General features: G+C 56.1%; 55 protein-coding genes and 3 tRNA genes (1 of these 58 running past the window's edge). 19 read left to right on the top strand and 39 right to left on the bottom strand.

Features of this window, described 5'->3' with window-relative positions; genetic code table 11:
- The 19 genes from ACYASS_RS11650 to ACYASS_RS11560 form a co-directional block, all read right to left on the bottom strand.
- Positions 1 to 225 carry the 5' portion of a DUF2269 family protein gene (locus tag ACYASS_RS11650; RefSeq protein ID WP_463586210.1) on the bottom strand. The gene continues 270 nt to the left of window position 1, outside the view, so 225 of the gene's 495 nt are visible here — the first part of the coding sequence; it begins with the start codon at positions 223 to 225; the stop codon falls past the left edge of the window.
- A 3-nt stretch (positions 226 to 228) separates the two neighbouring features.
- Positions 229 to 1356 (bottom strand): saccharopine dehydrogenase NADP-binding domain-containing protein, encoded by a 1128-nt coding sequence (locus ACYASS_RS11645; RefSeq protein WP_463586209.1) that lies wholly within the window; start codon positions 1354 to 1356, stop codon positions 229 to 231.
- 161 nt (positions 1357 to 1517) lie between these two features.
- Positions 1518 to 1593: transfer RNA gene (locus tag ACYASS_RS11640), tRNA-Lys, on the bottom strand.
- A gap of 63 nt (positions 1594 to 1656) precedes the next feature.
- Positions 1657 to 2331, bottom strand: a complete 675-nt coding sequence (gene queC / locus ACYASS_RS11635; protein ID WP_463586208.1) for a 7-cyano-7-deazaguanine synthase QueC — start codon at positions 2329 to 2331, stop codon at positions 1657 to 1659.
- A 16-nt stretch (positions 2332 to 2347) separates the two neighbouring features.
- Positions 2348 to 2995, bottom strand: coding sequence for a 7-carboxy-7-deazaguanine synthase QueE (queE, locus tag ACYASS_RS11630; protein ID WP_463586207.1), 648 nt, complete (start codon positions 2993 to 2995; stop codon positions 2348 to 2350).
- A 174-nt stretch (positions 2996 to 3169) separates the two neighbouring features.
- The gene (gene ybgF, locus ACYASS_RS11625; protein ID WP_122665115.1) at positions 3170 to 3988 is read right to left on the bottom strand and encodes a tol-pal system protein YbgF; all 819 of its coding nucleotides are present in this window, start codon (positions 3986 to 3988) and stop codon (positions 3170 to 3172) included.
- 6 nt (positions 3989 to 3994) lie between these two features.
- Positions 3995 to 4492, bottom strand: coding sequence for a peptidoglycan-associated lipoprotein Pal (gene pal, locus ACYASS_RS11620; RefSeq protein ID WP_087274349.1), 498 nt, complete (start codon positions 4490 to 4492; stop codon positions 3995 to 3997).
- A 57-nt stretch (positions 4493 to 4549) separates the two neighbouring features.
- Positions 4550 to 5800 carry a Tol-Pal system beta propeller repeat protein TolB gene (gene tolB / locus ACYASS_RS11615; RefSeq protein WP_240350591.1) on the bottom strand — a complete coding sequence of 417 codons (1251 nt, stop codon included), beginning with the start codon at positions 5798 to 5800 and terminating at the stop codon, positions 4550 to 4552.
- A gap of 50 nt (positions 5801 to 5850) precedes the next feature.
- Positions 5851 to 6930 (bottom strand): cell envelope integrity protein TolA, encoded by a 1080-nt coding sequence (gene tolA, locus ACYASS_RS11610; RefSeq protein ID WP_243247920.1) that lies wholly within the window; start codon positions 6928 to 6930, stop codon positions 5851 to 5853.
- Positions 6930 to 7394, bottom strand: a complete 465-nt coding sequence (gene tolR / locus ACYASS_RS11605) for a protein TolR (protein WP_032630699.1) — start codon at positions 7392 to 7394, stop codon at positions 6930 to 6932. The genes tolA and tolR overlap by 1 nt, the downstream gene beginning before the upstream one ends.
- Before the next feature lie 14 nt (positions 7395 to 7408).
- Positions 7409 to 8104, bottom strand: coding sequence for a protein TolQ (tolQ, locus tag ACYASS_RS11600; RefSeq protein WP_463586206.1), 696 nt, complete (start codon positions 8102 to 8104; stop codon positions 7409 to 7411).
- Entirely contained in the window at positions 8094 to 8561 is a 468-nt protein-coding gene (ybgC, locus tag ACYASS_RS11595) for a tol-pal system-associated acyl-CoA thioesterase (protein ID WP_243247921.1), read from the bottom strand. The genes tolQ and ybgC overlap by 11 nt, the downstream gene beginning before the upstream one ends.
- A 138-nt stretch (positions 8562 to 8699) precedes the next feature.
- A complete protein-coding gene (gene ruvB / locus ACYASS_RS11590; protein ID WP_463586205.1) occupies positions 8700 to 9758 on the bottom strand; it encodes a Holliday junction branch migration DNA helicase RuvB in 1059 nt (352 codons plus the stop codon).
- A complete protein-coding gene (gene ruvA / locus ACYASS_RS11585; protein WP_243247922.1) occupies positions 9759 to 10367 on the bottom strand; it encodes a Holliday junction branch migration protein RuvA in 609 nt (202 codons plus the stop codon).
- 144 nt (positions 10368 to 10511) lie between these two features.
- The gene (gene ruvC / locus ACYASS_RS11580) at positions 10512 to 11036 is read right to left on the bottom strand and encodes a crossover junction endodeoxyribonuclease RuvC (RefSeq protein ID WP_027898225.1); all 525 of its coding nucleotides are present in this window, start codon (positions 11034 to 11036) and stop codon (positions 10512 to 10514) included.
- A gap of 124 nt (positions 11037 to 11160) precedes the next feature.
- Positions 11161 to 11907 (bottom strand): YebC/PmpR family DNA-binding transcriptional regulator, encoded by a 747-nt coding sequence (locus ACYASS_RS11575; protein WP_122665121.1) that lies wholly within the window; start codon positions 11905 to 11907, stop codon positions 11161 to 11163.
- 134 nt (positions 11908 to 12041) lie between these two features.
- The gene (aspS, locus tag ACYASS_RS11570) at positions 12042 to 13817 is read right to left on the bottom strand and encodes an aspartate--tRNA ligase (protein WP_027898223.1); all 1776 of its coding nucleotides are present in this window, start codon (positions 13815 to 13817) and stop codon (positions 12042 to 12044) included.
- A 315-nt stretch (positions 13818 to 14132) separates the two neighbouring features.
- A complete protein-coding gene (locus ACYASS_RS11565) occupies positions 14133 to 14474 on the bottom strand; it encodes a ribbon-helix-helix domain-containing protein (RefSeq protein WP_463586204.1) in 342 nt (113 codons plus the stop codon).
- A 335-nt stretch (positions 14475 to 14809) separates the two neighbouring features.
- Positions 14810 to 15283, bottom strand: a complete 474-nt coding sequence (locus ACYASS_RS11560) for a Dps family protein (RefSeq protein ID WP_027898221.1) — start codon at positions 15281 to 15283, stop codon at positions 14810 to 14812.
- 376 nt (positions 15284 to 15659) lie between these two features.
- Here ACYASS_RS11560 and ACYASS_RS11555 point away from each other — a divergent pair, with 376 nt between their 5' ends.
- Positions 15660 to 16262, top strand: coding sequence for a cold-shock protein (locus tag ACYASS_RS11555; protein WP_463586203.1), 603 nt, complete (start codon positions 15660 to 15662; stop codon positions 16260 to 16262).
- A 67-nt stretch (positions 16263 to 16329) separates the two neighbouring features.
- On the opposite strand, the gene ACYASS_RS11550 is transcribed toward ACYASS_RS11555, so the two are convergent.
- Positions 16330 to 16536: a SlyX family protein gene (locus tag ACYASS_RS11550; RefSeq protein WP_243247926.1), complete on the bottom strand. Its 207-nt coding sequence runs from the start codon at positions 16534 to 16536 to the stop codon at positions 16330 to 16332.
- Positions 16533 to 16964: an HIT family protein gene (locus ACYASS_RS11545; RefSeq protein ID WP_463586202.1), complete on the bottom strand. Its 432-nt coding sequence runs from the start codon at positions 16962 to 16964 to the stop codon at positions 16533 to 16535. The genes ACYASS_RS11550 and ACYASS_RS11545 overlap by 4 nt, the downstream gene beginning before the upstream one ends.
- A 996-nt stretch (positions 16965 to 17960) precedes the next feature.
- Here ACYASS_RS11545 and ACYASS_RS11540 point away from each other — a divergent pair.
- From ACYASS_RS11540 to ACYASS_RS11530, 3 genes are all read left to right on the top strand, one after another.
- The gene (locus ACYASS_RS11540; RefSeq protein WP_463586201.1) at positions 17961 to 19298 is read left to right on the top strand and encodes an OprD family porin; all 1338 of its coding nucleotides are present in this window, start codon (positions 17961 to 17963) and stop codon (positions 19296 to 19298) included.
- 171 nt (positions 19299 to 19469) lie between these two features.
- Entirely contained in the window at positions 19470 to 21185 is a 1716-nt protein-coding gene (locus ACYASS_RS11535; RefSeq protein ID WP_463586200.1) for a proline--tRNA ligase, read from the top strand.
- A gap of 73 nt (positions 21186 to 21258) precedes the next feature.
- Positions 21259 to 22212: a hypothetical protein gene (locus ACYASS_RS11530; RefSeq protein WP_463586199.1), complete on the top strand. Its 954-nt coding sequence runs from the start codon at positions 21259 to 21261 to the stop codon at positions 22210 to 22212.
- Positions 22213 to 22335: 123 nt separating this feature from the next.
- Here ACYASS_RS11530 and dinB read toward each other — a convergent pair whose 3' ends face one another.
- Positions 22336 to 23397 carry a DNA polymerase IV gene (dinB, locus tag ACYASS_RS11525; RefSeq protein ID WP_463586198.1) on the bottom strand — a complete coding sequence of 354 codons (1062 nt, stop codon included), beginning with the start codon at positions 23395 to 23397 and terminating at the stop codon, positions 22336 to 22338.
- 260 nt (positions 23398 to 23657) lie between these two features.
- On the opposite strand from dinB, the gene ACYASS_RS11520 reads away from it, so the two are divergent.
- The 4 genes from ACYASS_RS11520 (at position 23658) to ACYASS_RS11505 (ending at position 28449) form a co-directional block, all read left to right on the top strand.
- Positions 23658 to 23734, top strand: a tRNA-Met gene (locus tag ACYASS_RS11520).
- 334 nt (positions 23735 to 24068) lie between these two features.
- Positions 24069 to 24145 (top strand) — tRNA-Met (locus ACYASS_RS11515).
- 327 nt (positions 24146 to 24472) lie between these two features.
- The gene (gene mprF / locus ACYASS_RS11510; RefSeq protein WP_463586197.1) at positions 24473 to 27115 is read left to right on the top strand and encodes a bifunctional lysylphosphatidylglycerol flippase/synthetase MprF; all 2643 of its coding nucleotides are present in this window, start codon (positions 24473 to 24475) and stop codon (positions 27113 to 27115) included.
- Positions 27115 to 28449 carry a virulence factor family protein gene (locus ACYASS_RS11505; RefSeq protein WP_463586196.1) on the top strand — a complete coding sequence of 445 codons (1335 nt, stop codon included), beginning with the start codon at positions 27115 to 27117 and terminating at the stop codon, positions 28447 to 28449. The genes mprF and ACYASS_RS11505 overlap by 1 nt, the downstream gene beginning before the upstream one ends.
- 212 nt (positions 28450 to 28661) lie before the next feature.
- On the opposite strand, the gene ACYASS_RS11500 is transcribed toward ACYASS_RS11505, so the two are convergent.
- Positions 28662 to 30560 carry a potassium transporter Kup gene (locus tag ACYASS_RS11500; RefSeq protein ID WP_463586195.1) on the bottom strand — a complete coding sequence of 633 codons (1899 nt, stop codon included), beginning with the start codon at positions 30558 to 30560 and terminating at the stop codon, positions 28662 to 28664.
- A 289-nt stretch (positions 30561 to 30849) separates the two neighbouring features.
- Between ACYASS_RS11500 and rimO the strand changes: the two genes are divergently transcribed.
- The 5 genes from rimO (at position 30850) to tsaA (ending at position 35309) form a co-directional block, all read left to right on the top strand.
- Entirely contained in the window at positions 30850 to 32193 is a 1344-nt protein-coding gene (rimO, locus tag ACYASS_RS11495) for a 30S ribosomal protein S12 methylthiotransferase RimO (RefSeq protein ID WP_463586194.1), read from the top strand.
- Positions 32194 to 32554: 361 nt separating this feature from the next.
- Positions 32555 to 33007: a GNAT family N-acetyltransferase gene (locus ACYASS_RS11490; RefSeq protein WP_463586193.1), complete on the top strand. Its 453-nt coding sequence runs from the start codon at positions 32555 to 32557 to the stop codon at positions 33005 to 33007.
- 235 nt (positions 33008 to 33242) lie between these two features.
- Complete coding sequence (locus tag ACYASS_RS11485; protein WP_463586192.1) at positions 33243 to 33953, top strand: rRNA pseudouridine synthase; 711 nt, start codon at positions 33243 to 33245, stop codon at positions 33951 to 33953.
- 66 nt (positions 33954 to 34019) lie between these two features.
- On the top strand, positions 34020 to 34481 hold the full coding sequence (locus ACYASS_RS11480; protein WP_243247939.1) for a YehS family protein: 462 nt from the start codon (positions 34020 to 34022) through the stop codon (positions 34479 to 34481).
- Between the two features lie 123 nt (positions 34482 to 34604).
- Positions 34605 to 35309 carry a tRNA (N6-threonylcarbamoyladenosine(37)-N6)-methyltransferase TrmO gene (tsaA, locus tag ACYASS_RS11475; protein ID WP_463586191.1) on the top strand — a complete coding sequence of 235 codons (705 nt, stop codon included), beginning with the start codon at positions 34605 to 34607 and terminating at the stop codon, positions 35307 to 35309.
- Positions 35310 to 35421: 112 nt separating this feature from the next.
- Here tsaA and fpr read toward each other — a convergent pair whose 3' ends face one another.
- Entirely contained in the window at positions 35422 to 36201 is a 780-nt protein-coding gene (fpr, locus tag ACYASS_RS11470; RefSeq protein WP_122665176.1) for a ferredoxin-NADP reductase, read from the bottom strand.
- A 121-nt stretch (positions 36202 to 36322) separates the two neighbouring features.
- Here fpr and ACYASS_RS11465 point away from each other — a divergent pair, with 121 nt between their 5' ends.
- Positions 36323 to 37249, top strand: a complete 927-nt coding sequence (locus tag ACYASS_RS11465; protein WP_122665177.1) for a LysR family transcriptional regulator — start codon at positions 36323 to 36325, stop codon at positions 37247 to 37249.
- A gap of 5 nt (positions 37250 to 37254) precedes the next feature.
- On the opposite strand, the gene ACYASS_RS11460 is transcribed toward ACYASS_RS11465, so the two are convergent.
- The 3 genes from ACYASS_RS11460 to ACYASS_RS11450 all read right to left on the bottom strand — a co-directional run bounded on the left by ACYASS_RS11460 (position 37255) and on the right by ACYASS_RS11450 (position 39307).
- A complete protein-coding gene (locus ACYASS_RS11460) occupies positions 37255 to 37620 on the bottom strand; it encodes a diacylglycerol kinase (protein WP_243247941.1) in 366 nt (121 codons plus the stop codon).
- A 79-nt stretch (positions 37621 to 37699) separates the two neighbouring features.
- Complete coding sequence (erdR, locus tag ACYASS_RS11455; protein WP_122665179.1) at positions 37700 to 38350, bottom strand: response regulator transcription factor ErdR; 651 nt, start codon at positions 38348 to 38350, stop codon at positions 37700 to 37702.
- Between the two features lie 246 nt (positions 38351 to 38596).
- Complete coding sequence (locus ACYASS_RS11450) at positions 38597 to 39307, bottom strand: tRNA-uridine aminocarboxypropyltransferase (protein WP_243247942.1); 711 nt, start codon at positions 39305 to 39307, stop codon at positions 38597 to 38599.
- Between the two features lie 238 nt (positions 39308 to 39545).
- Between ACYASS_RS11450 and ACYASS_RS11445 the strand changes: the two genes are divergently transcribed.
- Positions 39546 to 39956, top strand: a complete 411-nt coding sequence (locus tag ACYASS_RS11445; protein WP_243247943.1) for a quorum-sensing-regulated virulence factor family protein — start codon at positions 39546 to 39548, stop codon at positions 39954 to 39956.
- A 471-nt stretch (positions 39957 to 40427) separates the two neighbouring features.
- The gene (locus ACYASS_RS11440; protein ID WP_463586190.1) at positions 40428 to 41525 is read left to right on the top strand and encodes an LOG family protein; all 1098 of its coding nucleotides are present in this window, start codon (positions 40428 to 40430) and stop codon (positions 41523 to 41525) included.
- Positions 41526 to 41528: 3 nt separating this feature from the next.
- On the opposite strand, the gene recX is transcribed toward ACYASS_RS11440, so the two are convergent.
- The 4 genes from recX to ACYASS_RS11420 all read right to left on the bottom strand — a co-directional run bounded on the left by recX (position 41529) and on the right by ACYASS_RS11420 (position 43894).
- The gene (gene recX / locus ACYASS_RS11435; RefSeq protein ID WP_243247945.1) at positions 41529 to 41996 is read right to left on the bottom strand and encodes a recombination regulator RecX; all 468 of its coding nucleotides are present in this window, start codon (positions 41994 to 41996) and stop codon (positions 41529 to 41531) included.
- Between the two features lie 6 nt (positions 41997 to 42002).
- Positions 42003 to 43067, bottom strand: a complete 1065-nt coding sequence (gene recA / locus ACYASS_RS11430; RefSeq protein WP_122665184.1) for a recombinase RecA — start codon at positions 43065 to 43067, stop codon at positions 42003 to 42005.
- 93 nt (positions 43068 to 43160) lie between these two features.
- The gene (locus ACYASS_RS11425; RefSeq protein WP_463586189.1) at positions 43161 to 43661 is read right to left on the bottom strand and encodes a CinA family protein; all 501 of its coding nucleotides are present in this window, start codon (positions 43659 to 43661) and stop codon (positions 43161 to 43163) included.
- A 101-nt stretch (positions 43662 to 43762) separates the two neighbouring features.
- The gene (locus ACYASS_RS11420) at positions 43763 to 43894 is read right to left on the bottom strand and encodes a hypothetical protein (protein WP_279291103.1); all 132 of its coding nucleotides are present in this window, start codon (positions 43892 to 43894) and stop codon (positions 43763 to 43765) included.
- A 276-nt stretch (positions 43895 to 44170) separates the two neighbouring features.
- On the opposite strand from ACYASS_RS11420, the gene mutS reads away from it, so the two are divergent.
- Both mutS and fdxA read left to right on the top strand, forming a co-directional pair.
- The gene (mutS, locus tag ACYASS_RS11415) at positions 44171 to 46738 is read left to right on the top strand and encodes a DNA mismatch repair protein MutS (RefSeq protein WP_463586243.1); all 2568 of its coding nucleotides are present in this window, start codon (positions 44171 to 44173) and stop codon (positions 46736 to 46738) included.
- Between the two features lie 247 nt (positions 46739 to 46985).
- Positions 46986 to 47309 carry a ferredoxin FdxA gene (gene fdxA, locus ACYASS_RS11410; protein WP_122665187.1) on the top strand — a complete coding sequence of 108 codons (324 nt, stop codon included), beginning with the start codon at positions 46986 to 46988 and terminating at the stop codon, positions 47307 to 47309.
- 554 nt (positions 47310 to 47863) lie between these two features.
- Here the strand turns inward: fdxA and rpoS are convergent.
- The 8 genes from rpoS to ACYASS_RS11370 all read right to left on the bottom strand — a co-directional run bounded on the left by rpoS (position 47864) and on the right by ACYASS_RS11370 (position 55085).
- The gene (rpoS, locus tag ACYASS_RS11405) at positions 47864 to 48880 is read right to left on the bottom strand and encodes an RNA polymerase sigma factor RpoS (RefSeq protein ID WP_122665188.1); all 1017 of its coding nucleotides are present in this window, start codon (positions 48878 to 48880) and stop codon (positions 47864 to 47866) included.
- A 101-nt stretch (positions 48881 to 48981) separates the two neighbouring features.
- Positions 48982 to 49848, bottom strand: a complete 867-nt coding sequence (locus tag ACYASS_RS11400; protein WP_463586188.1) for a peptidoglycan DD-metalloendopeptidase family protein — start codon at positions 49846 to 49848, stop codon at positions 48982 to 48984.
- Positions 49849 to 50040: 192 nt separating this feature from the next.
- A complete protein-coding gene (locus ACYASS_RS11395; protein WP_205505009.1) occupies positions 50041 to 50676 on the bottom strand; it encodes a protein-L-isoaspartate(D-aspartate) O-methyltransferase in 636 nt (211 codons plus the stop codon).
- 41 nt (positions 50677 to 50717) lie between these two features.
- Positions 50718 to 51467, bottom strand: coding sequence for a 5'/3'-nucleotidase SurE (gene surE, locus ACYASS_RS11390; protein WP_463586187.1), 750 nt, complete (start codon positions 51465 to 51467; stop codon positions 50718 to 50720).
- On the bottom strand, positions 51455 to 52513 hold the full coding sequence (truD, locus tag ACYASS_RS11385; RefSeq protein WP_463586186.1) for a tRNA pseudouridine(13) synthase TruD: 1059 nt from the start codon (positions 52511 to 52513) through the stop codon (positions 51455 to 51457). The genes surE and truD overlap by 13 nt, the downstream gene beginning before the upstream one ends.
- Positions 52510 to 52983, bottom strand: a complete 474-nt coding sequence (gene ispF, locus ACYASS_RS11380; RefSeq protein WP_243247950.1) for a 2-C-methyl-D-erythritol 2,4-cyclodiphosphate synthase — start codon at positions 52981 to 52983, stop codon at positions 52510 to 52512. Before ispF ends, truD begins: the two co-directional genes overlap by 4 nt.
- 53 nt (positions 52984 to 53036) lie before the next feature.
- The gene (gene fghA / locus ACYASS_RS11375) at positions 53037 to 53882 is read right to left on the bottom strand and encodes an S-formylglutathione hydrolase (RefSeq protein ID WP_463586185.1); all 846 of its coding nucleotides are present in this window, start codon (positions 53880 to 53882) and stop codon (positions 53037 to 53039) included.
- A gap of 90 nt (positions 53883 to 53972) precedes the next feature.
- The gene (locus tag ACYASS_RS11370; protein WP_243247955.1) at positions 53973 to 55085 is read right to left on the bottom strand and encodes an S-(hydroxymethyl)glutathione dehydrogenase/class III alcohol dehydrogenase; all 1113 of its coding nucleotides are present in this window, start codon (positions 55083 to 55085) and stop codon (positions 53973 to 53975) included.
- Between the two features lie 120 nt (positions 55086 to 55205).
- On the opposite strand from ACYASS_RS11370, the gene ACYASS_RS11365 reads away from it, so the two are divergent.
- Complete coding sequence (locus ACYASS_RS11365; protein WP_243247956.1) at positions 55206 to 56099, top strand: LysR substrate-binding domain-containing protein; 894 nt, start codon at positions 55206 to 55208, stop codon at positions 56097 to 56099.
- Positions 56100 to 56345 lie beyond the last annotated feature (246 nt).

Genomic DNA, 56345 nt, shown 5'->3' with positions numbered 1-56345 from the left:
TAGCCCCGAAAGCCTGATCAACAGATAGCCTGTCCCCACCTGCAGAAAACCGGCAGGCGTGGTAATCCAGGTGTCGAAACGCACAACCATCGCGCAGACATGAGCAATAACCTGGGGGTTGCGCGTGCGGCTCGCGGCGATCAAGTAGAGATATGAGCCCATGCCGAATCCGAACAGGAAAATCGCAGCGATGACATGCACATACTTCAACGCCAGATAGAGCATCGATCAAGCCTGCTCGTCTGAGAAGCGAACGGACAGTTGCACATTGTGCAGGTCGTTAATGGCGGCAAGGTACTCGTCAACGCTTATTTCACCCACACAGGGCCGAGCACCTGGCTCCGGACGGTACTGCCGAGCAACTTTCGCCACCAGCGCAACGGCCGCACAACTTGGAATCTCCGGGCCTTTGTCATCAGATGCAGTGAGCTGAGCATTCATCGTGAGGGTTTTGCCGTCCACGCCTGCCCCCTGAACATCGATGTACATCGCACTACGGCCATCCCCGAAGCGTTCAAAGAGCGTTCCCCAACGATGCAGCCGTGCAGCCCAGCGCATACGGTCCTGAACCAACCCCAAGCGCAATGCGGCAGCCAACAGGTAATTGGCTACACCGCCAAGCTTTAGACCTGAGCCGGCTTTGAAACTCAAAGTGTGTGCGCCGTAACGGCTGCCAAAAATATCCATATCCGGCACATCGACGTTAGCCAGCACACGGACACCCAGATGAGGCATTTTGCGCAGCGTCAAATCCTGCCAGCCTGAGACCTCGTGGACCTGCCCGCCCCGAAGCTGTTTGATCGGCTTACCGGCATACGCGAGCACGCCCTCAACAGTCGACAACCCTGGCATTTTCGCCGAGGAAGAGATGCCATGCTCAATGACATCAATACGGCTGAAGCGCTGACGGTACTGATCAATGATGGCCGAGGATAACGTGGGAACGGAGCTACAACCGCTGAGCACGCTTACGCCAGCACGCTTGGCGGCTTCATCCAGAATGTGGATACCATTGACGAAAGCGCGGCAGTCAGCCAGATCACAGTAGTTGACGCCTGCCTCGATACAGGCCTGCGCGACCGCATAGGACTGGCCTTGAAAAGGCCCGCCGGTATGAATGACCCATTGGATATCCAGCGTGCGCAGCACTGAGCCAAACATGGATTCCATGGCATCACCGCACCAACTTTCACAAACAGTTCCTGACTGGCCCTGTAACTCATCAACCTTGTCAGCCAACTTTTCGGCGCTGCGCCCTGCAATCACAAGAACGACTTCGGACATGGCGACCAGGTGTCGGCAGACAATACTGCCAAAATTCCCGTAACCACCAACAACCATGACTCTGAGTGACATTTGCTGCTTCCCTGTCTTCAATGCTGTCCATATCAACAGGATTCAGGTCAGAGCTCACCTGACCTGTCCGTTGCGTCAGGATCATGAGTTTCTTCAACGCAAAAAAAAACCCGAAAATCCTCACTTTCGTGGGCCTTTCGGATTTTTAAAACTGCAAAAAATGGTGGGTCGTGTGGGATTCGAACCTACGACCAATTGGTTAAAAGCCAACTGCTCTACCAACTGAGCTAACGACCCTCTGTTGCGTGGCGCGTATATTACTGATTTATATGAGTAATTCAACACCTAATTTCAATTATTTTAAAAATATCGTGTTGGGTCGCTGATTCCGGCGGCTGCAAAGCCTTCTGCGCGCAAGCGACAGCTGTCGCATTTGCGGCATGCACGGCCCTGATCGTCGGCCTGATAGCAGGAAACGGTAAGGCCGTAATCAACGCCCAGACGCACGCCTGCCTTGACGATATCGGCCTTGCTCAGATTCTGCAGCGGCGCTTGAATAGTGAATCCCTGCCCTTCTACACCGGCCTTGGTGGCGAGGTTGGCCATGCGCTCGAACGACTCGATGAATTCTGGTCGGCAATCCGGGTATCCCGAATAGTCCACCGCATTGACGCCGATGAAGATGTCACGCGCACCGAGCACTTCTGCCCAGCCCAAAGCCAGCGACAGAAATACCGTGTTGCGCGCGGGCACATAAGTCACCGGAATGCCTTCGCCCGGAGTTTCAGGAACAGCAATGGAATCATCGGTCAGCGCCGAGCCACCAATGCCATTGAGATTCAGGCCAATGACCTTGTGCTCAATCACGCCCAGATCGCGCGCAACACGCGCTGCCGCATCGAGTTCGGCGCGATGACGCTGGCCATAATCAAAACTCATGGTGTAACAGGTGTAGCCCTGCTCACGCGCCATCGCGACGACAGTGGCCGAGTCGAGGCCGCCAGACAGGAGGATTACCGCTCTTTTTTCAGTCATGGTTGGTTCACTCATCTCAGCGCCCTGGTTCATCGTTCCAGAGAAATTTATGCAGCTGCATTTGCAGGCGTACAGGCAGGTTGTCGGCGACGATCCAGTCCGCCAGGTCTCGGGCATTCAGTTGGTGATGGCTAGGCGAAAACAACACCTCACCGACGCGACGCTCCAGACCGTACTGAATAAGCTTGGAGACCGCCCAGTCGTAGTCTTCGCGGGAGCAAAGCACAAACTTGACCTGATCGTTAGGCGTCAACAGCTCGATATTCTCGTAGCGGTTGCGGGTGACTTCCATGGAACCTGGCGTTTTCAGGTCCACAACGCGGCTGACGCGCGGATCGACCGCCGAAATATCCAGCGCACCGCTGGTCTCCAGCGACACCTCATAGCCCGCATCACAGAGACGCTTGAGCAACGGGATGGCATTGGGCTGAGCCAGCGGCTCGCCGCCAGTCACACAGACGTAGCGCGGGCGATAATCAGCCACTTGGCCGAGGATGTCGTCCAGGGTCTGAATCGTGCCGCCAGTGAACGCGTAGGCGCTGTCGCAATACTGGCAACGAAGCGGACAGCCCGTCAGCCGGACAAAAACAGTGGGCAAGCCCGCTGTGCGAGTCTCACCCTGCAACGAGTAAAAGACTTCGGTGATGCGTAACGTTTCTTGCATATGGGCCACGGGCGTAACAGCTAAACAGGCCGTCCGCCTCCGTCAGGCACTTCAAAGCACCCTGCAATCGCAGAATCCAGAGAAGCGTATTTAAAAGTACCGAAAAATCGGGTGCCGAATTCTAACGAAAAAAGCCGCGACAAGCGCGGCTTTCTTGAATTTCGGGTCAGAACCTTAAAGGCGCTGAAGATCCCGTTGTGCCAGCTGAGCGGCTGAGGTGCCCGGATATTGCGCTACAACCTGCTGCAAAATGCCTTTCACCTTGTCGGTATTACCGAGGCGGCGCTCGACATCAGCAAGCTTGTACAGCGAATCAGGCACTTTGGCGTGTTTTGGATAAAGCTGGCTGACCTTGGCAAAAGCCTGACCCGCGCCTTGCAGATCACCTTTGGCCAGATTCACCTCACCCAGCCAATACTGGGCGTTGCCCGCGTAGGTGCTGTTTGGGTATTTGCGAAGGAAAGCGCCGAAAGCCTGGCTGGCTTTGTCGAAATCCTTGGCTTTGATCAGGTCGAAGGCTGCTTCGTAATAAAGCTTCTCCTTCGCAGGATCCGGGGGTTCAGTACCAGCAGACGGCGCTTGCGCGGCCGGTGCTGCTGGAGTCCCGCTGGCGTTGATATCGCCACCAGCCGGTTGAGAATTATTGGAAGCCGCTGCGGCTGCGCCGCCTGCTCCTATGCGTGAATCCAGATCCTGATATCGCTCAAGCGCTTCTTGCTTCATGCGCTGGATATCGTTTTGCTGGACCTCGACCATACCGCGCAACCGCGCGATTTCGTCCTGCATCTGTTGCAACTGCATGAACAGCTGACCTTGTGCCGAGGGTTGGGCCGTAACCCCTCCCCCGGCATAGGCGCCAGACGTGCCATAACCAGCTGGCGGATAACTGCTGCTGCCAGAGCCAGAATTGTTATCGACCACAGGAACCGCACCCCACGCAGCAAGTGGAAGGGTGAGGGCCAAAACGGTTAGAGCACGTCGGCACGTTCGCATGTCAAATTACTTACGCAGTTCGACGCGACGGTTTTGAGCCCAGGACTGCTCGTCGTTGCCGGTAGCAACTGGACGCTCTTCGCCGTAGGAAACCAGTTCCAGCTGAGCTGGGGAAACACCTTGCAGAACCAGGTAGCGTTGAACGGCTTTCGCACGACGCTCGCCCAGTGCCATGTTGTACTCACGAGTACCACGTTCGTCGGTGTTGCCTTCCAGAACTACGCGAGCGCCGTTGGCTTTCAGGTCCTTGGCGTGTACGTCCAGAGCGCGCAGGGCTTCTGGTTTCAGGTCCGAACTGTCGTATTCGAAGTAGAAGGTGGTGATTGCGCGCAGAGCAGCTTCTTCGCTCAGGCTGCCATCAACGGCACCAGTGTTTGCGCCGTAACCAGCGTTAGGATCAACAGCGCCTTCGCCAGCGTTGTCGCCGCCTTTGGAAGAGCAACCTACAGCTACAGCCATGGCCAGAGCCAGCGCAGCAAATTTACCAAACTTCAGCATTTCCATCGTGAAACTCCTAATGAACCCCAGTGTGTTAAGCAAATCTTTTTGTGTAGCGCCGCGTCAGTTCAGGTAAGGGGACCAGGACGGTTCTCTGACTTCGCCTTGAGCGGTAGGAAGCGGGAGCCTTACGCGTCCATTAATGGACACGAGCATCAAGACTCCCCGGCCCTGCTGGCGGGTGGCGTAGATTACCATGGTGCCGTTGGGCGCAACAGTAGGCGACTCATCAAGGTTGCTATCTGTGAGGATTTTTACACTTCCGCGCGCCAAATCCTGAACAGCAACCTTGAAATTAGTGAAGCCGTCCTGCCGGTGAATCATTACCAGCGTCTTTTCATCGGCTGACAATTTCGGGTTGGCGTTGTAGTTGCCGACGAAAGTTACACGTTCAGCACCACCACCATTGATATTTGTTTTGTAAATCTGCGGCTTGCCGCCACGGTCCGACGTGAAGTAAAGCGTCGAGCCATCTTTACCGAAGAACGGTTCGGTATCAATAGACGAATCGTTCGTTACGCGACTCAACTGACGCGAAGCCAGATTCATCACATAAACTTCCGGGTTACCGTCCTTCGACAACACGAAAGCCAGCTTGGTGCCATCAGGTGACCAGGCAGGCGCGCCATTCAGGCCTTCAAAGTTGGTGATCTGCTCGCGGCGACCGGTATCGATGTGCTGAACGAAGATGCGCGGACGCTTCTGCTCAAACGATACATAGGCAATACGCTTGCCATCGGGTGCGAAGCGCGGCGACAGGATCGGCTCACGAGATTGCAACAGGGTCACTGCACGAGCACCGTCGTAGTCCGAACGCTGCAACGTGAAGCGGGTGTTGTTCTCGGAGAAGCGCTCGGCAGTCACGTACAGCATACGGGTGGAGAAAGCGCCCTTGATGCCGGTCAGTTTCTCGAACGACTGATCCGCAATGTAGTGCGACATGTCGCGCAATTGATCAGTAGTACCCGACACGTTGCCGGTCAGTACCTGCTGCTCGGTCGCCACGTTGAACAGTGCATATTGCACCTGCAGACGACCGCCTGCAGGAACGATATTACCGACCATCACGTATTGCGCACCCAGTGCTTTCCAGTCACGGAAGATGACTTCGCTGGCCTGGCTTGGCTGGCTGATCATGTTCTGACGCGCGATCGGGGCGTAGTAGCCCGAATTGCGCAGGTCATTGCCGATGATTTCCGACATGTCCTCTGGCAACACGTTGCCGCCCTGCCAGCCAAAAGGCACAACAGCAATAGGCGTTGCACGGTCACTGCCGCTGGTGACCAGAATGTTCTTCTCTTCTGCACTGACCATGCCGGCCGCACAACAGAGAACGACTACTAGTAGTCCTCGAAAAAGCTTGATCACAAGGCTAGATCTCCAGGTGTAAATGTCATCTTGAATGAACGATAGGGAGCGAAGTCCGCGGCCTTCATACCCTGCATTTCTGTCAAGCGGCCAATGTTCTTGACTGCTGCGACTGCTGAACTGTCAAACGGCCCGTCTCCGCTGGATTTGGCAACCGATACCGAGGCAATAGTGCCGTCCGGCAACATACCAATCTGCAGCGTAACGGACATGTTGTTACGTGCTGATGGTGGTCGACTCCAGCCCTCGGAGGCACGAACACGAATCAGATCGTCGAAACTACCCGCGACTTCGTCACCCTGCTCATCCGCCAACGCCTGTTGCCGTTCCGGTTTATCGGAAAGCAGGTCAGCCAAGGCCTGAGCCTTTTTGTCTTCAGCAGATTTGCGCGCTGCTTCCTGCGCCTTCTTGGCAGCATCGGCAGTGGCTTTCTTCTTCGCGTCGTCAGCTGCTTTCTTTTTAGCGTCTTCGGCAGCCTTTTTCTTGGCATCCTCAGCCGCTTTTTTCTTCGCATCGTCGGCAGCCTGCTTCTTGGCTTCCTCGGCTGCAGCTTTCTTGGCGTCTTCCTCGGCCTTTTTCTTGGCGTCGTCTTCAGCTTTTTTCTTGGCTATATCGGCCAGCTGTTTTTCTTCAGCTTTTTTGGCATCAGCCTTCTTGGCTTCATCAGCTTTCTTCGCTTCGTCGGCCTTTTTTGCCTCGGCCGCTTTCTGCGCTGCTTCTTCAGCCTTCTGTTCTTCCGCTTTTTGAGCAGCCTCTTCTTTCTTTTGTTCCGCAGCTTTTACAGCTTCCTGCTTTTCCTGCTCGACTTTCTTCTGTTCCAACTGCTCGACTTCGGTTTGTCGAGCAGCGGTCTTCTTCGCCTCGCCAGCAATTTTCTGGTTGGTCTGGGTCGTCGCCTGACTCTTGGATTTGAGCTGGTACAGGGTGGCCTGCACGATAGGCTTGGATTCGGGCAATTCCGGAGTCATGGCAAAGCTGACAAACAGCAAACCAAAAATCAGGACGTGCAACGCCACGGCCCAGACACTAGGCCAGAAATAATTCTCCGAGGCGGACGGCTCTCGAATTGGCTGCATCAGGGGGCCTCAGTAATCAAGCCGACATTCCCGACCCCGGCTTTCTGCAGCCCACCCATGGTGCCCATGACCGAACCGTAATCAACGGTTTTGTCGCCACGAATGAAAACCTGCGTCTGCTTGCCAGCTTCACGGCCAGCGGCAACGATTTTGGTCACGGCAGAGGTCAACTGCGGCAAGGTCATTGCCTTGTCCATCTGCTTGTCGGTGTCGACTTCGCTGCCAAGATTCCAGTAGTAGGTCTTGTCAGCCTTGATCGAAATGGTCAGGACCTGATTGTTGTTGTCTTGCGGCAAAGCCTCGCTGGAGACTTTGGGCAAATCCACTTTCACGCCCTGATTGATCATGGGAGCGGTGACCATAAAAATGACCAGCAGCACCAACATCACGTCGATGTAAGGCACTACGTTCATTTCGGCGACCGGCTTGCGTTTTCTGCGGCGATCTCGAGCGATTAAAGCCATTGGGAATTACCTGCTCACTCTTCGCTGGTGTGCACTTTACGGTGCAGGATGGCCTGGAACTCATCGGCGAAGGTGTAGTAACGGCTGATCAAGGTCTCGCTGCGAGCGGCGAAACGGTTGTAAGCGATTACTGCAGGGATCGCCGCGAACAGGCCAATGGCTGTTGCGATCAGTGCTTCGGCAATACCGGGCGCAACAGTGGCGAGTGTCGCCTGTTGTGCTGTGGCCAGACCGCGGAAGGAGTTCATGATCCCCCATACGGTACCGAACAGCCCGATGTACGGGCTGGTGGAACCGACGGTTGCTAGGAACGGCAGACCCGCTTCCAGTTTTTCTTCTTCGCGGGAAATAGCTACGCGCATGGCACGGGCTACACCTTCCATCACAGCATCAGGGTCCACGCCAGCCTGCTGACGCAGACGGGAGAATTCCTTGAAGCCAGCACGGAAAATCTGCTCAACGCCTGAGTCCGGATCCGGATTGCTGCCCGCCTGACGATACAGCTTGGACAGATCGATACCGGACCAGAAACGCTCCTCGAAGCTATCCAGTGCCCGGCGTCCGGCGCGCAGCATATTGCCGCGCTGAAAAATCATGACCCACGAGGCGACTGAAGCAGCCACCAGGATCAGCATGACTAACTGAACGACAATGCTGGCATTACTGACCAAACTCCACATGGAGGAATGGTCGACGACGTTAGCTTCCACGCTTGCTCTCCTGCTCTGTATGTGTGCCCGCGCCGCTCTGGTCGGCAAAGGCCGTACGCAAAGCTTCGGGAATGGCCCGGGGTTTCAAACTATCGGCGTTTACACACGCCACCAAAAACTGCCCCTCACAGAGCAGCGTTGCATCCGCAGCCCGCCTGACCTCTTGTTTGAAGCGCAGGCTGACACGGTTCAATTCGATTACTTCAGCGCTGACCAGCAGTTCGTCATCCAGTCGCGCCGGCTTGTGATAACGAGCCTCGCTGGAATGCACAACAAACAACAGACCTTCCTTCGCCATTGAGGATTGGGCGAACCCCAAATCCCGCAGCCGCTCGGTACGAGCCCGCTCCATAAATTTCAGATAATTGACGTAGTAGACGATGCCGCCTGCATCGGTGTCCTCGTAATAAACGCGACAACGATGTGCGAACGACTGAACCCCGTTTTGCGCGCGCATACTCTAGTGCTTACTCCTCAGGTTGCCAATCCGCCACGGCAACTGTTTTTCAACGTTTTACCGGTTATTTCGTGTCGACCTGACGCAGCTGCCAGTCTGACCGCGCAAACCCCGAATAAATCAGTGTTTTGCGCTTTTTTAAATGTCTTCATCTGCAACAAATTGTTCGGCACCTGGCATCTCCCCCATTCGGGAAGGAATGTTCAGACCGAAGTGCAAATAGGCATGCCGGGTCACGACCCGTCCACGTGGTGTGCGCATGATATAGCCTTGCTGGATTAAATAGGGCTCCAGCACGTCTTCAATGGTATGGCGTTCTTCGCTGATCGCAGCAGCCAGACTGTCGACACCCACAGGACCGCCGTCAAACTTTTCGATCATGGTCAACAGCAAACGCCGGTCTTGATGATCGAAGCCGCGCTCGTCGACATCGAGCAGATTGAGCGCCAGATCAGCGATAGGCTTGGTAATCTCGCCTTTACCGCGTACTTCGGCAAAATCCCTCACCCTGCGCAACAGGCGATTGGCGATCCGCGGCGTGCCACGCGCCCGGCGAGCAATCTCAAATGCACCCTCCGGTTCAATGGGCAGCCCCAGAATACCTGCGGAGCGGGACACGATAGTTGCCAGATCCGAGATGCCGTAGAACTCCAGACGCTGCACGATACCGAAACGGTCACGCAACGGATTCGTCAGCATGCCTGCCCGGGTGGTTGCACCAACCAGGGTAAACGGCGGCAGATCAAGCTTGATCGAGCGAGCCGCAGGCCCTTCACCGATCATGATATCGAGCTGGAAATCCTCCATCGCCGGGTAAAGGACTTCTTCAACGATAGGCGACAGCCGGTGAATCTCGTCGATGAAGAGAACATCGTTAGGTTCAAGATTGGTCAGAATCGCCGCAAGATCGCCTGGCCGCTCCAGTACAGGGCCTGACGTGCTCTTGATTGAAACCGACATTTCCTGGGCAATGATATTGGCCAATGTGGTCTTGCCCAAACCGGGCGGGCCGAAGATCAGCGTGTGGTCGAGCGCTTCGTTACGTCCGCGCGCGGCCTGGATAAACAACTCCATCTGCTCGCGCACCGTCGGCTGACCAATATAGTCGGCAAGGCTTAGTGGACGAATCGCGCGATCAATCTGTTCATCACGATCACGGCCGCCACTGGCGGTTATCAGGCGGTCAGCATCAATCACTTAAGCCATTCCCTTCAAGGCACGTCGAATCAAATCTGCGCTGCTCAAGTCTTTTTCCTTGATAGCGGAAACCGCTTTGCTCGCTTCCTGAGGCTTGTAGCCCAGGGAAATAAGCGCGCTGACCGCATCGTTCTCAGCTGTCGCGACAGGCTCCGGCGCATTTGGCCCGCTGGACACCAGCGCAAAAGTCCCAGGCAAGGTTTCCCAGGCCTTGAAGCGGTCCTTCAGCTCAACGAGCAGGCGCTCGGCAGTCTTTTTACCTACGCCCGGAATACGGGTCAAAGCAGAAGTGTCCTGAGCCTGAACGCAACGTACCAACTCATCGACTTCCAGACCAGACATCAAGGCCAGCGCCAGTTTCGGCCCCACACCATTCAGGCGTATCAACTCCCGAAACAGCTCGCGCTCACGCTTTTCATAAAAACCATACAGCAGGTGTGCATCCTCGCGGACCACAAGGTGAGTATGCAGCGTCACCGGCTCGCCGACATGCGGCAAGCGGTAGAGCGTGGTCATGGGGACCTCGATCTCATAACCGACACCGTTCACATCAAGCACCAGATGCGGCGGCTGTTTCTCAGCCAAAAAGCCGCGTAAGCGTCCAATCACGTATCAAATCCTTTCGTATTGTCGGCCAGACCACGTGACCAACGCGAAACAGTGTTCGCAATCATTGCAGGCATGACACAGCCTGCAAGCAGAAATGTTAAAGCAGATGATGCTAACAGAGACACAGCCCCACTATCGCAAGCATTAGAGACGCAGGCGACCACCGCGACTGCGAGCCGTGTTCAGGCCGTGAGGAATCAGGCTTGAACGCGTGTGCGCATGGCACAGGGCGATCGCCAGGGCATCCGAAGCGTCGATTTGCGGCTTCTGGGTCAACTTGAGCAAATGCATGACCATCATCATCACTTGCTCTTTATTCGCCCCCCCGGTGCCAGCGACAGCTTGCTTGACCTGAGTCGCCGAATACTCGGCAATCTCCAGCCCCTCTTCGGCCCCCGCAACAATCGCAGCGCCTCGTGCCTGGCCCAGCTTCAAGGCCGAGTCAGCGTTACGCGCCATAAAAACCTTTTCAATGCCCATGGTCACGGGACCGTAGGTCTGAATGACTTCCCTCACCCCGCGAAACACAATCTGCAAGCGCTCATGCAGCTCGCCACTGCCGGTGCGAATACAGCCCGACGCCACGTAAACACAGCCACGCCCGGTATCTCTTACCACGCCATAACCAGTGATTCGGGAGCCGGGGTCTATACCAAGAATAAGAGTCATAAAGCCTGCAGCTTGAGAGGTGATACTCAGCGAAGATCGCAGCATAAAGGCAGAAGCCGAAGGCCGATAGCGATGTCAGTACATCGCCACCGGCCTCCGGCCCCTTTTGTCCTGCAGAAATCTGTCAGCCCAACTGTTCCATGACTTCGTCCGGAATTTCCGCATTGGAATAGACGTTCTGTACGTCATCCAGGTCTTCGAGCATGTCGATCAGCTTGAGCACCTTTTCTGCTGTTTCCAGATCAAGTACCGCGCTGGTCGTCGGCAACATCACGATTTCAGCGTCCGTAGCGTTGAAGCCAGCAGCTTCAATAACATTGCGAACCGCGTAAAAACTGGAAAACGAGGTAAAGACATCAATGCTACCGTCGTCATTGGTGACGATATCATCGGCGTCAGCTTCCATTGCAGCTTCGGTCAGAGAGTCTTCATCAACACCGGCCGCAAACGAGATCTGACCTTTACGATCAAACAGGTACGCGACAGAACCATCTGTACCCAAGTTGCCGCCACACTTGGTGAACGCATGACGCACGGCTGCCGCAGTGCGATTACGGTTGTCAGTCATGGTCTCAACCATGATCGCAACGCCACCCGGGCCGTAGCCTTCGTAGCCGAGCTCTTCGACATCGTCACCATCTGCTGCACCGGTGCCACGAGCCACCGCGCGGTCAATGGTGTCACGGGTCATGTTTGCACCAAGGGCCTTGTCCAGCGCCAGACGCAGACGTGGGTTGGAGCCGGGATCGCCACCGCCCTGACGGGCCGCAACAGTCAGTTCACGGATCCACTTGGTAAAAATCTTGCCCTTCTTGGCATCCTGACGCTCTTTGCGGTGCTTGATGTTCGCCCACTTAGAATGACCTGCCATATCTCGCTCCAGATTCTTTTTCAAACACCTTCGCCTTTCGCCCATCGATAGACCGGCAAAAGGATTTACTTGATCAGGGGTACAGCCATGCGGAACGCGCTCCCACCAGATGGAGGAACGCGCCCCTGCGAGCGTTACTCAGCCTTTGGCTGTTCACGCAAGCGGATGTGCAGTTCACGCAAGGCCTTGGCATCCACAACGCCAGGTGCCTGGGTCATGACGTCAGCAGCGCTCTGGGTTTTCGGGAAGGCGATCACTTCACGAATAGACTGGGCGCCGGTCATCAGCATGACCAGACGATCCAGACCGAACGCCAGACCACCGTGCGGTGGTGCGCCGTACTTCAGGGCGTCGAGCAGGAAGCCGAACTTCTCCTGCTGCTCGTCTTCAGCGATACCCAGCAGACGGAACACCGCCTGTTGCATTTCCTTGCGATGGATACGGATCGAACCGCCACCCAGCTCGGTGCCGTTGAGTACCATGTCGTAGGCACGGGACAGAGCGGTTGCCGGGTTGGCCTCCAGTTCTTCCGGAGTGCACTTCGGCGCGGTGAACGGGTGGTGCAATGCAGTAAAGCTGCCGTCGTCGTTCTCTTCGAACATCGGGAAGTCAACAACCCACATCGGCGCCCACTCGCAGGTGTGCAGCTTGAAGTCGTTGCCGACCTTGATGCGCAGCGCGCCCAGGGCCTCGCTGACGATCTTGGCTTTGTCCGCGCCGAAGAACACGATATCGCCATCCACCGCGCCAACACGATCCAGGATCACGTTGAGGTTGGCTTCCGGGATGTTCTTCACGATTGGCGACTGCAAGCCTTCAACACCCGCAGCGCGCTCGTTGACCTTGATGTACGCCAGGCCTTTGGCACCGTAGATGCTGACGAACTTGGTGTAATCGTCGATCTGCTTGCGCGGAATGCTCGCCCCGCCCGGAACTCGCAGCGCGGCAATACGGCATTTCGGATCGTTGGCCGGACCGCTGAACACCTTGAAATCAACTTCTTTGAGTTGGTCGGCAACGTCAACCAGCTCCAGCGGGTTACGCAGGTCTGGCTTGTCTGAACCGTAGCGGCGCATGGCTTCTTCGAAAGTCATGTGCGGGAAATCACCGAACTCCAGATCCAGTACTTCCTTGAACAACTGACGAATCATCTTCTCGGTCAGGCCGATGATGTCTTCTTCATTAAGGAAGCTCGTTTCGATGTCGATCTGGGTGAATTCAGGCTGACGGTCGGCTCGCAGGTCTTCGTCGCGGAAGCATTTGGCGATCTGGTAGTAACGGTCAAAACCGGCAACCATCAGCAGCTGCTTGAACAACTGCGGGGATTGCGGCAGGGCAAAGAAGCTGCCTGGGTGTGTGCGGCTAGGTACCAGATAGTCGCGAGCGCCTTCCGGGGTAGCACGCGTCAGGATTGGCGTCTCAACGTCGAGAAAGCCGTTGTCATCCAGATAGCGACGAATGCTGGTAGTGATGCGCGAACGCAGACGCAGCTTCTCGGCCATTTCCGGACGACGCAGGTCAATGAAGCGATAGCGCAGGCGGGTTTCTTCGCCCACATCGGAATATTCGTTGAGCGGGAACGGCGGAGTTTCCGACTCGTTCAGTACTTCCAGTTCATAACCGAGCACTTCGATGGCGCCGGATGCCATGTTGGTGTTTACGGCACCCGCCGGACGAGCACGCACCTTACCGGTGAGCTTGACGACGTATTCGCTACGAACGCGGTCTGCAGCAGCAAAGGTGTCCGCACGATCAGGGTCAAACACCACCTGAGCCATACCTTCACGATCACGAATATCGAGGAAAATCACACCCCCGTGGTCGCGACGGCGGTGGACCCATCCGCAAAGTGTAATTTCCTGACCTTCCAGGCTCTCGTTCAATTGGCCGCAATAATGGCTGCGCATCATGATGGTCTGTTCACTTCTCGTAATTCGAAATTCGGTGGAGCTTTCGCTCTTGGCTTGCGCTCAATAGTGCAAGAGCCCAGGCACGCGTTCAAGCCATCGGCCCGTCGCTGCGCACTGCAGGCGCAGACGTGCCCGTTTCTAGCAAGGCCGAGGATTATATAGCGTTAATCACGACCGTGCAGCCGCGTAAACCGAACAGATCAAGATAACCTCGCTACGACTGGCAGCACCGGGCACCGCAACCACCAGAGCAAGCTTCAAGGCAGGCCCGCCAAAAAAAAGCGAGCCCGCAGAAAATTGGAGATACCTGCGGCGTTATGCCTGCTTCAGATCCATGCTGTCACCTTTTAGCAGATGGGCAACACAGACGACCCTGATGAGACCGCTGAAGTTTTTCACCCCGCCGTAGCGCAAATGCACTTCTCTGTCGATATAAGAAAGCACCGCATTGACAGAACAGTTGTTGGATCTGGCTATGGTTGAGAGGATATTCCAGTAAACATTTTCAAGTCGCAAACAGGTTGCCAGGCCATTAAGCCGTACTGACTTGGAGTGCGGCTGAGCCAGAGCCATGTTGAAATCTTCGACAAACGGATCATTACAAATTTTCGCGTGACGCTTCAGGTCTTTTACGTCGCATTCGACCTCTCGAACCATAACGGCTTCCTCTAAACAATAAATTCGGGTTCCTTGAGAAACATTTAAATATAAATAAATGCCTGCCTATCAGGCCCGATTTATGTGTTGATAACCAGCCGCATTAATACTTAAAGCATGTAGGACATCACTACAAACCACAGAGGAATAATGAATAACTTCGACGAGAAGACACGAACTTTACGCAAGAGCAATAAATAGTTATAGCACTTTCAAGAATTCAGGCATTTCGGATGACAAACGCATCACAATCGTTAACGAAGCAGTAAAAACGGGAACATCAGCCTGCGAGGGTGAGACAGGCGAGCGGCGCCATGCGCCACTCGCCTGATCTATTACTTTGTTTCAAGCATGGAGCGAAGCATCCACGCCGTTTTTTCATGAACCTGCATTCTCTGAGTCAGCAGGTCTGCAGTCGGCTCATCACTAACCTTATCCAGAAGAGGAAAAAGACTACGCGCAGTGCGTACTACGGCCTCTTGTCCTTGCACCAGACTTCTGATCATATCTTCAGCACCCGGCACCCCCTCTTCTTCTTTGATCGAAGAAAGACGGGCATATGTTGTATAAGTGCCCGGAGCCGGGAAGCCCAGCGCACGAATACGTTCGGCAATGGAATCAACCGCCAGGGCCAACTCGTTGTACTGCTCTTCGAACATCAGATGCAGCGTACGAAACATCGGCCCACTGACGTTCCAGTGAAAGTTATGAGTCTTCAGATAAAGAACGTAAGTATCTGCGAGCAAATGAGAAAGACCATCGACGATTGACTTGCGATTCTCTTCGCTGATACCGATATCGATTGCCATGTATTTCCCCTTTCAATTGGTGATTTTAATCCAGCAGGTACAGCAGCCACTGTACCAAGACAGGAGACGAGACGCAGCCCTGTAGTGCAAATACCTGCGCTCCGGCCGGGAGAGGCCGGGGCACCAAATGAGAACGACTGACACCGCCCGTCGCTTTGTGTCGCTCAGGGCTGTCTGTGTGCGATGTAACGCAAGCTGTTGATTTGAGTAGCCCTGAGCTTTGCTGTTAAATACACCGCGTGTCTCGGCATCTGACTGATCGGGCTGCTGTGCATAGGCTGAAAGATCACTCGTGCCTCACGCCTTCACTTTTCTAGAAGCGTACCGGGTGCCTTCAGCTATTTCCTTGTGATCCATCTTAATGTGAGTTATCGAAATGTTGAAAATAGTCCACCTGCTAACGGGAGCCGCAGCCCTGCTGCTTTCCTTTATCCCCAGCCTGCGTAGCGAAGCATTGTCTTCTCTATTGCAACCCGATGCGCTTTATCTGGCATTCTTCGGCTTGCTGAATCTTGTCCTGGCACCCGTGATCCCCTACTGGAACAGAGGACCACGTCATCACCTGCAAAATCTGGTCAGCGCACTACTTGTCCTTGCTGTTGTTCTTCAAATCCTGACCTTGCTTGTACCGCTGGAAACCATTGCTGGTCAGCCAGCCATCATCGCAGCGCTCAGCGCCGCCCTCATAGCGGTTGCCCTGCACCTGGCCGTCAGTTTTTACCGGTCCTCTCCTTCACCCGTTGCGCAAAGCCACGACATGACCAACCGCGATACAGGTACCGTAAAGTGGTTTAACACGTCCAAAGGCTTCGGCTTTATTTCGCGCGACTCCGGCGACGATATATTCGTGCATTTCCGGGCCATTCGTGGCGAAGGCCACCGAGTGTTGGTCGAAGGTCAACGCGTAGAATTTTCGGTCATGAATCGCGACAAGGGGCTTCAGGCAGAGGATGTGATTGCCGCCTTGCCACGCCGCTGATTTTACCGCAGTACAAAAAACGGCCTTCTATATAAATAGAAGGCCGTTTTTTTATGCCACATGAAACTCAATAATGTGGCGGCGGCGCGTCCTCGCCGAAGATTTCGAATTGACTGCCCATCTCTTCCTGACGCTTGAGCATGGCTGCCATCTGCTGCTGCAAGCGGTCCAGTGCCCGCTGCTGGGTAACAAGTACGTCATTAAGCGCCTGAATCGTATCGTCCTGAAAAGCCAGTCGACTCTCCAGATCGGTTACTCGTGCTTCAAGAGTCATGATGACTGCTCCGCAAAGGTGAAATTGCTGACCAGCACCTTTCGCAGATCATCCCTGATCAGCGAGAACTCCTGAGCGTTATAAGGCTGAGCAGGATGCTTGCCCCACACCGGCGCCGGCCACGCGATGTCGGTTTTTCGCCGCACGATGACATGCATGTGAAGCTGGCTGACGACATTACCGAGGGCGGCCACGTTGAGCTTATCAGCGTTGAACAGCTCCTTGAGCAGTTCAGAGAAGGCAGTAGTCTCTGTCCACAACTGCAACTGATCGCTGGCATCCAGCTGGAAAACTTCGGAAATATCAGGGCGTCGCGGCACCAGAATGAACCAGGGGTAATTTGAATCATTGGACAAGAGCAGCCGGCACAACGGGAAATCGCCAATGACCAATGCATCTTCTTGCAAGCGTGAATCCAGAACGAACACGATATAACTCCTGGTCTACAGGTGAGCATTTGCACAGACTTGTATTTTTAATACCGTCGCGCACTACCTGGCAGGATACTCGGGAACAACCACAACTTCACGGGTTTACCTTCTTGTGACCGGTTTACTGCGTGATGATTCGCGCGCCCTCCCCCGAGCTTGCGCCCGGCGACCGCGCACCATTAAGCATCGGTCGACGTTCCTGACGCCCCATTCATGCACAACACTTCACGAGCCATCATTATGACACCTGTTACATATCCCTACAGATATGCAACCGATAACACCGCACTGGAGCCCCCAAAAAAGCAATACGTCATATAAATGAAACGAACCGACGCTACACCTTATTTACCAGCCGCGCCCAAGGCCCACCGTAATGCACGAGGAACTGCCAACGCACCAAAACGACCCACCTCGCACCCACAAACCCACCGTTAACGCCTGGGCTACTCAAATTGCACCTTCACAGGTAACGCGACCGACGACCAAGCCCTCGGTCAGGACGGCAAGAGCTCGCAACCTCAAAAAAATAATTTTATTTTTTATGTTCAAATTCAGCATGTTAGAGAGCATTTCGAAGGTGAATGCTAATTTTTTCACATTTTTTTCTCATTCCGCTAAGCTTTGTGCACGGTTGTTGCTATGTTACTGAGCAAGGTTGCATTCACTTCTGGCGGATCAGAAGAAAAAACAGCAATCAGGCAAGATGCGAAGAGGCGTTCCATGGAGGAAACAGACGTAGTGCATAGACTTTTTAACTCTATGCTCATGCATTCGAAGTACAGCAGTAGTTGCATGAAAACTATGTATTTACGACACAGCAGTAATCGTTTGCGACAACGCCGTAAAGATTTTGCAAGGTCAGGTCTGTAACTATCGCCACCCATGTCAGCGTGATATAGATTTCGCCGACACAAAAAGAAAGAGCCGTCCAGATAAAAAAACAGGTGGACGGCAGTACTCTTCTCTTAAAAACCAAAGGAGCAAGTCACGATGAGAGTGATGAAGTGGAGCGCAATCGCACTGGCCGTTACTGCCGCCAGTACTCAATTGGCAACGGCAGCACCGTTCGTCAGTGACCAGGCCGATGCCAAGGGTTTCATTGAGGGCAGCACGCTGGATCTGAAGGCTCGCAACTATTATTTCAACCGCGACAAAAAAAACACCAACGTTGACGACAAAGACTGGACCCAAGGTTTCTGGGGTAACTTCAGTACGGGTTACACGCAAGGCACAATCGGTGTCGGCGTTGAAGCCTTTGGCTATTTCGGCCTTAAGCTGGACGGTTCGGACAAATACTCCGGCTCGGGCAACCTGGTGACCAACAGCCAGGAAGAAAACGAAGACAGCTTCGGCAAAGCCGGTGGCGCCGTTAAGTTCCGCGTTTCGAAAACCGAGCTGAAAGTGGGCGACATGCAGCCGACCAGCCCAGTGTTCGCAGTTGGCGGTTCCCGCTTGCTGCCACAAACCGCTAGCGGTATCAGCCTGCAAAGCAGCGAAATTGCCGGTCTTGATGTTGAAGCAGGTCACTTCTACTCTGGCACCAGCCAGGACGATACCAGCCACAGCGGCGGTATCTTCGCAAACTACTCAGGCGTTGAAGCGAAAACCGCTGACTTCGTAGGCGGCAAATACGCCATCACTGACAATCTCGGTGTCGCGTTGTACGGCGCCAAACTGGAAGACATCTGGAACCAGTACTACGCCAACGTGAACTACGCGTTGCCGCTGACCGATTCCCAGTCCCTGGCTTTTGATGCCAACATCTATCGCACCACCGACGCCGGTAGCGCGAAAGCTGGCGACATCAGCAACACCGCATTCTCTGGCTCTGTTGCCTACTCGTTCGCAGCGGCTCACACCGTGACCCTTGCTTTCCAGAAGATCAATGGTGATACGCCATTCGATTACATCGGCATCGGCGACAACAACAAGGGCGGCGACTCGATTTTCCTGAATAACTCGATCCAGTACTCCGACTTCAACGGCCCTGGCGAAAAATCCTGGCAAGCTCGCTACGACCTGAACATGTCTCCGTATGGCGTGCCAGGCCTGAGCTTCATGACCCGCTACATCAAAGGTTATGACATCGACGGCACCAACCTCTCCGCCAACTCTGCATACCGCACCAGCACTGGCGCACCGCTTTACGGCGCAGACGGCAAGCACCACGAAACCAACTTCGAAGCCAAATACGTTGTTCAGGCGGGTCCAGCCAAAGACCTGTCGTTCCGTATCCGTCAAGCATGGCACCGCGCCAACGACGATCAGGGTGAAGGCGACGTTAACGAGTTCCGTCTGATTGTCGACTACCCGATCTCGGTCCTGTAATCGCCACTCAGCTTCTCGTTTAATGAAAAGCCCGGCTGATGCCGGGCTTTTTCATATATGGGTCAAACAGATTTCGCTGCAATCCTGAGAACCTCACGGCCTGTACGGGACTAGACACTGCCCGTACAATGCCCAGTCATTTCCAGTCTCAGCAACCGACAACGGCCTACCATGCGCACCAGTCAATTTTTGCTCGCCACACAGAAAGAAACCCCTTCCGATGCGGTCGTGGTCAGTCACCAGCTGATGCTGCGTGCCGGCATGATTCGCAAACTCGCTTCCGGCCTGTACACCTGGCTCCCCATGGGCTTGCGTGTATTGCGCAAGGTCGAAGTCATCGTTCGTGAAGAAATGGACGCTGCTGGCGCACTGGAAGTATTGATGCCGGGCATTCAGCCGGCAGAGCTGTGGCAGGAATCTGGCCGCTGGGAACAGTACGGCCCTGAACTGATGCGCCTGACCGACCGGCACAACCGTGACTTCTGCCTGGGCCCAACCCATGAAGAAGTCATCACCGATCTGGCCCGCAATGAGCTCAACAGCTATAAACAGCTGCCAATCAATCTGTACCAGATCCAGACCAAATTCCGTGACGAGATCCGTCCGCGCTTCGGCTTGATGCGCGGCCGCGAGTTCGTCATGAAAGACGCCTACTCGTTCCACGCTGATCATGCCTCGCTGCAGGTCACCTACGACCGTATGCACCTGGCGTACTGCAATGTGTTCTCGCGTCTGGGCCTGAAATTCCGCCCGGTCGAGGCTGATAACGGCTCGATCGGTGGTGCAGGCTCCCACGAGTTCCACGTACTGGCCGAGTCCGGCGAAGACGATATCGTGTTCAGCGATGGCTCCGATTACGCCGCGAACATCGAGAAAGCCGAGGCTGTCCCACGCGAAACCAGCCGTGGCGCTGCAACTGAAGAGCTGCGCCTGATCGATACACCGGATGCCAAGACCATTGCGCAACTGGTAGAAGGCTTCAACCTGCCGATCGAAAAGACCATCAAGACCCTGGTGGTCCACGCCGCAGAAGAAGGCAAGCTGATTGCCCTGATCATTCGTGGCGACCACGAACTGAACGAAATCAAAGCCGCCAAACTCGAGCAGGTCGCAAGCCCGCTGGTCATGGCCTCCGAAGCCGAACTGCGCGCTGCTATTGGTGCCGGTGCTGGCTCGCTGGGCCCGCTGAATCTACCGCTGCCTTGCATCATCGACCGCTCCGTTGAACTGATGAGCGACTTTGCCATTGGTGCAAACATCGATGACAAGCACTACTTCGGCGTCAACTGGGAACGCGACCTGCCGGTTCCGGCCGTCGCCGATTTGCGTAACGTCGTTGCTGGCGACCCTAGCCCGGATGGTAAAGGCACCCTCGAAATCAAACGCGGTATCGAGGTCGGCCACATCTTCCAGCTGGGCACCAAGTACAGCGAAGCCATGAAGTGTCAGGTACTGGGCGAAAACGGCAAACCGGTCAACCTGTCCATGGGTTGCTACGGCATCGGCGTATCCCGTGTGGTTGCTGCTGCCATCGAGCAGAACAGTGACGAGAACGGCATTATCTGGAATGACACCCTGGCACCCTTCCAGATAGCGCTGGTACCACTGCGTTACGAAACCGAAGCAGTCCGCGAAGCGACCGATAAACTGTATGCCGATCTGACCGCTGCGGGCTACGAAGTGCTGCTCGATGACCGTGACAAGAAAACCAGTCCGGGCAACAAGTTCGCGGACATGGAGCTCATCGGCATCCCGCATCGCATCGTGGTCAGCGATCGCGGTCTGGCCGAAGGCAATCTGGAATACAAGAGCCGGACCGAGTCCGAAGCCCAGGCCTTGCCGGTTGCCGAGGTACTGTCCTTCATTCAGGGCCGCGTTCGTCGCTGAGTCTTGATGGCGCTCACCTAAAGGTGAGCGCCATCGTTTCAGTCATCACCTGCCTTAATTCGCAAGAGATCTCATGTTCAAGCGATCCCCCCTTAACCTAGGCTGCGTGATTCTTTGCGTATCCCTGGTCAGCGGCTGCGCCAATCAACTGTCGCAACGCAGCGAGCACGAAGAACGTGTCGAGCGCAAATTGCTCTCGCACAACGTTCAGATCGACCTTGGTGAGCCCAAGACCCTTGAGCTACCACAACGACGTGTGCGTATTCACGAACACAGGACCTTTGAGGTCACCGAATTTGAAGTAACCCGTCTTTACGATCGATACACCCCCTATCAGCCATGGCGGGAAATCTACGAGATCCCCCTCGGCGCAGTGGCGGTCGTTGCGGGTGTTGGCGCAAACGTCGTCAACGTCTTTGCACTGGGCCGTCTACCGGATAGCGTGACCAAGGATTGGATCAACTACGGCGTTGCCGGACTGAACCCCTTCATGAACGCCCCGTCCCACGGTCGCGCCCAACAAAACCTGGCCGGGATCAACGAAGTCCAGCGGGATAAAAGAATCGAAAACTCGACGCTCCCATGGAGTGAACGCCCGGTGTTGGTCAAGGCGGGTTCCCAGAGCCACGAACTCACGACTGATCGCAACGGCGTATTACGCCTGAGCCTGCTGGACAGTCCCTTCGCCGAACAGGACCTGAGCCATGTCACGCGCCTGTATCTGAGCGTTGAAGACGAGCAGGACAATACCCACGCCAACGCAGACCTGGCGGTCAGTCGGACACTGCGCGGTAAATTGATTGAAGCCCACGGACTTATTTATGACGACCTGGAAGATGACGAAGTCAGTCAGTGGGTCTATCGGGTCAAACGCCTTTCGGATCTCGGCCTGGAAGAGGAAGCCAGCGATCTCGAACAAAGCCTGATCGAGATGACCCGTGACGATCCGCAACTGCAGCAGGAATTTTTGAAAGCACTGGCCAAGGATGCGGGTCGACTGGTAGCGGATCCAGGCGCTGAAAAGTGACCTGAAACGCTCTGTTTTTCTGTAGGAGCTGCCGAAGGCTGCGAAGCATTTATCCTGACACAACGCCTTCGCAGCCTTCGGCAGCTCCTACGAGTAACCTGTTTGCTTCGCGATAAGGCGCAGTCAGCGCGCAAACAGTTCCAACTGCTCATGTGCTTTTCGCAAATCATGCAGACGCACACCAATCCCCAGCAAACGGACCGGCTTGCCGCCCCGGGCAAATGCCTGCGTCAGCAGATGCTCGAAGCTGTCCAGATCCCGACCAATCCCTGCCTGCTCAAGTGTCGTCTGGGTGAAATCGTGAAACTTCACCTTCACAAACGGTTTGCCAGGTCGGTATTGCCCCTCCATCCGCTCTATTCGCCCGTTCAGTGTTTCCAGCAGCTCCGGAAGTTTTTCCAGGCAACTGGCCAAATCAGGAAGATCCGTGTGGTACGTATTTTCCACGCTCACCGACTGACGCCTGCTGTCGTTTTGCACGGGCCGCTCATCAATCCCACGAGCCAACCCCCACAAACGCTCGCCGAACGAGCCAAACTCTCGCACCAGTGCCAGCTTTTTCCAGTCGCGCAAATCGGTACAACTGATAATCCCCAATCGACCCAGTTTGTCGGCGGTCACTTTGCCAACGCCGTGTAGCTTACTGACGGGTAATTGCGCGACAAAATCCTCGACCTGATCCGGAGTGATCACAAACAGGCCATTGGGTTTCTTCCAGTCGCTGGCGATTTTGGCCAGAAACTTATTCGGCGCGACGCCAGCCGAGACCGTGATATGCAGTTGGTTGGACACCCGCCGCCGAATATCCTGCGCGATACGCGTTGCGCTGCCGGAAAAATGGCCCGCATCGGACACATCCAGGTAAGCCTCATCCAGCGACAAGGGCTCGATAAGGTCGGTGTAATCACGAAAGATGGTCTGGATTTCTTTGGATGCTTCCTTATAGGCCTCCATTCTCGGCTTGACGATGGTCAAGTCCGGACAAAGCTTCAAGGCATGCCGCGAAGACATCGCCGAACGCACGCCGTAAGCCCTTGCCTCATAGTTGCAGGTTGCAATGACGCCTCGCTTGTCCGCAGAGCCCCCCACGGCCAGCGGCTTATTGGCCAACCGAGGGTCATCGCGCATTTCGATGGCTGCATAGAAGCAGTCACAGTCAACATGGATGATTTTTCGCTGCGTCATGTAAGAGTTTTGCGAGAGACGTGGTCGGCCAGTATCTCACTCGTGTCGACATGTGACATCTGGTGATGTGCCGGTCTAACGGAAAACTGACGCAAACCCTCTTCAGAATGACCCTGGATATTGGCTGACAGCCCCGCCTGGCAGTGCTTACAGCCTGTCCGCACGGTCAACAACCTACGCTAACCAATTGAAGGAAAAGCAATTTTTTTGAATTAACAATTGACACCCCTGCGATCCTCTGTAGAATGCCGCCACACAGACGCGGGATGGAGCAGTCTGGTAGCTCGTCGGGCTCATAACCCGAAGGTCGTCGGTTCAAATCCGGCTCCCGCAACCAAACATCAAAAAAGGCTACTCGAAAGAGTGGCCTTTTTTGTGCCTGTCGTTTGAGCAGAAAATACGACCATCTGTAGGAGCTGCCGAAGGCTGCGAAGCATTCATCCTGGCGCACCGCGATTGCAGCATTCGGCAACTCCTACAGAAATAGGGGCAGCCTTGCGGATTAGCCCCACCCTTCACGACTCGTCTTGCACAGCTGTCGGCAAGCACCACCAAAACTCTTTGCAGGTCCGGGACTTAAACCTCCAACCACACAAATCGACCTGATTTGTCGACTTTTCACATTAATGGTTGACACCTCGCCGTTCGGCTGTAGAATGCCGCCACACAGACGCGGGATGGAGCAGTCTGGTAGCTCGTCGGGCTCATAACCCGAAGGTCGTCGGTTCAAATCCGGCTCCCGCAACCAAACATCGAAAAAGGCTACTCGAAAGAGTGGCCTTTTTTGTGCGCGCCTGAAAAGTAACGCAAGCCTCTGGCGCAGAAAGCAATTTCCGTCCACCCCGCCCCACCGAACGCCCTCCTTGTAACGTAATATTACAAAACCCGACAGTTTTACAGCCGTCTGCCGATAGCTGTTTAATAGCTGAACTGTTGCTGAACAGCTCCATGAACGCACAGGCTACATTCGCTCGTTAGACGATGACGCGCTAACATCTCGAAATATTTTTTGCGTAGGGATTGGTAACTTGGCTGTATACCTCCATTCTGTCGCGCACGATCCAAGGAGTGATTGATGCGCGCTAACCCGTCAGAACCGAACGAAGCAGTTACGGCGAATCAACCTATCCAACCTGCTCGCCTCCAGTGGCTGGAGCTGTTGAGTAAATACCGCCAGCCAATCGGGCTGGGCGTCACGCTTTTGCTATTCGCCGTGGCCTTGATCGCTTGCCGACATATGTTGAGCGAGCTCGATCTCTATGCACTGCAAGACTCACTGCTGAGCGTACCGGGGCCGTCTTTGGCGGGCGCCCTGCTCGCAACAGCAATCGGCTTCGTCATTCTGCTCGGCTATGAGTTTTCCGCCAGCCGTTACGCAGGCGTTAATCTGCCTAACAAAACCCTCGCACTTGGCGGCTTTACAGCATTCGCTATTGGTAACGCTGTAGGCCTGTCAATGCTGTCCGGCGGCTCGGTGCGCTATCGACTGTACTCTCGCAAAGGCATCGGCGCGGTAGAAGTTGCCCGTATGACGCTGTTCGCCAGCTTGTCGCTCGGCTGCGCACTGCCACCACTGGCAGCATTGGCGACTCTTAGCAACCTGTCCGGAGCATCCCTTGCGCTACATACACCTGTAGACCTGCTGGCAGCGATTGCAATCGGCGTTCTAGTGCTGACGGCCGTGCTGGCCATTGCAGTTTATCGCCGCCGACTACCAGAGCAGACGATCCCCCATACCCTGCTGGTGCGTGCCGGACGCCGCACCCTGCGCCTGCCTGGCGTGCGCCTGACGCTGATGCAACTGGTGATCACTGCACTGGATGTCGCAGCGGCCGCCACTGTCCTCTATCTACTGCTGCCACAATCGCCACCATTCGGGGCCTTCATGCTGATTTACCTGCTGGCACTGGCCGCAGGTGTGCTTAGCCATGTACCGGGCGGCGTGGGCGTTTTCGAGGCGATCCTGCTCGCAGCCTTCGCTAACGAACTGGGCGCGGCGCCGCTGGCTGCCGCATTGCTGCTGTACCGGATGATTTACGTCGTCCTGCCGCTGTTGTTGGCGTGTCTGGTGCTTCTGTTCACAGAAGGTCAGCGCCTGCTACCGACCAAACAGGCGATGCGCGTTGCATCCGGTCTCGCCGCACCGATCCTCGCGCTGCTGGTGTTCCTTTCCGGCGTTGTGCTGTTGTTTTCCGGTGCGACGCCCGAAATCGACACCCGCCTTGAGGATCTGGGCTTTCTCATCCCCCACCGCCTGATCAACCTTTCACACTTTGGCGCCAGCCTTATTGGCGTTCTGTGTCTGCTGCTGGCTCAAGGGCTGCGACGCCGCCTCTCGGCCGCATGGATGCTGACGGTCATTCTGCTATTGGCAGGCGCCGCACTGTCGATGCTTAAAGGCTTCGACTATGAAGAAGCCACTTTACTGATCCTGACTGCGGCGCTGCTGGCCATTTTCCGCCGCTCGTTCTACCGGCCAAGTCGCCTGCTGGAACTGCCATTCTCGCCGCTGTATCTGGTGGCGACACTCTGCGTACTGGGGGCATCGTTCTGGCTCCTGCTGTTCGCCTACCAGGACGTGCCCTATAGCCATCAACTGTGGTGGCAATTCACGCTGGACGCGGATGCACCTCGCGGGCTTCGCTCAGCGCTAGGCAGCGCTGTTTTGCTGGTCATCGTTTCGCTGACCTGGCTGCTGCGCACCGCACGACCGGTGATCAAACTCCCGGACGCCTCAGAGCTGGCCAAAGCCGCCGAGATCCTCAATGCATCGTCACAGCCTGATGGCGGACTGGTGCTGACCGGCGATAAAGCCGTTCTACTGCATCCCGAGGGCAACGCCTTTCTGATGTACGCCCATCGCGGCCGCAGCCTCGTTGCCCTTTATGACCCGATCGGCCCGACTCAGCAGCGCGCCGAGTTGATCTGGCAATTCCGCGACCTGTGTGACGTGCACCACGCCCGCCCTGTGTTCTATCAGGTCCGCGCGGAAAATCTGCCGTTCTACATGGACATCGGCCTGACTGCTATCAAGCTGGGTGAAGAGGCGCGGGTCAACCTGCGGCGCTTCGACATCGAAGCCAAAGGCAAGGAGATGAAAGACCTGCGCTACACCTGGAACCGGGGTGGACGTGATGGTTTGTCGCTGGAAATCTATGAAGCAGGCCAGGCACCGCTTGATGAACTGAAAGTCATTTCCGATGCCTGGCTGACAGGTAAAAACGTGCGCGAAAAAGGCTTCTCACTGGGCCGCTTCAGCCCTGAGTACCTCAAACATTTCCGCATCGCAATCATCCACTTCGAAGGCAAGCCGGTAGCGTTCTCCAACCTGCTTGAGACATCGCGTCATGATCTGGCCAGCCTGGACCTGATGCGCGCTCACCCTGATGCTCCGAAGCTGACCATGGAGTTCATGATGGTCGGGCTGATTCTGTATTACAAAGAGCACGGCTACGAACGCTTCAGCCTGGGCATGGTGCCGCTATCGGGCCTGCAACCACGCCGGGGAGCGCCCCTGACACAGCGCCTGGGCTCCATGGTGTTCCGTCGTGGCGAACAGCTCTACAACTTCCAGGGCTTGCGCCGCTTCAAAGACAAATTCCAGCCTGACTGGGAACCTCGTTATATGGCCGTGCCCGCCGGACTTGATCCGCTGGTGGCACTGGCTGACACCGCCGCCCTGATTGCGGGCGGCCTGACTGGATTGGTGAAACGCTGATGATTCAACGCTACCGGCGCATTTTGCTCGCAGCACTGCTGATTGTTTTGGTTCTGGTTCTTGGGGTCTGGTTGTGGAGCCGCCCCGCCCCCCCCGCAGCACTGGAGCGCTCCGCATTGAGCGACGGTTCAGCGGTGATCAGCGTAACGCCTGGCAACCGGGCCAAAGTTCGGGTTGCGCTGGCCGTGACCGCCGACGACCTGTTGTCTGACAAACAATTGCAGGCCCTGAGTCAGGACGCTTCCGCCCGGATCATTCAGGTTGTATTGCCAAAGGACAACTGCACCCTGCAGCAGAAGACCTTCAATGAAGCTCTGGGCAAGCTCGATGAAGCGCCAACAGTCGTAGCCGGTATTGGCCCGGGGGCAACCCTGGCCTGGCGCTGGCTCGCGGGGCAGAACAACGACAAAGCGGAAGCAATTTCAGTAGGCTTCTATCTGGAAGTACCTTCTCAACCGGTCAAGACGCTAGAGCCCGATGAGACGCCGCCGGTTATCTGTGATGTGCCGTTGCCCAAGACCGCCCCGCACGGTCACTGGATGGTTGCGTGGAACGACGCGCCAGACGACGAGCCTGCAGCGTTCGTGCGCGATCAAGCCAACGCCGACACCAGCATCAGCGACTACGACATCAAGCTGCCACAGGTCCTCAACAGCGAGCTGCGCCGCAAACTGGTTGGCGAGGATGACAAAGGTGGCGGTCTGGGTATCCCTGTCGTAGAGGTGCCTGCTGCGCAACCCTCCGACACTGTAACGCTGTTCCTGTCCGGTGATGGCGGCTGGCGTGATCTGGACAAAGTCGTTGCCGGGGACATGGCTGGCATGGGCTATCCAGTCGTGGGTATCGATGTCCTGCGTTACTACTGGGAACACAAATCTCCTGAGCAGACAGCCGCTGACCTGACCGAACTGATGCAGCACTATCGGCAGAAATGGGGCGCCAAGCGCTTCATCCTCGCCGGTTACTCATTTGGCGCGGACGTCCTGCCTGCCGTTTACAACCGCCTGCCACAAGAGGATCAGGAGCGCGTTGACGGCATGATCCTGCTGGCCTTCGCTCGTACGGGCAGCTTCGAAATCCGCGTTGACGGCTGGCTAGGCGCCGCGGGCAAGGATCTGCAAACCGGTCCGGAAATGGCTAAATTGCCCGGTGAAAAAGTACTGTGCGTCTATGGCGTCGAAGAGACCAAGGAAAGCGGCTGCACCGACACCACCGCTGTCGGCGAGAAGTTGCAATTGCCGGGTGGTCACCACTTCGACGAAAACTACCCGGCGCTGGCCAAGCGCTTGATTGCTTTCATCAATAAGCGTCAAGGCAAGGCTACAGCGCAGTAAGCTGATTTACGGTAGTACAAAAAAATCCCCGTCAGCTGTGAGGCTGCGGGGATTTTTTGTTGTGGAGTTTGTCCATGTAGACCCGCATCCCTGTTGGCGCGAGGCTTGCCCGCGAACCCGTCGACTCGGTGTATCAGACCCACCGCGTTAACGCTCTTCGCGGGCAAGCCTCGCTCCAACAGAGGGACACATGTGCGGTGCGTGCCGCCAAACTACATCTCGACCTGCGTCCCCAACTCGATCACCCGGTTAAAGGGCAACTTGAAGAAGCGCAGATTGCCGTTGGCATTCTTCAGCATGAAAGCAAACAGCGCTTCGCGCCATCGGGCCATACCGACCATTTTTGACGGGATCACCGTCTCACGACTCAGGAAATAAGTCGTACGCATCGGGCTGAAATCCAGCTCATCCAGATGACAAAGGCCGAGCGCGGCAGGTACATCCGGCTCATCAATGAAACCGAAATGCAGGATCACGCGATAGAAGCCTTCCCCATAGGCTTCAACCTCAAAACGCTGCTGCGCCGGAACCCTTGGAGTGTCTTCATAGACAACCGTCAACAGCACCACCTGCTCATGCAGCACCTGGTTGTGCAGCATGTTGTGCAACAGGGCATGAGGCACTGCATCGCTGCGGGCAGTCAGAAACACCGCTGTCCCTTGCACCCGATGAGGTGGCTGGACACGAATACTGCTGATAAAAATCGGCAGTGGCAGCCCGCCTTCGTCGATGCGGTCAACCAGCAATTGCTTGCCGCGTTTCCAGGTGGTCATCAGAATAAACAGCACCACCCCGGCAATGACCGGAAACGCGCCTCCCTGAATCACTTTCGGAACGTTGGCAGCAAAAAACAGGCTGTCCACGAACAGCAGCGCCAACAAAAGCGGCACCGCTAGAACGGCAGGCCACTTCCAGAGCAGCAGCATCACGGACGAAACCAGAATGGTGGTACAGAACATCGTCCCGGTGACTGCGACACCATAAGCCGAAGCCAGCGCGCCCGAGGACTCGAAGCCCAGCACCAGGAGAATTACCCCCACCATCAACGACCAGTTCACCGCACCAATATAGATCTGGCCTTGCGCGTCACTGGACGTGTGCTGAATGTACATGCGCGGGATGTAGCCGAGCTGAATGGCCTGCAGCGTCATGGAGAACGCCCCGGAAATCACCGCCTGAGAGGCAATCACCGTCGCCAGGGTCGACAAGCCGATCAGCGGCAGCAAAGCCCAGCCGGGCGCCAGCAGATAAAACGGGTTACGCGCAGCCTCTGGATTCTCCAGAACCAGCGCGCCCTGACCGAAGTAGTTGAGGACCAGTGCAGGAAGGACCAGCGCGAACCATGCCCGGGCAATCGGCTTGCGACCAAAATGCCCCATATCCGCGTACAACGCTTCGGCACCGGTCAACGCCAGCACTACAGCGCCAAGGATCGCGACGCCAATACCGGGATGAATGATAAAGAAGCGCACCGCCCATACCGGGTTCATTGCCTGCAGCACTTCAGGCTGATGCACGATGCCGTTGATGCCCAAGAGCCCGAGCACCACAAACCAGGTCACCATCACCGGACCGAACAGCACGCCAATACGCGCGGTGCCATGACGCTGGATCAGGAACAGCGCGACCAGCACCACCAGTGCCATCGGCACAACCCAATGCTCGATGCCGTCAAAGGCCAGCTCAAGCCCTTCCATCGCAGACAGCACGGAAATCGCCGGAGTGATCATGCTGTCGCCATAAAACAGCGCAGCTCCAAACAAACCGAAAACCACCATGGTCATCTGCAGTTTCGGATACTTGATCGTGGCCCGCCGAGCCAGTGCGGTGAGCGCCATAATGCCGCCCTCCCCTTGGTTGTCGGCGCGCAGGATGAAGACCATGTATTTGAAGGAGACGACCCAGATCAGCGACCAGAAGATCAGCGACAGAATGCCAAGCACGGCGTCATGAGTGACGTCCACGCCATATCCGCCCTGGAACACTTCCTTGAGGGTGTACAGCGGACTGGTGCCGATATCGCCATAAACCACGCCCACCGCCGCCATCAATAGCGCGAGTGGTTTTGACACTGGATGCCCGGTATCAGCCTGACTGCTTGCTTGACTCATTTACCACTCCGGAAACCGAGGCTTTAACTGTAACAACACGCGATAGTGCTTTGAGTCGCCAATACTTAATGCGTGCGACCGACATCGGAAAAACCGACATATTTCGTAACGACGCGAAGCATAGCGCAGCACTCGTCGTAATTCTCTGCATAACGCTGGTCAATCGCCGGGCTGATCGCTAGAATTGCGCACTTTTTGATCAGAGGCGCACGAATCCGGTTCCGGATACCAGCGCCCAGCTGTTGCCTCGGCCATATGCCGAAGCCCACATCTCCGCCGAGGTTAGTCAATGTCCACCGTCACCACGCCATCCGCCCCGAAGGTCGGGTTTGTAAGTCTGGGTTGCCCAAAAGCCTTGGTCGACTCCGAGCGCATCCTTACCCAGCTGCGCATGGAAGGCTACGAAGTCGTACCGACTTATCAGGACGCCGACGTCGTTGTGGTCAATACCTGTGGTTTCATCGATGCCGCCAAGGCCGAATCGCTGGAAGTGATTGGCGACGCCATCAAAGAAAACGGCAAGGTCATCGTCACCGGCTGCATGGGCGTTGATGAAAGCGTTATCCGGGACGTTCACCCAAGCGTGTTGTCCGTTACCGGCCCGCAGCAATATGAGCAAGTGGTCAACGCCGTTCATGACGCAGCGCCGCCGAAACTGGACCACAACCCGCTGATCGACCTGGTCCCCCCTCAGGGCGTCAAACTGACCCCACGCCACTACGCGTACCTGAAGATTTCCGAAGGCTGCAATCACAGCTGCAGCTTCTGCATCATCCCGTCGATGCGCGGCAAACTGGTCAGCCGCCCGGTAGGCGATGTACTCGACGAAGCCCAGCGCTTGGTCAAGGCTGGCGTAAAAGAACTGCTCGTGATCTCTCAGGACACCAGCGCCTACGGCGTCGACGTCAAGTACCGCACCGGTTTCTGGAACGGTGCCCCGGTCAAGACGCGCATGACCGAGCTGTGTCAGGCACTGAGCTCAATGGGTGTATGGGTCCGCCTGCACTATGTTTACCCGTACCCGCACGTTGATGAGCTGATCCCGCTGATGGCCGCCGGGAAAATCCTGCCGTACCTGGACATCCCGTTCCAGCACGCCAGCCCGAAAGTGCTCAAGCTGATGAAGCGTCCGGCCTTCGAAGACAAGACCCTGGCCCGTATCAAGAACTGGCGTGAGCAATGCCCGGACCTGATCATCCGTTCGACCTTCATCGTCGGCTTCCCTGGCGAAACAGAGGAAGACTTCCAGTACCTGCTGGACTGGCTGACTGAAGCGCAACTCGACCGCGTCGGCTGCTTCCAGTACTCGCCGGTTGAAGGCGCACCGGCCAACCTGCTGGACGCGGCGATCGTGCCAGACGACGTCAAACAGGACCGTTGGGACCGTTTCATGGCTCACCAGCAAGCCATCAGCGCTGCCCGCCTGCAGATGAAAATCGGCCGGGAAATCGAAGTGCTGATTGACGAAGTCGACGAGCAAGGCGCTGTAGGCCGCTGCTTCTTCGATGCTCCGGAAATCGACGGCAATGTGTTCATCGCTCTGGATGACAACAGCACCTTGAAGCCTGGCGACAAGGTCATGTGCCGCGTCACCGACGCCGATGAGTACGACCTCTGGGCCGAAACGCTCTGACGCTTGCTTGATCTGACGCCATAAAAAAGCCCCGCCCTTCAAACGGCGGGGCTTTTTTTGGCTTCGAAGGGCTAAGCTAGTCCGTATGCACTGCCGCCAATCGAACAGCTGTAATCCTTTAAGTGAAATGCATTTTCTGTAGAAAATCGCCCCCGTGTCCCTGACACCACGCTGTCTCGCGGCAGATATTGGACCTGTAGGAGTGAGCTTGCTCGCGATAGCGTCAGGCCAGACGCTAATTCTCAGCAGGTCTAAATCGCGAGCAAGCTCACTCCTACAGGTCCATGTTTGCCACGAAACAACGCAGCGCCTTGGCGACGTGTCAGGAACATAAAGCGACCTTCAATGGAGCCACCCCCCCATGCAACATCCGGTGATTTCCACGGCTGATAAAAATGACTATCCGCAGTTGATTCAAGTCTGGGAAAGCGCTGTCCGCGCGACGCATGACTTTTTGCCCGATGCTTATATCGCGCAGCTTAAGGAGCTGCTGTTGACCCATTATCTGGATACCGTGACGCTGTTCTGCACCCGGGATTCGCACCTGAATATCACGGGCTTCGCCGGGGTCAGCATCGGCAAGCTGGAGATGCTGTTCATCGACGCCGATCATCGCGGCCAAGGGCTGGGCAAACAGCTACTGGATTACAGCATCAAACACTTCAGGACCCGCGAGCTGGACGTCAACGAACAGAACCCGCAAGCGCTGGAGTTTTACCTCAAGCAGGGTTTTGAAGTGATCAGCCGTTCGGAAGTCGACGGGCTTGGGCAGCCGTATCCAATGTTGCGGATGAGACTGGAGCAGCGATTTTGATAACCAGGACCCCACCCGTAGGAGCTGCCGAAGGCTACGATTGCGGTGTATCAGGGGGAAATGCAATCGCAGCCTTCGGCAGCCCCTACAAGAATGCATTCAGTATTTTGTTTGATGGAAGTGGCTTCAGCTATGAAGGCAGCGACCCGATTACACACCATTTGCAATGTTGCCGCGATTAACCGGGCGGGCACGGGTACAATGTCGGCCTTTCTCTCAAGTAACGGCTTTTGTCATGTCAGAACCCATCCGCCTCTCCAAACGCCTGATCGAGCTGACCGGCTGCTCCCGCAGGGAGGCTGAGCTGTATATCGAAGGCGGCTGGGTCACCGTGGACGGTAAAGTCATCGATGAACCGCATTTCAAGGTCGATACCGAAACGGTTGTGCTTGATCGCGAAGCCAAGGCCGATGCACCAGAGCCTGTCACCATCATCTTCCATAAACCGGCCGCTCTGAGCGAAGCCGATGCACTGGCATTGATCACGCCTGGCAGCCTTTCGGAAGAGCACAGCTTTGGCAAACGTCCACTCAAAGGACACTTTCTGCGCCTTGAACCCATCTCGACGCTGCAGGCCAATGCCAGCGGCCTGATGGTGTTCAGCCAGGACTGGAAGATCCTGCGCAAGCTCACGGATGATCGCAGCAAGATCGAACAAGAGTACGTGGTGGAAATTTCCGGCGAGATGGTTGCTCACGGCCTCAACCGGCTCAATCACGGCATGACTTACAAAGGCACGGAATTGCCCAAGGTCAAAGCCAGCTGGCAGAGCGAGAACCGTCTGCGCTTTGCGATGAAAAACCCTCAACCCGGCGTCATCGCCCAGATGTGTGAAGCCGTTGGCCTGAAGATCGTTTCAGTCCGTCGCATCCGCATCGGCGGCGTGTCCATGGGCAAGTTGCCCGAAGGCCAATGGCGCTACATGACTTCCAAAGAGAAGTTCTGATTCAGTTCAATGCTGCTGGATCCTTTCCTGCAGCGTGACCCCAGCCTTACCAGGATTTACCCAATCATGATGAACAACGACGTACTGCGCAGCGTGCGCTACATGCTTGATATCAGCGACGGCAAAATCGTCGACATCACCAGGCTCGGCGGTTTTGAAGTCTCCAAAGCAGACGTTATCGCTTTTACCAAGAAGGACGATGAAGAAGGCTATCTGAATTGCAGCGATGAAATCATGGCGCACTTCCTTGATGGCCTGGTGATCTTCAAGCGTGGCAAGGACGACAGCCGCGCGCCGCAGCCTGTCGAACTGCCGGTCACCAACAACACCGTTTTGAAGAAGCTGCGCGTAGCCTTCGAACTGAAGGAAGAGGACATGCATGCGATCCTCAAATCGGTTGAGTTCCCGGTCTCCAAGCCTGAGCTGAGTGCCCTGTTCCGCAAGTTCGGCCACAGCAACTACCGCACGTGTGGCGACCAGTTGCTGCGTAACTTCCTCAAGGGTTTGACCCTGCGGGTTCGCCCTTGACCGTATTGACTCTGAGTCAGTATATGCACCCGGTAGGAGCGAACTTGTTCGCGAGGCGGTGTTATGCGATACAGCGCCTCGCGAACAAGTTCGCTCCTACCGGATGCCTGATTCCGCTCATCCATGACTGACTCCTACACCGTCTCCCCCATCGGCTTTGTCCGCTCCTGCTTCAAGGAGAAGTTCGCCATACCGCGCCAGCCACAACTGGCCCCGGCGGCGCGCGGTGTGCTGGAACTGGTAGCGCCGTTCGATCAGGGGGATGCGGTACAAGGCCTGGAGCAGGTCAGTCATGTCTGGTTGCTATTCCTCTTTCATCTGGCGCTGGAAGAAAAGCCACGCCTGAAAGTACGCCCCCCCAGGCTGGGCGGTAATCAATCGATGGGCGTGTTTGCGACCCGCGCCACGCATCGTCCTAACGGGATCGGCCAGTCTGTAGTCAAGCTGGACAAGGTTGAAGCCGGACGCCTGTACTTATCGGGCATAGACTTGCTGGACGGCACGCCGGTGCTGGACATCAAGCCCTATGTGCCTTACGCCGACAACGTGTCGACCGCCTTCAATAACATGGCCAGTGCCGCACCAGACCTCATCCCTGTGGGTTGGGATGAGTCAGCCTTGAAGCAGGCTCATGAGCACGGCATGCGCCTGAATGAACCTCTGATCGAACTGATTGAGCAATGCCTGGCGCAAGACCCACGCCCGGCCTACCAGACACCGACACCGGAACGCCGCTACGGTGCGCAGTTCTGGGATCTGGACGTACGCTGGCACTATCCCGAGCCTGGTGTCATCAAGGTGCTCGAAGTGGTGCTGGCGAGCTCCTGATCAGATCACTTATCTACGCCCACAAAAAAACCGCCCGGTCCGTGACCCCCAGGCGGTTTTTTTGTCACATCAGCGGAGTGTGCGAACACACCCCACCCCGTAATTTCGGCCCTTACTTCTCGACGAATGCACGCTCGATCAGATAGTCGCCTGGCTCACGCATACGCGGAGAAACCGTCAGACCGAAGCTGTTGAGCACTTCACTGGTTTCGTCGAGCATGCTTGGGCTACCGCACAACATGGCGCGGTCGTCCTGAGGGTTGATCGGTGGCAGACCAATATCGCTGAACAACTTGCCGCTACGCATCAGATCAGTCAGACGACCTTCGTTCTCGAAAGGCTCGCGAGTAACGGTCGGGTAATAGATGAGCTTGTCGCGCAGCGCGTCGCCGAAGAACTCGTTCTGTGGCAGGTGTTCGGTGATGAATTCGCGATAAGCGACCTCATTCACATAGCGTACACCGTGGCACAGAATGACTTTTTCAAAACGCTCATAGGTTTCAGGGTCTTGAATAACACTCATGAACGGCGCCAGACCGGTACCCGTGCTCAGCAGATAAAGATGCTTGCCCGGCTTGAGGTCGTCGAGTACCAGCGTGCCTGTAGGCTTTTTGCTGATGATGATCTCATCGCCTTCCTTCAAGTGTTGCAATTGCGAAGTCAGGGGGCCATCAGGCACTTTAATACTGAAGAATTCGAGATGCTCTTCCCAGTTGGGGCTGGCGATCGAATAGGCACGCATGAGCGGGCGCCCGTTTGGCTGCTGCAGACCGATCATGACGAACTGACCGTTCTCGAAACGCAGACCTGGATCGCGGGTGCACTTGAAACTGAAGAGTGTGTCGTTCCAGTGGTGGACGCTTAGAACACGCTCGTGGTTCATGTTGCTCATTTACGTGAAAACTCCTGAGATTCGCTTGCGCCGGGTAGGAACGCTATTGCGCGATATTCTAGTGGGAAGCACAATATCTGTTAACTGAATTATTAAGATATAGGTTATCGGTTATATAGATATGCGATTTACTTTACGTCAACTTCAGGTTTTTGTAGCCGTCGCCCAACAGGAAAGCGTTTCCCGGGCGGCGATCCTGCTATCGCTGTCCCAATCGGCCGCCAGTACCTCCATCACCGAACTGGAGCGACAGTCCAGCTGCCAGTTGTTCGACCGGGCGGGTAAACGCCTGAGCCTGAATGCCACAGGCCGCCAGTTACTGCCCCAAGCGGTTGCCCTGCTGGATCAGGCCAAAGAGATCGAGGACTTGCTCAATGGCAAATCCGGTTTCGGCTCACTGGCAGTGGGCGCAACACTCACCATTGGTAATTACCTGGCAACGCTGTTGATCGGCAGTTTCATGCAGCGTCACCCGGAGAGCCAGGTCAAGCTGCATGTACAGAACACCGCCCACATCGTGCAGCAGGTCGCACACTACGAAATTGACCTGGGTCTGATTGAAGGCGATTGCACGCACGCTGACATTGAAGTGCAACGCTGGGTCGAAGACGAACTGGTCGTTTTCTGCGCCCCTCAGCACCCACTGGCCAAACGCGGACATGCCAGCCTCGACGAACTGACCCAGGAAGCCTGGATCCTGCGTGAACAGGGCTCAGGAACCCGCCTTACGTTCGATCAGGCGATGCGTCATCATCGCAATGCACTGAATGTACGCCTGGAGCTTGAGCATACCGAGGCCATCAAACGTGCCGTCGAATCAGGCCTGGGGATCGGCTGCATATCGCGACTGGCGCTGCGGGATGCGATTCGACGCGGCAGCCTGGTGGCAGTTGAAACGCCGGAGCTGGATCTTTCCAGAGAGTTCTATTTCATCTGGCACAAGCAGAAGTATCAGACCTCTGCCATGCGCGAGTTTCTCGACCTGTGCCGCTCGTTGACTGAAGGCGTCCAGCGCAGCGATGAAATCGTGCTGCCAAGCATGTACTAGGTGATTCAGCCGAACAGGATCAACAGCCATACAGCAGCGATCATGGTCAACGAGACCATCTGGGCAGCGCTGCCCATGTCTTTGGCGTTTTTCGAAAGAGGATGCAAATCCAGGGAAATGCGATCGATGGCCGCTTCAACCGCCGAATTGAGCAGTTCTACGATCAATGCCAGCAGGCACACCGCGATCAATAACGCGCGCTCGCCCTTGCTCACATCGACGATAAAAGCCAGTGGCACCAGCACTACGTTGAGAAGCACCAATTGCCTGAAAGCGGCTTCACCCTTGAAAGCGGCAGACAGACCATCGAAAGAATAACCGGCGGCATTCAGGATACGTTTCAGGCCCGTTTGGCCTTTGAAAGGAGACATAGATAGGCTGCTGTGCAAAAAGATGATGGAAACTAATTCAGGACAGATCAAAAAATTGTGAACGTTGGGTGGTCCAGAGTTATCCGTTTGGAGAAATCGATTCCAGCTGTTGCAGAAGCAGCGCAGCCTGAGTTCGTGTCCGCACACCCAGCTTGCGAAATATCGCCGTGACATGGGCCTTGATCGTTGCCTCGGACACAGTCAGCTCATAGGCAATCTGCTTGTTCAGCAATCCTTCACAGACCATGGTCAATACCCGGAACTGCTGAGGCGTGAGACTTGCCAGACCCGCGCTGGCGGCTTTGGCTTCATCAGAAACACTCACGGCTTCGTTAGCCTGCGGCGGCCACCAGACATCACCTTCCAGTACCTTGCGCACGGCCTGCTGAATGGTCTCCAACGGACTGGACTTGGGGATGAAGCCACTGGCACCAAACTCTCGGGACCTGACAACGATAGCGGCCTCTTCCTGCGCCGACACCATCACCACCGGAATCTGCGGATACTGGCCACGCAGCAGGACCAGACCGGAAAAGCCATAAGCACCCGGCATATTCAAGTCCAGCAGGACCAGATCCCAGTCAGACTTCTCATCCAGACGCGCTTCAAGCTGGGCAATGCTCTCCGCCTCCACGAGTCTCACATCAGGACCGAGGCCAAGGCTCAATGCCTGATGCAACGCGCTGCGGAACAGCGGATGGTCATCGGCAATCAGGATTTCGTAAGTCATGGGGTGGTCCTGTACTTATAAGTGGGCGCCGATCCATTCAGCGCCCAGCAAGGCATTGGCAAATGCCAGCAAACACGTGTCGCATCAATACGCAGCGCGAACCTCAGTCTGCGAAAAACAACCGTCCGAGCCTTTATGCGGCGCCAGCATGCCCAGCGAAACCGGGGTGGTCAAGCATTAACCCGGCAGCAAACAGAGGTTATTTCGCACACATCTGCGCCTCACTCGCGAAGGCGCAATATCAACTCAGAGAAAAGCCTTCAGATGGGTGTGAGAGACATCATCCGAATCAATGCTTTTCTGATACTTCGCGCCCAGATAGTGAGCAGTAAACACATCCAGATAAGCATCAAGCACCCCGCTGGCTTGCGTATCACCGGCCAGTTCCAGACACAATGCAGCGACTTCCGCCGTGCAAAAATGATCATCACGCTTCGAGCGGCGCAGGCGATAGCGGGACATCTGTTCCGGCTCAAGGCTGAGCACTGGAAACCGTTCCAGGTACGGGCTTTTGCGAAACATCTTGCGCGCTTCGGGCCAGGTCGCATCCAGCAAGATGAAGAGCGGACGCTTGCCCTCTTCCGGAATGACCTGGTTGACCACTCGTTGCGGAGCCACAAACTCGCCCGGGAAAACAATATAGGGCTGCCATTGCGGGTCATCCAGCAATGCCAGCAACTGCTCATCGACCTCTATGCGTGACCAGCCAAATGCATGAGTGTCATCGACAACGTCCGCAATCAGCCAGCCGGTATTGGTCGGCTTAAGTGGCTCAGTGTCGTACATAAGCAGACACATGGCCGAATTGGTCGCCACATTTGGCTTCCACCCACACAGGCAGTACTCGGGGATCACTCGACACTGATTGCAGCGTGGCGCGCGCGACCCACGTGCAATAAACGGCTTGGTACTCTGCGCCAGACGGCGATCGCGCAGGCGAGAAACGGCGTGACTCATAATGGCATGCGTCGATGAAAGGGAAGCGTGAACACTGCGATAACTCGGCGGGCTGAAAAGTCTGCGCAGTTTAACAGAGCCACGTCCTGTCCGGCCCGCGCTGTCGATGGACGAATCGCTTTCAATGCGCGTCATCCTTATACTTCGCAATCGTTCATGCACATCCAGCCCTGCTGCCTGCTGAACATACTTGCAAGTCACCGGTCCAACGGGCCAGTCACTGAATCAGGAGAATTTAATGCTGCGCCTTACCGTCCCTACCCTCATGTTGCTGCTCGCTGTTCCGTTCTGCGCCCAGGCGGCGTCGAAGCAGGATTTCGAACTGAGCAAAATGCTTGAAAAAGTTGCGAAGGAAAGCAGCGTCGGCACACCGAGGGCCATCAACGAGGACATTCTTGATCAGGGTTACACGGTTGAGGGCAATCAGTTGATCAACCACTTGAGCGTTCGCGCGGGCCAGGCCCAGCAGATGCGTGCCAATCCTGACGCGGTACGCAACCAGTTGGGCAACAGCGTTTGCCACAACAATGGCTACCGCCAACTGATGAGCAAGGGAGCAGTACTCAAGTATCAGTTCACCGAGTACAAGACTAATCGTCCGGTAACCAGTCAGGTCTTCAAGGCCAGCGACTGTTCGGTCAAGAAGTAAGAACGCACCAGACCTCGTCCTGAGGAGCTGCCATGTGGGAGCTGGGCTTGCCCGCGATAAGGGCGACTCGATTCAACTGACACACCGAGGTGCCCGCATCGCGGGCAAGCCCGGCTCCCACAGCACCGCGTTGGCATCGGGTTTGCGATGGTGCCTGCGAAAACATTGGTTTTAATAATGTTGGAGCGAGTGGCTGCTCCTACAGACATCGTTCTCTACAGGCTGCGACAGCGTTATTTCCGACGCGCAGATATTCGCAGCCTTCAGCAGCTCCTACCGATTCGCCGTCACTGCCTGCCAGTGCTCTGTGTACCCTCTATTTCCCACTAGCTTGAACAGCGGAAATTTAATGCCATAAACAAACGTTGCCAGTTCCATGCAGGCTAGGCACATTATCGAATTGGAATAAGCGTCACGCTTCAGACGACGGTGCGAGCTGGAGCGATGATTTCGCGCACGGAGAAGCCCTTAATGCCTTATGTCCCTAATGACCTGCTGAGCAGCCACTTTCAAAGTAACGGTAAAGACCTCACCAGCAAGATCGAAGAACAGATCAATCTGGTAGCCCCCAACAGTCCAAACCTTCCGCTCTATCGCGACATGATGCTGACCGTATTGCGCATGGCCCAGGACGATCGCAATCGCTGGAACGCAAAAATCACCCTGCAAGCCTTGCGCGAACTGGACAATGCCTTTCGAGCGCTTGAGCAGTTCCGCGGGCGCCGCAAGGTGACGGTCTTCGGCTCCGCCCGCACCCCCGTTGAACATCCACTGTATGCGCTGGCCAAGGAGCTTGGCGCATTGCTGGCCAAAGCGGATCTGATGGTCATCACCGGCGCGGGCGGCGGCATCATGGCCGCAGCCCATGAAGGCGCCGGGCTGAATCACAGCCTGGGCTTCAACATCACTTTGCCGTTCGAACAGCACGCTAACGCCACGGTCGAGGGCACAGGCAACCTGCTGCCCTTCCACTTCTTCTTCACCCGCAAGCTGTTCTTTGTCAAAGAAGCCGATGCGCTGGTGCTTTGCCCAGGTGGTTTCGGCACGCTTGATGAAGCTCTGGAAGTACTGACACTGATTCAGACCGGCAAAAGTCCACTGGTGCCTATCGTGCTACTGGACGTGCCAGGAGGAAGCTTCTGGCAGAGCGCGCTGGACTTCATCAAAAGTCAGCTGGAAGAAAATCACTACATTCTGCCAAATGACATGAAGCTACTGCGCCTGGTCTACAGCGCCGAAGAAGCAGTCGAGGAAATCGATCAGTTCTACAGCAACTTCCATTCAAGCCGCTGGCTGAAGAACAAGTTCATCCTGCGCATGCATCACCCGCTCACCGAGCAAGCCATTGCGCATATGCAAGAGGCATTCGCCGACCTGCGTCTGGCAGAAGACTTTCAGCAACATGCTTATCAGGGTGAAGAACACGAGGCTGATTTCAGCCATCTGACGCGCTTGGTGTTTAGTTTCAGTGGACGTAATCAAGGGCGGCTGCGGGAATTGGTCGACTACATCAACCTGTCGGAAAACTGGGTTCAACCGACAGCAAAGCTGAAAACCCGAGAATCCTGAGGATCAGTCGTCCTCGCCACGACCGCTCAGCAGGCGGCCAATCATATCCATTGGATAACCACGGTAGCTCAAGAAACGACCTTGTCTGGCACGTTCCCGCGCATCTGCGGGCAACTGCCCGGCGAACTTGCGCTGCCAGATTTCATGCAGCTTTTCCTGCCAATCAAAACCACACTCCCGAATCGCCTGTTCGATTTCCGCGCGTTGCAATCCACGCTGATTCAGCTCCTCGCGAATACGCGCAGGACCATAGCCCGAGCGTGCACGGTAAGAGACGAAACTTTCGAGGTAGCGCGCTTCTGACAACAGCCCTTCTTCAACAAGGCGGTCGAGAGCAGGTTCGATGAGTTCAGGAGTTGCGCCGCGCTGACGCAGTTTGCGCGTCAGCTCGACACGACCGTGCTCGCGTCGTGCGAGCAGGTCCATTGCGGTGCGCCTTACGGCGACAGGTGTATCGAGTACAACCGACATGATCTATCAGAGATCAACGTCAGCTTCAGCCATGTCATCAGCAGGCGCTGGTGCACGAGAGGCTTCGGATTTGGTATCAACACCTGGAGTCAGCAGCTTCTCACGAATCATCTTCTCAAGGGTGGCACCGACTTCCGGGTTATCCGCCAGGAACTTGGCCGAGTTGGCTTTACCCTGACCGATTTTGCTGCCTTGGTAGCTGTACCATGCACCGGACTTCTCTACGAAACCATGCAGTACGGCCAGATCAATGATCTCGCCATTGAGGTAGATACCCTTGCCGTAAAGAATCTGGAACTCGGCCTGACGGAACGGCGGGGCCACCTTGTTCTTGACGACTTTGACACGGGTTTCACTGCCGACGACTTCGTCGCCCTCTTTAACTGCACCGGTACGACGGATATCCAGACGGACCGAAGCGTAGAACTTCAGCGCGTTACCACCGGTGGTGGTCTCCGGACTACCGAACATTACACCGATCTTCATACGGATCTGGTTAATGAAGATAACCAGACAGTTGGCGTTTTTGATGTTGCCGGTGATCTTGCGCAGCGCCTGAGACATCAGACGAGCCTGCAGCCCCACGTGCATGTCACCCATTTCGCCTTCGATTTCAGCCTTCGGCACCAGAGCGGCAACAGAGTCGACAACGATGACGTCGATTGCATTGGAACGCACCAGCATGTCGGTGATTTCCAGTGCCTGCTCACCGGTATCCGGCTGCGAAACCAGCAGGTCGTCAACATTGACGCCCAGCTTGCCTGCGTATTCTGGATCAAGCGCGTGCTCGGCATCGACGAACGCACAAGTTGCACCCATTTTCTGGGCCTGGGCGATAACCGACAGCGTCAGCGTCGTTTTACCGGAAGACTCAGGACCATAGATTTCAACGATCCGGCCTTTCGGCAAACCACCGATGCCCAGCGCGATATCGAGCCCGAGTGAGCCGGTGGAGATAGAAGGAATCGCCTGGCGGTCATGGTCACCCATGCGCATTACGGCACCTTTACCGAATTGACGCTCGATCTGACCCAAGGCCGCAGCCAAGGCTTTCTTCTTGTTGTCGTCCATTGAAGTCCTCACGTAATCAAATTCAATTAGGGGCCTGACGGCCACAACACCTGTATAAGTAGACAGTATTATTCCACAGGGTTGAGCGCTCGCCTACCCCCGAGTTGGTATTTCTGCACTGACAAGCCGGATCAGCCCCTCTAGCGCGGCTTTCACCGTTTGTCGGCGCACCTCGTCACGGTCTCCGGCGAACTGTTCGCGCCGTGAAATCAGCTTTTCACCCACGCCCCAGCACAACCATACAGTGCCAACCGGCTTCTCGACCGAGCCGCCACCCGGCCCGGCGACGCCACTGACCGCGACAGCAAATCCTGCACCGCTATGACGTTGCGCACCCGACACCATCGCGCGCACCACCTCTTCGCTGACCGCACCGACGCGGGCAAACAACTCGGTCGGTACTTGCAACTGGAGGGTTTTCTGGTGATTGGAGTAAGTGACATAACCCGCCTCGAACCAGGCCGAACTGCCGGGTATCCGGGTAATCGCTTCGGCGATGCCGCCGCCGGTACAGGACTCGGCGGTGCTGACCTGAGCATTGATCGATTGCAGATGCTTGCCAAGGGTGGCGGCAAGCCGGGTGATTTCATCCAAGATGCTCTTCCTTTGGAAAGGCGAGTAAACCAACACCGTACACGAGCGCTTTGAAGGTGCAAGCAGAGAGCGGCCTGATCGCGACCGCCCTCATGGATGCGTCATTTATCCCGGGTTTTCGGGCAGTGCGGTTTCTTGATGGTTTCAACCGTTGTTTCCTTCGGGCGTCGCCGGGCCTCCTCGATGGGAATGAAACGCCCGCTTCCGGAATCCCTTCCGCGTTTGTTAGCCATATAAAATTCCTTTTACATAAACGCCTGCTCGGGATTGAGAGGCGACGCAGCAAAGTCTATACAGCGATTTCACCTCTGTGGCCGTCCGGAAACGCTCGGTGACGAATCAGCCGACTTGCAGCAGACCTGCGTAGCGAAGCCTCGCGTGGTAATCTTGCGCCCATCGCAAAACACACGGACTTACCGGCCAGTTAGCCCCAGAAGGGTTATCGGGTTCGCCTCCGACTTTGCCCCACTCTTCCAACGAACTTGCCTAACTATCTGATGAATAAAGCAATTTCCTATCTCTCTTCACACACCCCGATGATGCAGCAGTACTGGCGGCTGAAGAATCAGCATCCTGACCAGTTGATGTTCTATCGCATGGGCGATTTCTACGAAATTTTCTACGAAGATGCGAAGAAAGCCGCCAAATTGCTGGATATCACCCTGACAGCGCGGGGCCAGTCTGCCGGTCAGAGCATCCCTATGTGCGGGATTCCTTATCACGCGGCTGAAGGCTATCTGGCCAAGCTGGTCAAGCTCGGCGAGTCAGTGGTGATCTGCGAGCAGGTCGGTGATCCAGCGACCAGTAAAGGCCCGGTTGATCGACAGGTCGTGCGCATCATCACTCCCGGCACTGTCAGCGATGAGGCACTGCTCGACGAGCGCCGCGACAATCTGATTGCTGCGGTACTGGGTGACGAACGCCTGTTCGGCCTGGCTGTAATGGACATCACCAGTGGCAATTTCAGCGTGCTCGAAATCAAGGGCTGGGAGAACCTGCTGGCTGAACTTGAGCGTATCAACCCCGTGGAGCTGCTCATCCCCGATGACTGGCCACAAGGTCTGCCTGCTGAAAAACGTCGAGGATCACGCCGCCGCGCGCCGTGGGATTTCGAGCGTGACTCTGCACTCAAAAGTCTTTGCCAGCAGTTCTCGACTCAGGACCTGAAAGGCTTTGGCTGCGAAAACCTGACCCTGGCGATCGGTGCTGCCGGTTGCCTGCTGGGCTACGCCAAAGAAACCCAGCGTACTGCCCTGCCGCACCTGCGCAGCCTGCGTCATGAGCGCCTTGACGATACGGTCATCCTTGATGGTGCCACCCGACGCAACCTCGAACTGGACACCAACCTGGCCGGTGGTCGCGACAACACCTTGCAGTCGGTGGTAGATCGCTGCCAGACCGCAATGGGTACGCGCCTGCTGACCCGCTGGTTGAATCGTCCTTTGCGCGACCTGTCGATTCTCAAGGCACGGCAATCCTCGATCAAGTGCCTGCTTGAGCGTTATCGCTTCGAAAACCTGCAGCCACAGTTGAAGGAAATCGGCGATATCGAGCGAATCCTTGCGCGTATCGGTCTGCGCAATGCCCGGCCACGCGACCTTGCTCGCCTGCGCGACGCCCTGAGTGCGTTGCCCGAATTGCAAACGGCAATGGCCGAACTGGAAGCGCCGCATTTGCAGCAACTGGCCAAGGTCACCGGCGTCTATCCGGAGCTGGCCGATTTGCTGCAACGAGCCGTCATTGACAACCCGCCAGCGGTGATCCGCGACGGCGGGGTTCTTAAAACGGGTTATGACGCTGAGCTGGACGAGCTGCAGTCGCTAAGTGAAAACGCCGGGCAGTTCCTGATTGACCTTGAGGCCCGTGAAAAAGCCCGAACCGGATTGGCCAATCTGAAAGTCGGCTACAACCGGATTCACGGTTACTTCATTGAATTGCCGAGCAAACAGGCCGAACAGGCGCCCGCGGACTACATCCGTCGGCAAACCCTGAAAGGTGCCGAGCGCTTCATCACGCCAGAACTGAAAGAGTTCGAAGACAAGGCGTTGTCAGCCAAAAGCCGGGCACTGGCTCGCGAGAAAATGCTTTACGAAGCATTGCTTGAGGACCTGATCGGCCATCTCGCGCCGCTGCAGGACACCGCCTCGGCACTGGCCGAGCTGGATGTGCTGAGCAACCTGGCCGAACGCGCGCTGAATCTGGACCTGAACTGCCCGCAGTTCGTCGATGAGCCCTGCATGCGCATCGATCAGGGTCGGCATCCGGTCGTGGAACAGGTGCTGACCTCGCCGTTCGTGGCCAACGATCTGGACCTTGATGACAAGACCCGGATGCTGGTCATCACCGGCCCGAACATGGGCGGTAAGTCGACCTATATGCGCCAGACCGCACTGATCGTGTTGCTGGCCCACATCGGCAGCTTCGTGCCAGCGGCAAGCTGCGAGCTGTCATTGGTGGACCGGATTTTCACTCGAATCGGCTCCAGCGATGACCTCGCAGGCGGGCGTTCGACGTTCATGGTCGAAATGAGCGAAACGGCCAACATCCTGCACAACGCCACTGATCGCAGCCTGGTGCTGATGGACGAGGTTGGACGCGGCACCAGTACATTTGATGGTCTGTCCCTGGCATGGGCTGCGGCAGAATGTCTCGCCCAGTTACGCGCCTACACGCTGTTTGCCACCCACTATTTCGAGCTGACCGTGCTGCCGGAAAGCGAACCGCTGGTCGCCAACGTGCACCTCAATGCGACCGAGCACAACGAGCGAATTGTGTTCCTGCACCGGGTTCTGCCAGGACCTGCCAGCCAGAGTTATGGCCTGGCTGTAGCCCAACTGGCTGGGGTTCCAGCGAGAGTGATTGGCCGGGCGAAGGAGCATTTACACCGGTTGGAGACCACCAGCCTGCCCCACGAACAGCCTCGTCCGAAACCTGGCAAACCCGCTGCGCCCCAGCAAAGCGACATGTTCGCGAGCCTGCCGCACCCGGTGCTCGAAGAGCTTTCCAGAGCCAAACTCGACGATGTCACGCCGCGTCAGGCGCTAGAGTTGTTATATGCACTGCAAACTCGCATCTAACGAGAACCGTAACAAGCTGTTAGAATCCCGCGCGGTTTGAGACGCTGACAGCTTTTAGCCTGGCTGAGCAGCTGATCCGAGCCGCGTGAGACGTAGCGAACCCAGGGTCGAACGCCGTGCGTGCAGTCGATCTGCATTCAGCGCCGTTTACCTAATGCATGTGTTTCACACGGCGCGGGAGACTTCCCGAACCTGGCAACCCTATACCGAAGGGCTCTGCTGTCGCCGCCTGAGGAGAGAATTAGAAATGACCTTCGTCGTCACCGACAACTGCATCAAGTGCAAATACACCGACTGTGTAGAAGTCTGTCCGGTGGACTGCTTCTACGAAGGCCCGAACTTCCTGGTGATTCACCCGGATGAGTGCATTGACTGTGCGCTTTGCGAGCCTGAATGCCCCGCTCAGGCCATTTTCTCGGAGGATGAGATCCCTGCAGGGATGGAAAACTTCATCGAGCTCAACGCCGAGCTCGCGGACGTCTGGCCGAACATCACCGAGAAGAAAGACGCCCTGGCTGACGCAGCAGAGTGGGATGGCAAAACCGGCAAGATCGCAGACCTGGAACGTTAAGCGTCCAAGCTGTTCAAGAGAGCCCCTCGCGGGGCTTTTTTGTGCCTGCCTGTTTATCCGGGATAATACTTTTCTCCAGACGAAAAAAGGGGCGGTATGACCCGCCCACATTTTTTCCTTAATCCTTTTAATCCCTTTCATCATCCTGATGAATCGCGTCCTGCGATGTCCTTGACTGTCATCCTTGACGGCCTGCGTCCATCCGTAGACACAGTTCTGATAGTAGTGTTTTCTGCGCAGAGGGCAAGTAGCCAAAATCTTTCAAGATCTCTCAGCGCATCACGAGCACAAATTAAAAGTCCTTTATTTCATAGGGTTAGATAACTACTACATCCGCACAGGTCAATGTTGTGCATTGTATTTCGCAAAGGCTTACAGCCTGTGTAAGTAATGACTGACGTCGAAAGCATCCGGATAACTTACGTATAAGCCAAAAGACGTTAATGAGCGGTGCCGAACCCGCCTTTAACTTCAGCCAAAAAAAACACCCCTTAACGGAGTGTTTTTCGTGGCGCGAAAGACAAACTTACCGTTTATCTTTGTGTACATTCACTTCATTGAAACAGTGATTCACTGGATAGCCCGTTCTTTTCGAGGATCTCACGCAAGCGCTTGAGGCCCTCAACCTGGATCTGTCTGACACGCTCACGAGTAAGACCGATTTCCAGCCCTACATCTTCAAGCGTACTGCTCTCATGACCACGCAAGCCGAAACGCCGTATCACGACCTCTCTCTGCTTGTCAGTCAGCTCTGAGAGCCATTGGTCAATGCTCTGTGACAGATCATCGTCCTGCAGCAACTCACAAGGATCGGTGGGGCGATCATCGGTCAGGGTATCGAGCAATGTCTTGTCGGAGTCCGGACCGAGAGAAACATCGACAGAGGAAACGCGCTCATTCAGACCAAGCATGCGCTTGACCTCACCCACCGGCTTTTCAAGCAGGTTGGCGATTTCTTCAGGAGAGGGTTCGTGATCGAGTTTTTGCGTCAATTCACGGGCAGCCCGCAAATAGACGTTAAGTTCTTTGACGACATGAATAGGCAGCCGAATGGTTCGGGTCTGATTCATGATCGCACGCTCAATGGTCTGACGAATCCACCATGTTGCGTAGGTTGAGAAACGGAATCCACGTTCCGGATCGAATTTTTCGACCGCTCTGATAAGCCCGAGGTTGCCCTCTTCAATCAGGTCCAGCAACGACAACCCACGATTGACATAACGTCTGGCAATTTTCACCACCAGCCGCAAGTTGCTTTCAATCATGCGCTTACGACCAGCCGGATCACCCTTTTGCGAGAGCCTCGCAAAATGGACTTCTTCTTCCGGAGAAAGCAGCGGGGAAAACCCGATTTCATTGAGGTACAACTGGGTAGCATCAAGCGCCCGGGTGTAGTCGATATATTTGTGCTGTTTGAGCGATGTGGAGTTTTTTGCTCTGGTACGGGGCGCAGAGGCAGCAGGGGTCTGCTTCTCGTCCGCTTCAAGCTCCGATTCCAGAACGATGCCGGCCTCCATAAGGAGAACCTCATCGTCGATGTCAAACTCCGGCGCTTCTTTGCTAAGAGCCATTGTTATAGTCCTTTGGTGAGTTCGACCTCAAGCTCCAGCGACGCCAATTCCATGGCAACGCTTGAGCCTGTCCCTCTACGCTAGGAACAGGCTGGCAACAATCAACGACGCGGCAGGAATTGCAGCGGATCTACAGGTTTGCCCTGGCGGCGAATCTCAAAATGCAACTTCACCCGGTCAGTTCCTGTTGACCCCATCTCGGCAATCGTCTGCCCTGCCTTGACCTGTTGCCCCTCCCGTACCAACAGCCTACGGTTGTGACCGTAAGCACTGACGTAGGTATCGCTGTGTTTGATGATGACTAATTCGCCGTAGCCCCGCAAGCCACTCCCGGCGTAAACCACCGACCCATCAGACGCAGCCAAAACAGGCTGTCCCAAATCTCCAGCGATATCAATGCCTTTATTCAAACTACCGTTTGAAGAAAATTTCCCGATCAAAACGCCGTTAGACGGCCATGTCCAGCCTTTCGGAGACGGCCCGGCGGGCCCTGTTGACTCGTTCGCCGGAGGAGGAACAACCGTCACCGGCTTCGAAATAACCGTGGTTTTTACCGAGCCAGAAGGGCTGGTTGTGGTCGAAGTCGTTGTGGAAGCAACAGGTGGGCGCACACCTCCCGGCGCTGCCGCAGCCGTTGAAGATGTTGAATTTGAACGGCCGTCAAAGCGAATCGTCTGACCCGGACGAATCGTATAGGGCTCTGGAATCTGGTTACGTGCCGCCAGCGCCTTGTAATCCCAGCCGTAACGGAAGGCGATGGAGAACAGCGTGTCACCGCGACGGACAACGTATTGCCCTGTCGTCACAGTCGGACGTTGAGGCGCAGCATTGTTATTACGATCGACCACACGCACGCCACCGGAGGGCGAGCTGGAGCATCCGACCAAGAGGACACTGAGCGCAATGCCAATCACCAGCCGCTGAAAACTTGTTGAATAACTACGCTGCCGAATGACTGTGCGACTCACCCGCCACTCCCTTTACTGGTGACTGAATTAAAGATGCCTATTGTGCCGTAATAACGACTGGCAGCTACTGCTTAACTGTTCTGAATCAAATTGATGCGCCCAGGATCGCCGTGTCACGGGTTCATTCCAGAGACTGGCCCTTGATGCCATGAGATAGACAGGCCGCGTTCCCCAGAATTCAGTGAACAGCTATCAAGCCAGCGGACCATTGAGCAAAGGTACAAAGCGCACGGCGCCAAGCACATGCCGGGAGAACCCGTTTTCCTCACGCACGATCAGCATCAACTGCTGTACTTCGCCTGACCCCACCGGGATCACCAGCCGTCCTCCAGGTGCCAGTTGGTCAAGCAGCGCCTGAGGTACATCCGTTGCGACGGCGGTCACGATGATTCCGTTGTAGGGTGCCAGAGCCGGCCAGCCTTCCCAGCCATCACCCCAGCGGAATACCACATTACGCAGATTAAGCTCGACCAGACGTTCCTTGGCGCGATCCTGCAATACCTTGATTCGCTCCACCGAGAACACCCGCTCGACCAGCTGCGCAAGGACAGCGGTCTGGTAGCCGGAACCGGTTCCGATCTCCAGCACCTTGTCCAGCGGACCTGCCGCCAACAGCAGCTCGCTCATGCGCGCCACCATGTAAGGCTGTGAAATCGTCTGGTTGTGGCCGATCGGGAGCGCCGTATCTTCATAGGCTCGATGAGCCAGAGCTTCATCGACAAACAAATGCCGTGGCGTTTTGCGAATGACTTCCAGCACCTGCGCGTTGGAAAGCCCTTCCTCGTAAAGACGTTGAATCAGACGCTCTCGAGTCCGCTGGGAAGTCATCCCGATTCCACGACGTAACAGATCATCTTGCTCGCGAGACATCAAAGAAGGCCCTCCAGCCATTTGTTCAGGCTAGCGAACCCGTCCTGGTAAGTACGATCCAGCTGCAAGGGAGTGATTGAAACGTAGCCTTGCATCACTGCATGAAAGTCTGTCCCGGCGCCGCCATCCTCAGCGTCACCTGCCGCCGCGATCCAGTAGCCGGCACGTCCACGAGGATCGACTACCTTGATCGGTGCCGTGGCTCGCGCCCGATGCCCAAGCCGGGTCAACTGGATGCCCCGAATACGGTCAAGCGGCAGATTTGGAATATTCACATTCAGCACTGTGCGAGGCGGCAAATCGAGCTGCTCATGAGCCTCGACAAGCACGCGCGCATAATGCGCTGCGGTTGCCAGGTTATCCGGCTGACGCGACAGAAACGAAAAGGCAAACGAAGGTTTCTCCAGGAACCGCCCCTCAAGGGCTGCGGCCACTGTCCCGGAATACAAAACGTCGTCGCCCAGATTAGCGCCCAGGTTGATCCCCGACACCACCATGTCCGGTTGCACTTCCAGCAACCCGTTCAGCCCGAGGTGCACGCAATCGGTCGGCGTGCCATTGACGCTGATGAAACCGTTCGCCAATGCATGAGGATGCAAAGGGCGGTCGAGCGTCAGCGAGCTGCTGGCGCCGCTTTTGTCTTGATCGGGGGCGATCACCACACACTCGCTGTAATCGGCCAGCGCCGCATACAAAGCGGCGAGACCGGGCGCGGCGACCCCATCATCGTTAGAAATCAGAATACGCATGAGCTGTCCGTCTGCCCAACCGGCGCCAGATCAACAAGTTCGCGCACCAGTACAGTGGCGAAGCATCCGGGCGGAAGGACGAATTCCAGTTGCAGAATGTCAGGCTCGGGATAATGCCACGTCAACCGCCCAATGGGCAGTCGCAGGATGCGCCGTTCGTGCTCCATTCCCGCTCTCGTCAGCCAGTCGCGCAGTGCAGACTCACGATTGGCGACGTCATTCTCCAGCGTTGCCGTGGCTCCGGAGGCTGGCGATGGGCCTTCGCCCCATTGCGGACCGGTCGGATGCAGATCGAGAATCGCGAGTCGCGGATCATTGCACTCATCCACGCCAGCCGGAAAAAAACTACGGCTGTCGGTGAAAGCCAGCAGATCACCGACTTGCGCAACCTGCCAGGAACCATCTGCGACACGGGCAGCAAGCACCTGATTGAAAAGATAACTGCGGGCCGTGGACAGCAACCGGGAACGCACTGCCCGCTGTTCCGGCAACGCCTGACGCATGGCGTAACTACGCGCCTCACCCAGATTGCCACCTTGATACCCAAAGCGCTGGGCACCAAAGTAGTTGGGGATCCCCGCTTTGGCGATCGACTCAAGGCGAGCGTTCAGCGCTTCCTTGTCGACGTTCAACCGGGTCAGACGCAGGGTGAAGCCGTTTGCCGCATGAGCACCGCGCTGTAGCTTGCGCTTGTGTCGGGTGCTCTTGAGAATTTTCAGTGTTTCGTTTTCTGCCGAGCTCAAATCAGGGTCGGCCTTGCCCGGCAACTGGATGCTGAACCACTGCCGGGTCAACGCCTGACGATCCTTGAGCCCGGCATAGCTGACAGTCCTGAGCTGTACGCCAGCAGCACGGGCCAGACGACGGGCTGCCTCTTCAGTGTTGAGGCCGCGTTTTTCGACCCACAACCAGAGGTGCTCACCGTCGCCGGACAACGTGATCTCAAGCACTTCGTCGACCTGAAAATCTTCGGCAGTCTCTTTGAGCACCGCACTCCCCAGCGGCGGACCATACGCTTGCGGACCGAGCAGTTCTACTTCGGTCATGCGGACAGCAACAGCGCGACGGCGTGAACCGCGATGCCTTCTTCGCGACCGGCAAAGCCAAGTTTTTCAGTCGTAGTTGCCTTGACGTTTACCTGATCCAGGTCGATCTGGAGATCCTCGGCGATCAATGCACGCATGGATTCGATGTGGGGAGCCATTTTGGGCGCCTGAGCGACAATCGTTGCGTCAACGTTGCCGACTTTCCAGCCCTTGCCCCGCACCAGACTCAATACGTGTCGCAACAGCGCACGGCTGTCAGCACCTTTGAACTGCGGATCGGTGTCAGGGAAATGCTTGCCGATATCACCCAGCGCTGCGGCGCCGAGCAGTGCATCGCTCAAGGCGTGCAACAGTACATCGCCATCGGAATGGGCAAGCAGACCGAAACGGTGCGCGATGCGCACGCCACCCAAGGTGATGAAATCGCCTTCAGCGAAACGGTGCACATCATAGCCATGGCCAATACGCATAAAAAAACGCCCTGGAAAAAGTCAGGGCGTGATTCTACCTACTTTGTTGACGCTTAGCTGTTCAACGCGTCGCCATGATGCCGAAGGTGGTCTTCGATGAAGCTGGCGATGAAGAAATAGCTGTGGTCATAGCCCGGTTGCATACGCAATGTCAGGGGATGACCAGCCGCTTTGGCCGCCTGAACCAGTGCCTCGGGTTTAAGCTGATTAGCAAGGAAGTCATCGCGATCGCCCTGATCCACCAACATCGGCAACTTCTCGCGCGCATCGGCAATCAGCACGCTCGCATCCCATTCACGCCAGCGCGAACGCTCTTCACCCAGGTAGCGGGAAAAAGCTTTCTGGCCCCACGGACAATCCATCGGATTAGAAATGGGTGAGAATGCCGATACCGATTTGTAGCGCCCGGGATTACGCAATGCGCAGACAAGAGCACCGTGACCGCCCATGGAGTGACCACTGATCCCGCGAGCCTGCGAAGCAGGGAAATGCTCCTCAACCAGAGCGGGCAGCTCGTTCACTACATAGTCGTGCATACGATAATGCTTCGCCCAAGGCTCCTGCGTAGCATTGAGATAGAACCCGGCACCCAGGCCAAAATCCCATGCACCATCTGGATCACCGGCAACATCCGGCCCACGCGGACTGGTATCAGGTGCGACAATGATCAAGCCCAGTTCTGCTGCCACCCGCTGAGCGGCAGCCTTCTGCATGAAGTTTTCATCGGTACAGGTCAGGCCCGAGAGCCAATACAGCACCGGCAACTTACCGCCCTGCTCCGCCTGGGGCGGCAAATACACGGCAAACACCATGTCACAGCCAAGCACGTCAGAATGATGCTTGTAGCGCTTGTGCCAGCCGCCAAAACTTTTCTGGCAGGAAATATTCTCTAGAGCCATGGTCGTAAACTCCCAGGCACAAGCTACAAGCTTCAAGCTGCAAGAGGCGCGGAACCCTCTTGTAGCTTGTCGCTTGAAGCTTGCAACTGCTTAAAAGTGAATGACTGTGCGGATGCTTTTGCCTTCGTGCATCAGGTCGAATGCCTTGTTGATGTCTTCCAGACCCATGGTATGGGTGATGAAAGTATCCAGCGGAATTTCGCCTTTCTGAGCCTTTTCAACATAGCTCGGCAGCTCGGTACGACCACGGACGCCACCGAAGGCCGAACCGCGCCAGACGCGACCGGTCACCAGCTGGAATGGGCGGGTAGCAATTTCCTGGCCCGAAGGCGCAACGCCGATGATTACCGACTCGCCCCAGCCTTTGTGACAGCATTCCAGCGCAGCACGCATCAGGTTCACGTTACCGATACATTCGAAGCTGTAATCCACACCGCCATCTGTCAACTCAACGATCACATCCTGAATCGGCTTTTCATGATCTTTAGGATTGATGAAGTCGGTAGCCCCCAGTTCACGGGCTACGTCGAATTTCGCCGGATTGATGTCGATTGCGATGATCCGCGAAGCCTTGGCCATTTTCGCGCCAATGATTGCAGCCAGACCGATACCACCCAGACCGAAGATGGCGACAGTAGCGCCCTCCTCGACTTTGGCGGTATTGAGTACTGCACCGATGCCTGTGGTGACACCGCAGCCCAGCAGGCAGACTTTTTCCAACGGTGCTTCTTTCGGAATTTTGGCCAGGGAAATTTCCGGTACCACGGTGTATTCGGAGAACGTCGAGCAGCCCATGTAGTGATAAACCGGCTGACCGTTGTAGCTGAAACGGGTAGTGCCGTCAGGCATCAGACCCTTGCCTTGAGTGGCGCGCACTTTCTGACAGAGGTTGGTTTTACCCGACAGGCAGAATTTGCACTCGCGGCATTCAGCGGTGTAAAGCGGGATGACGTGATCGCCCACTGCCAGCGAAGTAACGCCCTCGCCAATCGCTTCGACGATACCGCCACCTTCGTGACCGAGAATGCACGGGAACACGCCTTCAGAATCGGCGCCCGACAAGGTGTAGGCGTCGGTATGGCAAACACCGGTGGCAATCGTGCGAATCAACACCTCACCCGCCTTCGGTGCTTCGACGTCGACTTCGACGATTTGCAGCGGTTCGTTAGGGGCAAAGGCAACTGCGGCACGTGACTTGATCATCGATCTTTCTCCAATGAAGTTAGAAATAGAAGCTAAAAACAATGGAAGGAGTGTAAAGCAGTGCCAGTTGATTAATAATCCGGTCAAAAGCAAAACATTATTGCTGAACAGGGATAATCGATGTACACCAATCGCTGGGAAGGCCTGGATGAGTTCGTCGCGGTAGCTGAATGCGGTCAGTTCACAGCTGCCGCCGAACGAATGGGTGTCTCGTCCTCGCACATCAGTCGCCAGATCGCCCGGCTGGAAGAGCGTCTGCAAACCCGACTGTTGTATCGAAGCACACGGCGAGTCGCGCTGACTGAAGCGGGCCAGACATTCCTGCACCATTGCCAGCGTCTGCAGGATGGACGTGAGGAAGCTTTGCGCGCGATTGGCGATCTGGCCAGCGAACCCAAAGGCCTGCTGCGCATGACCTGTGCAGTGGCCTACGGCGAACGGTTTATCACGCCTTTAGTCACACGTTTCATGGACCTTTACCCACAGATCAGGGTGGAGATCCAGTTGAACAATGACACTCTGGACATGGTTCATGAGGGGCTTGATCTGGCCATACGTCTAGGCCGATTGCAGGACTCCCGGTTGGTCGCTACCCGCCTTGCACCACGAAGGATGTACTTATGCGCATCCCCGTCTTATCTGGAGCGTTATGGTCGGCCGCATAGTGTGTCGGAGCTAAGTCGACACAATTGCCTGATCGGCAGCAGTGATACCTGGCTGCTTCAGCAAAACGGTCGGGAGTTCTCTCAGAGAGTACAAGGCAACTGGCGCTGCAACAGTGGGCAGGCGGTGCTGGATGCTGCGCTGCACGGCGTGGGGCTGTGTCAGTTGCCGGATTATTACGTGCTGAGCCATTTGAACAGCGGCGCGCTGGTTTCGCTGCTGGAACCCCATCAACCGCCCAACACTGCGGTCTGGGCGTTGTACCCGCAGCAACGGCACCTTTCGCCAAAGGTGCGCAAGCTGGTGGATTATCTGAAAGACGGGTTGGCGATGCGGGATGAGTATCGGTAGGCACCTGGATTCGGCGAATACGGGGCCACCCGTATCAAATTGATTCAACGATACCCACGTCGCGGCTGAGACTGGTTTCGCCCTAACGGTCGAGCCCCTTTTGTTACGGCAAAAGGGGCGAAAACCATTTTGCGCTGACGTACGGCCCCTGCTTCGCAGGAGTACCTTCGACTCCGGTGCCGTGGTGGGGGGGGGTCGAGGGGCGGGGCCACCAAGCCGCGCACAGCCGAGCGGCGCCCCACGCAC

This window comes from Pseudomonas sp. HP_14 (assembly GCF_055283875.1).
The sequence above is the reverse complement of the archived record's forward strand: the minus strand, read 5'-3'. Positions and strand labels throughout refer to the sequence as shown.

Bases quoted from the DNA above. Each gene is read 5' to 3' on its own strand.
- rimO (WP_463586194.1), top strand. From the start codon at position 30,850: ATGTCCACCGTCACCACGCCATCCGCCCCGAAGGTCGGGTTTGTAAGT.
- fpr (WP_122665176.1), bottom strand. From the start codon at position 36,201: ATGAGCAACATGAACCACGAGCGTGTTCTAAGCGTCCACCACTGGAAC.
- ACYASS_RS11500 (WP_463586195.1), bottom strand. From the start codon at position 30,560: ATGAGTCAAGCAAGCAGTCAGGCTGATACCGGGCATCCAGTGTCAAAA.
- ACYASS_RS11445 (WP_243247943.1), top strand. From the start codon at position 39,546: ATGCTGCGCCTTACCGTCCCTACCCTCATGTTGCTGCTCGCTGTTCCG.
- tolA (WP_243247920.1), bottom strand. From the start codon at position 6,930: ATGCAGCCAATTCGAGAGCCGTCCGCCTCGGAGAATTATTTCTGGCCT.
- recA (WP_122665184.1), bottom strand. From the start codon at position 43,067: ATGGACGACAACAAGAAGAAAGCCTTGGCTGCGGCCTTGGGTCAGATC.
- rpoS (WP_122665188.1), bottom strand. From the start codon at position 48,880: ATGGCTCTTAGCAAAGAAGCGCCGGAGTTTGACATCGACGATGAGGTT.
- ACYASS_RS11365 (WP_243247956.1), top strand. From the start codon at position 55,206: ATGTACACCAATCGCTGGGAAGGCCTGGATGAGTTCGTCGCGGTAGCT.
- tolB (WP_240350591.1), bottom strand. From the start codon at position 5,800: ATGGTCAGTGCAGAAGAGAAGAACATTCTGGTCACCAGCGGCAGTGAC.
- ACYASS_RS11505 (WP_463586196.1), top strand. From the start codon at position 27,115: ATGATTCAACGCTACCGGCGCATTTTGCTCGCAGCACTGCTGATTGTT.
- surE (WP_463586187.1), bottom strand. From the start codon at position 51,467: ATGCGTATTCTGATTTCTAACGATGATGGGGTCGCCGCGCCCGGTCTC.
- tsaA (WP_463586191.1), top strand. From the start codon at position 34,605: ATGACTGACTCCTACACCGTCTCCCCCATCGGCTTTGTCCGCTCCTGC.
- pal (WP_087274349.1), bottom strand. From the start codon at position 4,492: ATGGAAATGCTGAAGTTTGGTAAATTTGCTGCGCTGGCTCTGGCCATG.
- ACYASS_RS11555 (WP_463586203.1), top strand. From the start codon at position 15,660: ATGTTGAAAATAGTCCACCTGCTAACGGGAGCCGCAGCCCTGCTGCTT.
- mprF (WP_463586197.1), top strand. From the start codon at position 24,473: ATGCGCGCTAACCCGTCAGAACCGAACGAAGCAGTTACGGCGAATCAA.
- ACYASS_RS11540 (WP_463586201.1), top strand. From the start codon at position 17,961: ATGAGAGTGATGAAGTGGAGCGCAATCGCACTGGCCGTTACTGCCGCC.
- fghA (WP_463586185.1), bottom strand. From the start codon at position 53,882: ATGGCTCTAGAGAATATTTCCTGCCAGAAAAGTTTTGGCGGCTGGCAC.
- ACYASS_RS11530 (WP_463586199.1), top strand. From the start codon at position 21,259: ATGTTCAAGCGATCCCCCCTTAACCTAGGCTGCGTGATTCTTTGCGTA.
- queE (WP_463586207.1), bottom strand. From the start codon at position 2,995: ATGCAAGAAACGTTACGCATCACCGAAGTCTTTTACTCGTTGCAGGGT.
- ACYASS_RS11450 (WP_243247942.1), bottom strand. From the start codon at position 39,307: ATGAGTCACGCCGTTTCTCGCCTGCGCGATCGCCGTCTGGCGCAGAGT.
- ACYASS_RS11460 (WP_243247941.1), bottom strand. From the start codon at position 37,620: ATGTCTCCTTTCAAAGGCCAAACGGGCCTGAAACGTATCCTGAATGCC.
- ACYASS_RS11575 (WP_122665121.1), bottom strand. From the start codon at position 11,907: ATGGCAGGTCATTCTAAGTGGGCGAACATCAAGCACCGCAAAGAGCGT.
- ACYASS_RS11440 (WP_463586190.1), top strand. From the start codon at position 40,428: ATGCCTTATGTCCCTAATGACCTGCTGAGCAGCCACTTTCAAAGTAAC.
- ACYASS_RS11550 (WP_243247926.1), bottom strand. From the start codon at position 16,536: ATGACTCTTGAAGCACGAGTAACCGATCTGGAGAGTCGACTGGCTTTT.
- queC (WP_463586208.1), bottom strand. From the start codon at position 2,331: ATGACTGAAAAAAGAGCGGTAATCCTCCTGTCTGGCGGCCTCGACTCG.
- ACYASS_RS11370 (WP_243247955.1), bottom strand. From the start codon at position 55,085: ATGATCAAGTCACGTGCCGCAGTTGCCTTTGCCCCTAACGAACCGCTG.
- erdR (WP_122665179.1), bottom strand. From the start codon at position 38,350: ATGACTTACGAAATCCTGATTGCCGATGACCATCCGCTGTTCCGCAGC.
- ACYASS_RS11535 (WP_463586200.1), top strand. From the start codon at position 19,470: ATGCGCACCAGTCAATTTTTGCTCGCCACACAGAAAGAAACCCCTTCC.
- ACYASS_RS11560 (WP_027898221.1), bottom strand. From the start codon at position 15,283: ATGGCAATCGATATCGGTATCAGCGAAGAGAATCGCAAGTCAATCGTC.
- dinB (WP_463586198.1), bottom strand. From the start codon at position 23,397: ATGACGCAGCGAAAAATCATCCATGTTGACTGTGACTGCTTCTATGCA.
- ACYASS_RS11480 (WP_243247939.1), top strand. From the start codon at position 34,020: ATGATGAACAACGACGTACTGCGCAGCGTGCGCTACATGCTTGATATC.
- tolR (WP_032630699.1), bottom strand. From the start codon at position 7,394: ATGGCTTTAATCGCTCGAGATCGCCGCAGAAAACGCAAGCCGGTCGCC.
- ispF (WP_243247950.1), bottom strand. From the start codon at position 52,983: ATGCGTATTGGCCATGGCTATGATGTGCACCGTTTCGCTGAAGGCGAT.
- fdxA (WP_122665187.1), top strand. From the start codon at position 46,986: ATGACCTTCGTCGTCACCGACAACTGCATCAAGTGCAAATACACCGAC.
- recX (WP_243247945.1), bottom strand. From the start codon at position 41,996: ATGTCGGTTGTACTCGATACACCTGTCGCCGTAAGGCGCACCGCAATG.
- ACYASS_RS11565 (WP_463586204.1), bottom strand. From the start codon at position 14,474: ATGGTTCGAGAGGTCGAATGCGACGTAAAAGACCTGAAGCGTCACGCG.
- ACYASS_RS11465 (WP_122665177.1), top strand. From the start codon at position 36,323: ATGCGATTTACTTTACGTCAACTTCAGGTTTTTGTAGCCGTCGCCCAA.
- ACYASS_RS11645 (WP_463586209.1), bottom strand. From the start codon at position 1,356: ATGTCACTCAGAGTCATGGTTGTTGGTGGTTACGGGAATTTTGGCAGT.
- ACYASS_RS11395 (WP_205505009.1), bottom strand. From the start codon at position 50,676: ATGACTTCCCAGCGGACTCGAGAGCGTCTGATTCAACGTCTTTACGAG.
- ybgC (WP_243247921.1), bottom strand. From the start codon at position 8,561: ATGCGCGCGCAAAACGGGGTTCAGTCGTTCGCACATCGTTGTCGCGTT.
- truD (WP_463586186.1), bottom strand. From the start codon at position 52,513: ATGACCGAAGTAGAACTGCTCGGTCCGCAAGCGTATGGTCCGCCGCTG.
- ACYASS_RS11420 (WP_279291103.1), bottom strand. From the start codon at position 43,894: ATGGCTAACAAACGCGGAAGGGATTCCGGAAGCGGGCGTTTCATTCCC.
- ruvC (WP_027898225.1), bottom strand. From the start codon at position 11,036: ATGACTCTTATTCTTGGTATAGACCCCGGCTCCCGAATCACTGGTTAT.
- ACYASS_RS11485 (WP_463586192.1), top strand. From the start codon at position 33,243: ATGTCAGAACCCATCCGCCTCTCCAAACGCCTGATCGAGCTGACCGGC.
- ACYASS_RS11490 (WP_463586193.1), top strand. From the start codon at position 32,555: ATGCAACATCCGGTGATTTCCACGGCTGATAAAAATGACTATCCGCAG.
- ybgF (WP_122665115.1), bottom strand. From the start codon at position 3,988: ATGCGAACGTGCCGACGTGCTCTAACCGTTTTGGCCCTCACCCTTCCA.
- aspS (WP_027898223.1), bottom strand. From the start codon at position 13,817: ATGATGCGCAGCCATTATTGCGGCCAATTGAACGAGAGCCTGGAAGGT.